This window comes from Rhizobium sp. BG4 (genome assembly GCF_016864575.1).
In the GTDB taxonomy this organism is placed as follows: domain Bacteria; phylum Pseudomonadota; class Alphaproteobacteria; order Rhizobiales; family Rhizobiaceae; genus Rhizobium.
Genome location: NZ_CP044125.1, coordinates 1877116 through 1934786 on the forward strand (window position 1 = coordinate 1877116; position 57671 = coordinate 1934786).

Annotated in this window: 49 protein-coding genes and 1 tRNA gene (2 of these 50 only partly in view); 27 read left to right on the plus strand and 23 right to left on the minus strand. The window is 61.0% G+C overall.

The genetic code is table 11. From position 1 onward, the window contains the following. The 4 genes from F2982_RS09660 to bfr all read left to right on the plus strand — a co-directional run. Window positions 1-369, plus strand: partial view of a DNA polymerase Y family protein gene (locus tag F2982_RS09660; RefSeq protein WP_246777550.1) — the 3' end only. Its footprint begins 1041 nt before the window's first position; the window shows 369 of its 1410 coding nt (coding positions 1042-1410); its start codon lies beyond the left edge, outside the window; the stop codon is at window positions 367-369. Further along, window positions 366-3821 (plus strand): error-prone DNA polymerase, encoded by a 3456-nt coding sequence (locus F2982_RS09665; RefSeq protein WP_203429929.1) that lies wholly within the window; start codon window positions 366-368, stop codon window positions 3819-3821. The genes F2982_RS09660 and F2982_RS09665 overlap by 4 nt, the downstream gene beginning before the upstream one ends. An 86-nt stretch (window positions 3822-3907) precedes the next feature. Beyond that, window positions 3908-4306 (plus strand): (2Fe-2S)-binding protein, encoded by a 399-nt coding sequence (locus tag F2982_RS09670; protein WP_112718135.1) that lies wholly within the window; start codon window positions 3908-3910, stop codon window positions 4304-4306. Next, window positions 4272-4763: a bacterioferritin gene (bfr, locus tag F2982_RS09675; protein WP_130283029.1), complete on the plus strand. Its 492-nt coding sequence runs from the start codon at window positions 4272-4274 to the stop codon at window positions 4761-4763. Before F2982_RS09670 ends, bfr begins: the two co-directional genes overlap by 35 nt. Before the next feature lie 206 nt (window positions 4764-4969). On the opposite strand, the gene F2982_RS09680 is transcribed toward bfr, so the two are convergent. The 6 genes from F2982_RS09680 to rsfS form a co-directional block, all read right to left on the minus strand. Beyond that, window positions 4970-5503, minus strand: coding sequence for an RNA pyrophosphohydrolase (locus F2982_RS09680; RefSeq protein WP_130283031.1), 534 nt, complete (start codon window positions 5501-5503; stop codon window positions 4970-4972). A gap of 9 nt (window positions 5504-5512) precedes the next feature. Continuing rightward, the gene (locus F2982_RS09685) at window positions 5513-6715 is read right to left on the minus strand and encodes a divergent polysaccharide deacetylase family protein (protein ID WP_130283033.1); all 1203 of its coding nucleotides are present in this window, start codon (window positions 6713-6715) and stop codon (window positions 5513-5515) included. Between the two features lie 78 nt (window positions 6716-6793). Beyond that, entirely contained in the window at window positions 6794-8116 is a 1323-nt protein-coding gene (locus F2982_RS09690) for a S41 family peptidase (RefSeq protein WP_112718143.1), read from the minus strand. Next, window positions 8106-9560: a murein hydrolase activator EnvC gene (locus tag F2982_RS09695; RefSeq protein WP_203429930.1), complete on the minus strand. Its 1455-nt coding sequence runs from the start codon at window positions 9558-9560 to the stop codon at window positions 8106-8108. Before F2982_RS09695 ends, F2982_RS09690 begins: the two co-directional genes overlap by 11 nt. A 99-nt stretch (window positions 9561-9659) precedes the next feature. Next, on the minus strand, window positions 9660-10142 hold the full coding sequence (rlmH, locus tag F2982_RS09700; protein WP_130283035.1) for a 23S rRNA (pseudouridine(1915)-N(3))-methyltransferase RlmH: 483 nt from the start codon (window positions 10140-10142) through the stop codon (window positions 9660-9662). Between the two features lie 121 nt (window positions 10143-10263). After that, a complete protein-coding gene (gene rsfS / locus F2982_RS09705) occupies window positions 10264-10710 on the minus strand; it encodes a ribosome silencing factor (RefSeq protein ID WP_112718147.1) in 447 nt (148 codons plus the stop codon). 199 nt (window positions 10711-10909) lie between these two features. On the opposite strand from rsfS, the gene F2982_RS09710 reads away from it, so the two are divergent. Next, window positions 10910-11287, plus strand: coding sequence for a winged helix-turn-helix domain-containing protein (locus tag F2982_RS09710; protein ID WP_130283037.1), 378 nt, complete (start codon window positions 10910-10912; stop codon window positions 11285-11287). Here F2982_RS09710 and modC read toward each other — a convergent pair whose 3' ends face one another. From modC to modA, 3 genes are all read right to left on the minus strand, one after another. Beyond that, window positions 11288-12355, minus strand: a complete 1068-nt coding sequence (modC, locus tag F2982_RS09715; protein ID WP_203429931.1) for a molybdenum ABC transporter ATP-binding protein — start codon at window positions 12353-12355, stop codon at window positions 11288-11290. Then, on the minus strand, window positions 12352-13053 hold the full coding sequence (gene modB / locus F2982_RS09720; RefSeq protein WP_203429932.1) for a molybdate ABC transporter permease subunit: 702 nt from the start codon (window positions 13051-13053) through the stop codon (window positions 12352-12354). The genes modC and modB overlap by 4 nt, the downstream gene beginning before the upstream one ends. 92 nt (window positions 13054-13145) lie before the next feature. Next, window positions 13146-13937, minus strand: a complete 792-nt coding sequence (modA, locus tag F2982_RS09725) for a molybdate ABC transporter substrate-binding protein (protein WP_203429933.1) — start codon at window positions 13935-13937, stop codon at window positions 13146-13148. Between the two features lie 315 nt (window positions 13938-14252). Here modA and F2982_RS09730 point away from each other — a divergent pair, with 315 nt between their 5' ends. Continuing rightward, on the plus strand, window positions 14253-15038 hold the full coding sequence (locus F2982_RS09730) for a class I SAM-dependent methyltransferase (protein WP_130283045.1): 786 nt from the start codon (window positions 14253-14255) through the stop codon (window positions 15036-15038). Window positions 15039-15303: 265 nt separating this feature from the next. On the opposite strand, the gene F2982_RS09735 is transcribed toward F2982_RS09730, so the two are convergent. The 4 genes from F2982_RS09735 to obgE are packed head-to-tail and all read right to left on the minus strand — an operon-like array spanning window position 15304 to window position 19440. Continuing rightward, entirely contained in the window at window positions 15304-15888 is a 585-nt protein-coding gene (locus F2982_RS09735) for a nicotinate-nucleotide adenylyltransferase (protein ID WP_210341129.1), read from the minus strand. Window positions 15889-15925: 37 nt separating this feature from the next. Continuing rightward, complete coding sequence (locus F2982_RS09740; RefSeq protein ID WP_203429935.1) at window positions 15926-17209, minus strand: glutamate-5-semialdehyde dehydrogenase; 1284 nt, start codon at window positions 17207-17209, stop codon at window positions 15926-15928. After that, on the minus strand, window positions 17202-18371 hold the full coding sequence (gene proB, locus F2982_RS09745) for a glutamate 5-kinase (RefSeq protein WP_203429936.1): 1170 nt from the start codon (window positions 18369-18371) through the stop codon (window positions 17202-17204). Before proB ends, F2982_RS09740 begins: the two co-directional genes overlap by 8 nt. After that, on the minus strand, window positions 18358-19440 hold the full coding sequence (gene obgE, locus F2982_RS09750; RefSeq protein ID WP_112718165.1) for a GTPase ObgE: 1083 nt from the start codon (window positions 19438-19440) through the stop codon (window positions 18358-18360). Before obgE ends, proB begins: the two co-directional genes overlap by 14 nt. A gap of 83 nt (window positions 19441-19523) precedes the next feature. Between obgE and F2982_RS09755 the strand changes: the two genes are divergently transcribed. Next, entirely contained in the window at window positions 19524-20387 is an 864-nt protein-coding gene (locus F2982_RS09755) for an endonuclease/exonuclease/phosphatase family protein (RefSeq protein ID WP_203429937.1), read from the plus strand. A 37-nt stretch (window positions 20388-20424) separates the two neighbouring features. Here F2982_RS09755 and F2982_RS09760 read toward each other — a convergent pair whose 3' ends face one another. The 4 genes from F2982_RS09760 to rplU all read right to left on the minus strand — a co-directional run bounded on the left by F2982_RS09760 (window position 20425) and on the right by rplU (window position 22413). Beyond that, window positions 20425-20973 (minus strand): GNAT family N-acetyltransferase, encoded by a 549-nt coding sequence (locus tag F2982_RS09760; RefSeq protein WP_203430045.1) that lies wholly within the window; start codon window positions 20971-20973, stop codon window positions 20425-20427. 35 nt (window positions 20974-21008) lie between these two features. Continuing rightward, on the minus strand, window positions 21009-21665 hold the full coding sequence (locus tag F2982_RS09765; RefSeq protein WP_112718169.1) for a GNAT family protein: 657 nt from the start codon (window positions 21663-21665) through the stop codon (window positions 21009-21011). Between the two features lie 124 nt (window positions 21666-21789). Continuing rightward, window positions 21790-22059 carry a 50S ribosomal protein L27 gene (gene rpmA / locus F2982_RS09770; protein ID WP_112718171.1) on the minus strand — a complete coding sequence of 90 codons (270 nt, stop codon included), beginning with the start codon at window positions 22057-22059 and terminating at the stop codon, window positions 21790-21792. A 36-nt stretch (window positions 22060-22095) separates the two neighbouring features. Beyond that, on the minus strand, window positions 22096-22413 hold the full coding sequence (rplU, locus tag F2982_RS09775; protein ID WP_112385937.1) for a 50S ribosomal protein L21: 318 nt from the start codon (window positions 22411-22413) through the stop codon (window positions 22096-22098). A gap of 303 nt (window positions 22414-22716) precedes the next feature. On the opposite strand from rplU, the gene F2982_RS09780 reads away from it, so the two are divergent. The 3 genes from F2982_RS09780 (at window position 22717) to F2982_RS09790 (ending at window position 25495) form a co-directional block, all read left to right on the plus strand. Further along, window positions 22717-22806 (plus strand) — tRNA-Ser (locus F2982_RS09780). Between the two features lie 177 nt (window positions 22807-22983). Next, window positions 22984-23967, plus strand: coding sequence for a UDP-glucose 4-epimerase GalE (gene galE, locus F2982_RS09785; protein ID WP_112718173.1), 984 nt, complete (start codon window positions 22984-22986; stop codon window positions 23965-23967). Continuing rightward, window positions 23945-25495, plus strand: a complete 1551-nt coding sequence (locus F2982_RS09790; RefSeq protein WP_203430046.1) for an alkaline phosphatase family protein — start codon at window positions 23945-23947, stop codon at window positions 25493-25495. Before galE ends, F2982_RS09790 begins: the two co-directional genes overlap by 23 nt. Before the next feature lie 5 nt (window positions 25496-25500). Here F2982_RS09790 and F2982_RS09795 read toward each other — a convergent pair whose 3' ends face one another. Further along, window positions 25501-26010, minus strand: a complete 510-nt coding sequence (locus tag F2982_RS09795) for a DUF1993 domain-containing protein (RefSeq protein ID WP_199627989.1) — start codon at window positions 26008-26010, stop codon at window positions 25501-25503. A 323-nt stretch (window positions 26011-26333) separates the two neighbouring features. Between F2982_RS09795 and F2982_RS09800 the strand changes: the two genes are divergently transcribed. The 15 genes from F2982_RS09800 (at window position 26334) to opgC (ending at window position 48287) form a co-directional block, all read left to right on the plus strand. Then, a complete protein-coding gene (locus F2982_RS09800) occupies window positions 26334-27263 on the plus strand; it encodes a sugar ABC transporter substrate-binding protein (RefSeq protein WP_112718179.1) in 930 nt (309 codons plus the stop codon). Between the two features lie 69 nt (window positions 27264-27332). Next, window positions 27333-28874: a sugar ABC transporter ATP-binding protein gene (locus F2982_RS09805; RefSeq protein WP_203429938.1), complete on the plus strand. Its 1542-nt coding sequence runs from the start codon at window positions 27333-27335 to the stop codon at window positions 28872-28874. Between the two features lie 36 nt (window positions 28875-28910). Further along, the gene (locus tag F2982_RS09810) at window positions 28911-29936 is read left to right on the plus strand and encodes an ABC transporter permease (protein WP_112718181.1); all 1026 of its coding nucleotides are present in this window, start codon (window positions 28911-28913) and stop codon (window positions 29934-29936) included. 156 nt (window positions 29937-30092) lie between these two features. Then, a complete protein-coding gene (locus F2982_RS09815) occupies window positions 30093-31151 on the plus strand; it encodes a dipeptidase (RefSeq protein ID WP_203429939.1) in 1059 nt (352 codons plus the stop codon). A 48-nt stretch (window positions 31152-31199) separates the two neighbouring features. Continuing rightward, entirely contained in the window at window positions 31200-32843 is a 1644-nt protein-coding gene (locus tag F2982_RS09820) for an ABC transporter substrate-binding protein (protein ID WP_203429940.1), read from the plus strand. A gap of 18 nt (window positions 32844-32861) precedes the next feature. Then, window positions 32862-33929, plus strand: a complete 1068-nt coding sequence (locus F2982_RS09825; RefSeq protein WP_199627985.1) for an ABC transporter permease — start codon at window positions 32862-32864, stop codon at window positions 33927-33929. Next, a complete protein-coding gene (locus tag F2982_RS09830; RefSeq protein ID WP_112718189.1) occupies window positions 33926-34861 on the plus strand; it encodes an ABC transporter permease in 936 nt (311 codons plus the stop codon). The genes F2982_RS09825 and F2982_RS09830 overlap by 4 nt, the downstream gene beginning before the upstream one ends. Beyond that, window positions 34858-35691 (plus strand): ABC transporter ATP-binding protein, encoded by an 834-nt coding sequence (locus tag F2982_RS09835; RefSeq protein WP_203429941.1) that lies wholly within the window; start codon window positions 34858-34860, stop codon window positions 35689-35691. The genes F2982_RS09830 and F2982_RS09835 overlap by 4 nt, the downstream gene beginning before the upstream one ends. Then, on the plus strand, window positions 35688-36437 hold the full coding sequence (locus F2982_RS09840; protein ID WP_112718193.1) for an ABC transporter ATP-binding protein: 750 nt from the start codon (window positions 35688-35690) through the stop codon (window positions 36435-36437). Before F2982_RS09835 ends, F2982_RS09840 begins: the two co-directional genes overlap by 4 nt. A 160-nt stretch (window positions 36438-36597) precedes the next feature. Then, entirely contained in the window at window positions 36598-36789 is a 192-nt protein-coding gene (locus F2982_RS09845) for a hypothetical protein (RefSeq protein ID WP_112718195.1), read from the plus strand. Window positions 36790-36927: 138 nt separating this feature from the next. Then, a complete protein-coding gene (locus F2982_RS09850) occupies window positions 36928-37092 on the plus strand; it encodes a hypothetical protein (protein WP_199627972.1) in 165 nt (54 codons plus the stop codon). Window positions 37093-37290: 198 nt separating this feature from the next. Then, window positions 37291-37800, plus strand: coding sequence for a DNA starvation/stationary phase protection protein (locus tag F2982_RS09855; RefSeq protein ID WP_203429942.1), 510 nt, complete (start codon window positions 37291-37293; stop codon window positions 37798-37800). A gap of 163 nt (window positions 37801-37963) precedes the next feature. Next, window positions 37964-38125 carry a DUF1328 domain-containing protein gene (locus F2982_RS09860; protein ID WP_112718199.1) on the plus strand — a complete coding sequence of 54 codons (162 nt, stop codon included), beginning with the start codon at window positions 37964-37966 and terminating at the stop codon, window positions 38123-38125. A gap of 331 nt (window positions 38126-38456) precedes the next feature. Then, window positions 38457-46979, plus strand: coding sequence for a glucoamylase family protein (locus F2982_RS09865; RefSeq protein ID WP_203429943.1), 8523 nt, complete (start codon window positions 38457-38459; stop codon window positions 46977-46979). Window positions 46980-47078: 99 nt separating this feature from the next. Next, window positions 47079-48287: an OpgC domain-containing protein gene (gene opgC, locus F2982_RS09870; protein WP_203429944.1), complete on the plus strand. Its 1209-nt coding sequence runs from the start codon at window positions 47079-47081 to the stop codon at window positions 48285-48287. A 50-nt stretch (window positions 48288-48337) separates the two neighbouring features. Here the strand turns inward: opgC and F2982_RS09875 are convergent, their stop codons facing one another. After that, window positions 48338-48691, minus strand: a complete 354-nt coding sequence (locus F2982_RS09875; protein ID WP_203429945.1) for a VOC family protein — start codon at window positions 48689-48691, stop codon at window positions 48338-48340. A gap of 298 nt (window positions 48692-48989) precedes the next feature. Then, a complete protein-coding gene (locus F2982_RS09880) occupies window positions 48990-50753 on the minus strand; it encodes a glucan ABC transporter ATP-binding protein/ permease (protein ID WP_130283081.1) in 1764 nt (587 codons plus the stop codon). 316 nt (window positions 50754-51069) lie between these two features. Between F2982_RS09880 and F2982_RS09885 the strand changes: the two genes are divergently transcribed. Together F2982_RS09885 and pyc are read left to right on the plus strand one after the other, a co-directional pair. Beyond that, window positions 51070-51810, plus strand: coding sequence for a LuxR family transcriptional regulator (locus F2982_RS09885; RefSeq protein WP_112718209.1), 741 nt, complete (start codon window positions 51070-51072; stop codon window positions 51808-51810). A gap of 117 nt (window positions 51811-51927) precedes the next feature. Beyond that, on the plus strand, window positions 51928-55392 hold the full coding sequence (gene pyc, locus F2982_RS09890; protein WP_203429946.1) for a pyruvate carboxylase: 3465 nt from the start codon (window positions 51928-51930) through the stop codon (window positions 55390-55392). A 54-nt stretch (window positions 55393-55446) separates the two neighbouring features. On the opposite strand, the gene F2982_RS09895 is transcribed toward pyc, so the two are convergent. The 3 genes from F2982_RS09895 to F2982_RS09905 form a co-directional block, all read right to left on the minus strand. Further along, window positions 55447-56208 (minus strand): amino acid ABC transporter ATP-binding protein, encoded by a 762-nt coding sequence (locus F2982_RS09895; RefSeq protein WP_203429947.1) that lies wholly within the window; start codon window positions 56206-56208, stop codon window positions 55447-55449. Next, complete coding sequence (locus F2982_RS09900) at window positions 56205-56885, minus strand: amino acid ABC transporter permease (RefSeq protein WP_199627960.1); 681 nt, start codon at window positions 56883-56885, stop codon at window positions 56205-56207. Before F2982_RS09900 ends, F2982_RS09895 begins: the two co-directional genes overlap by 4 nt. A 211-nt stretch (window positions 56886-57096) precedes the next feature. Then, window positions 57097-57671, minus strand: the 3' portion of a protein-coding gene (locus tag F2982_RS09905) for an amino acid ABC transporter substrate-binding protein (RefSeq protein ID WP_112718217.1). The gene runs 196 nt beyond the window's last position; 575 of the gene's 771 nt are visible here — the last part of the coding sequence; the start codon falls outside the window, past its right edge; the stop codon is at window positions 57097-57099.

A 57671-nucleotide genomic window follows, 5' to 3' on the forward strand; every position in this document is an offset into this window, starting at 1 on the left:
GAGCGGGCAACCTTTGCCGTTCCGGCCATTCAAGTCCTGGACAGAGCGCCGGTGGAGGTAACGCCACCCGCGGCAAAGAGCGAGCGGCCGGCTCGCCTGCTTCCGGCGCCTGAATTGATGGAAGCGTTTGCCGCAGAGGTTCCGGATGGCGCGCCGGCACATTTTCGCTGGAGGCGCATTCGTCACCGCGTCCTGAAGAGCGAAGGGCCGGAGCGGATCGCCATGGAATGGTGGATCGATGGCGTCGGCGCCAAGGAGCGCGACTATTTCAGCGTCGAGGACGAGCAAGGATATCGTTTCTGGATCTATCGCGAAGGTCACTATGGGCCGGATACCCCGCAATGGTTCATGCATGGAATTTTCGCATGAGCCCGGCCTTCTTCGAGATCGGCGCGAAAACCAACTTCTCCTTTCTGGAGGGTGCCTCCAAGCCTGAGGAGATCGTCACCCAGGCTGCCCTTCTCGGTCTCTCCGGCATCGGGATCGCCGACAGAAATTCCGTGGCCGGCGTCGTGCGCGCCTATGCCCAGACAAAGGTCCTCCGCGGCAAGTATGAGCGAAAGCTGGCAGGCCGGCTGGAAAAGGGAGAAGAGGAAGAAGACATCCTGGATCCCGTGCCGTTTCAGCCGGGAGCGCGGCTCGTCTTCTGCGATCAGACGCCTGAAATCCTGGCCTACCCGAAAGACCGGAAAGGCTGGGGGCATCTCTGCCGTCTGCTGAGTGCCGGGAACCTGAAAGAGGGGGCGGTAAAGGGAACCTGTCTTCTGGAGGAGGCGGATCTCATGGAATGGGGCGATGACATGATGCTTGCTGTCGTGCCCGATCCCAAGCTCATCAAGGACAGCGATGGGCGTGGCGTCTTCTTGGATTGCCTCCGCCGCCTCAAGGACCGCTTCTGTTCCAATCTCTTTTTGGCATTGACCCCGGCCTATAACGGTCACGATGCGCTGACATTTGCGGCCTTTGCCAATATGGCGGCAGACATCGGTGTCCCGCTGATTGCGACCAATCAGCCGCTCTATCACGCAAGAACGCGCAGGCCGCTATCCGATGTGGTGACCTCCATTCGCGAGCATGTACCAATCCCCCGGGCTGGTTTTCTTCTCGCGCCGAATGCGGAACGCTATCTCAAGGAAGGCCGGGAAATGGTGCGGCTCTTCAGGAATTACCCGGAGGCGATCGAGAACACCGGCCATTTTTTTGCTCAGCTGAAATTCTCCCTGGACGAGATCAGTCACAACTATCCGGAGGAGAACGCGCCCGGCGAAACCGCCTATGAAACGCTCGACCGGCTAACGCGGGCCGGTGCGGTGAAGCGGTATCACCCCGGTGAAGTTCCGAAGAAGATCCAGGATCAGATCGATTATGAACTCGATCTGGTCAGGCAGAAAAACTATGCATCCTATTTCCTGACGGTTCATCGGATCGTCCAGCATGCGCGCTACGACAAGAAGATACTCTGCCAAGGGCGTGGCTCGGCAGCCAATTCCGTCATCTGCTATTGCCTTGAGATAACCGAAGTCGATCCTGCAAAAAGTACCTTGCTCTTCGACCGGTTCATTTCCATGGACCGCGATGAGCCGCCGGATATCGATGTCGACTTTGAGCATGACCGGCGCGAGGAAGTCATCCAGTTCATCTACGAGACCTACGGCATCAATCATGCCGGCCTCACGGCAGGGGTGACCACCTACCGGACGCGCTCGGCGGGGCGCGAAGTGGCCAAGGCCTTCGGTCTTTCCGAAGATATTCAGTCGGCGATCGGCAGTCTGGTCTGGGGATGGTCGGACGATAGCCTGTCCGAGCGCGAGGCACGGGCGGCGGGTCTCGACATGTTCGATCCGATGACGAGAAACGTGCTGCAATATGCGTCCGAGCTCCTCTCCTTTCCGCGGCACCTGACGCAACATGTCGGTGGCTTCGTCATCACCCGCGACCGGCTCGACGAAATCGTGCCGATCATGAAGACGGCGATGCCTGGCCGCTACATGATCGAGTGGGACAAGGATGATCTGGATAATGTCCGGATCCTGAAAGTCGATGTTCTCGCACTCGGTATGCTGACCTGTCTGCGCAAGGCTTTTGCGCTGCTCGAGGATCACTATGGGGTCCGCAAGACGCTGGCCGATCTCGGCAACAGGGAGCATGGCGAAGAGGGGCGGCCTGTCTATGCGATGATGTGCCGGGCCGATACGCTTGGCGTCTTCCAGATCGAAAGCCGGGCGCAGATGAGCATGCTGCCGCGTCTCAGGCCCGACCGGTTCTATGATCTTGTTATCGAGGTGGCGATCGTGCGCCCAGGCCCGATCCAGGGCAACATGGTGCATCCCTATCTGAAGCGGCGAGAACAGTTCAAAAGCGGCGCCAAGATCGACTACCCGAGCCCGGAACTGGAATCCGTGCTGGAGAGAACACTTGGCGTTCCGCTCTTCCAGGAACAGGCAATGCAGATCGCCATCACGGCGGCAGGCTTCAAACCGGCCGAGGCCGACAAGCTGCGGCGCGCCATGGCGACGTTCAAGCGAACGGGCACGATCGGAAATTTCGAAAGCCGTTTTATCGAGGGGATGGTCGCCAAGGAATATGACCGCGAGTTCGCCCAGCAGTGTTTCAATCAAATCAAGGGTTTCGGCGAGTACGGCTTTCCGGAAAGCCATGCGGCTTCCTTCGCGCTGCTGGTCTATGCCTCATCCTGGATGAAGGCCTATTATCCCGACGTCTTCTGTGCGGCGATGCTGAACTCGCAGCCCATGGGTTTCTATGCGCCGGCGCAGTTGGTGCGCGACGCGCGTGAGCACGGCGTCGAGATCCGCGAGGTCGATATTAACAGCTCGGATTGGGACTGCCTGCTGGAGAAGGCGGCCTTCGATAAGAGCAAGGTCGATTTCCGGCATGCCGGGATGCGCGATGTCATCCAATCAAAGCGCGCTGTTCGGCTCGGTTTCCGGCAGGTGAAGGGTCTCTCTGAAGACAGCATGCGGCGGCTCGTTGACATGCGTGGAAACGGTTATCGCTCGATCCACGACGTCTGGCTGCGCTCCGGCCTCAAGAAATCCGATATCGAAAGACTGGCCGATGCCGATGTCTTCGGGTCCATCGGGCTTACCCGGCGCGAGGCTCTATGGGCCGTGCGAGCTCTGGATGTGCAGAGCGCCGCCGAGAAGCTGCCGCTATTCGAATGTGCGGGTAAGGATGATCTGCAGATCGAGCCGGAGACACAGCTGCCGGAAATGCTGCCCGGTGAGCAGGTGATCGAGGATTATCGCTATCTTTCGCTGTCGCTAAAAGCGCACCCTGTCTCGTTCCTGCGTGAGGACTTCCGCAGGGCCGGCATAACCCGCAATGTCGATCTGCTTGAGGTCGCCAATGGCAGGCGGGTGACGATTGCCGGGCTTGTCCTGGTCCGGCAGCGGCCGGGTTCGGCCAAGGGTGTCATCTTCATGACCCTGGAGGACGAAACCGGTGTCGCCAATGCGATCGTCTGGCCGACGGTGTTCGAAAAATATCGGTCTACCGTCATGGGTGCCCGGCTGGTGAAAATCCGCGGCAAGTTGCAGAGCCAGAGCGGCGTGATCCATACGGTTGTCGAGCACATCGAGGACATGACCCCGGCGCTTGGTATTCTCCAGCAGGAGGCCCGGCGGTTCGGGGCAAGCGACCGGTCGGATGAGGCCATGCGGCCGACGGTTGATCACCGGCAGAAGAAGATCATGACAGCGCTGGAACGTGCAGGTCTGGAAAAACGCATGGCCGGAGAGAAGAGCGATAAGGAAGTGGCAGAAACCGTGAAAGTGATGCCGAGAGGGCGCAATTTCCATTGATCCCGCGAAAATGCAGCAAGATCAGATCGATAGATTTTCGCCGTGCAGGGTGCTCACCTTGATGTGAGCGTCCCGGGCATCTGGTGATGTTTTTTCATCTGGATTTTTTCTTGACACTCACCATCTTCTTTAGCAGAAAACACGATAGTGAATGTCATGTTTGGAATGATGACGTGCTGGTCTGCAGCTGCAACTACATAACCGACAAGGAAATCCGTGAGGTTATCAACAGCCTTCTCGACGAAGACTGTTGGCAGCTGATCGTTCCTGCGAAGGTCTACCATGCCATGGAGAAGCGCGGCCGTTGCTGTGGTTGCTTCCCCAACGTCGTCGACATCATCATCCAGACTACCGAAGACTATCATGCCCGTCGCCACTCGACGGAAGCCGAAATATTTGATTTCATGTCCCGCCTAAAAGAATTCCATGAGGAAAACAGGAGAGCGGACATTGAAAGGCGACAAAAAAGTCATCGAGCGGCTTAACGAGGCGCTGTTCCTCGAACTCGGTGCAGTCAACCAATACTGGGTCCACTACCGCCTTCTCGAAGATTGGGGCTACACCAAGCTTGCGAAGAAGGAACGCGCCGAATCCATCGAAGAGATGCACCACGCCGACCGTCTCGTCGCCCGCATCATCTTCCTTGAAGGCCATCCGAACCTGCAGACGCTGGCGCCACTGCGCATCGGCCAGAACGTCAAGGAAGTGCTGGAAGCTGATCTTGCCGGCGAGTATGACGCCCGCACGGCCTACAAGAAATCCCGCGATATCTGTCACGATGCCGGCGACTACGTGTCCATGAAGCTGTTCGAAGAGCTGCTGATGGACGAGGAAGGCCATATCGACTTCCTGGAAACGCAGCTCGAGCTGCTGGAGAAGATCGGCGAAGCCAAGTATGGCCAGCTGAATGCCGATCCCGCCAACGAGGCGGAAGGTCACTAGGATCAAACAAAATGGCCGCGAAAGCGGCCGTTTTCATATCCTGCTTTGGGTGCTCATCCGCCGCCGTCTTAGACCGCGTCTCTTATGGAGACATACCGCTGAGGCAATACGGCAGCGGTTTCGCCGGTAGTTTGGTCTCTGGCTCTGTGACTACCCTGCCCACAAAGCTGATCGACGATCTTGAACGTGGCGATCCGCTTGCCGTCTCAGTCCGCCGCCTTCAGCCCGGCGAGATGCGAGAACTCGGCGACAACCTGGTCGTAGACGGCGCGCTTGAATGGCACGATGAGGCCGGGCAGCTCGGCCATCGGCTTCCATTCCCAAGCGTCGAATTCGGGCTCGTGGCCACCGGGTGGCGGGTTGATGGCGATCTCGTTTTCGTTGCCTTCGAAGCGGAAGGCGAACCAGCGTTGGGTCTGGCCGCGGAACTTACCTTTCAGGCCGATGCCGATCAGCTGCGGCGGCAGGTCGTAATTGATCCAGTCGCTCGCCTCCGCGAGCAGCGAGACGGTTTTCATGCCGGTCTCTTCGTAGAGCTCGCGATAGGCAGCCTCCAGCGGGTCCTCGCCCTTGTCGATGCCGCCCTGCGGCATCTGCCAAAGCTGCGGCGAGCCATCATATTCGGAATTGCCGACCGGGATGCGGCGGCCGGCCCAAACCAGTCCTTCGCGGTTCAAGATCATCACGCCCACGCAGGGGCGGTAGGGCAGGTCTTCAGCCTTTACAGGCGCCTTGGTCATTGCATCTCCTCAGGGCTTTTGCGGGTCGTTTGCGAGTGCGGCGACTCCGACGATCTCGATGCCGCGCATCGCCGCTTCTTCGCTCCACTTGGAGATGGCGTCAATGCTCTCGTCGAAAGCCGAGGCGACGCCGATCGCCTGGCCGTTGCGCTTGGCGATCCGTTCCAGCTCGTCGAGCTTCTGCATGATGGCGTTGACGTCGAGCTGGTTGTCCAGCTGCAGGTCGGCGAAGGCATAGGGCAGCTCGGTGCCCTTGGCGACAGCCTCGGTCTTCGACTGTGCCGAGGAGCCGTCGTCGAGGAAGAGCAGCCCGCGCTTGCCGATATCGCGCATCACCGGCTCCATAGCGTCGGGGTTCGACAGGAAGCGGCCGCCGAGATAGTTCATGACGCCGGTGTAGTTGGTGATCTCGCCCATCGCCTTGTGTAGGTTCTCGATATTCTTGGCCGGCGGTTTCGAGGTCAGCAGCGTTTCAGGGCCTGGATCGTTTGCCGGATAATCGAAGGGCTCCAGCGGCACCTGCATCAGGATTTCGTGGCCGCCGCGGCGGGCCTCCTGCATCCAGCGTTGCAGGCTGTTGCCGCTGGCGGCGAAGGCAAAGGTGATCTCTTCCGGCAGTTCCTTGATGGCGCGCTGCGTACCCGTCTGGCTGAGGCCAAGGCCGCTGACGACGATGGCGATGCGCGTGCCGCGGGCGCCGGACCACGGGCGTGCGTACTGGTCCATCGGGCGGCGTCCATCAGGACCGACGATCGGCAGACGTCCGAAGGGAGAGTCTTCCAGCAGCTTGTCGTTCGGCATCGCCGCCATGCGCGGATCCTGGCCGATCTGCGTCGCGTCGACCAACGCCGGACCATTGCCGTCGCGCGGGCGCGGACTGTATTTGGTGACGACAGAGCCGTCGCCCGTCACCATCGTTTCGACATTGGCGCCTGAATGGGGATCGGAGCGTGTCATGCCGCTGGCAGGCTGCTTGTCTGGTGCGGGGGGCGTCTGGGCGGTATCCGTCGGCACGCCGGAAGAGCCTGTACCGACGACCGGCGGTGCGGGCTGCTTCTGCAGGCCGTCGTCGCGCATTGCTGTGTAAAGCGAGAAGCCGCCGATGGCGATCAGGCAAAGGCTGGCGGCGACCCGGCCGATGCGCAGGATGCCTGGCCTCCTCGGGCCAGATTTACGCTTCTGGCCAAGCGGTGCATGCAAATCCGTTCCCAATTTCCTCGCCCGCCCCAAACCGGGAAACAGTCAGAATCATCAGGCCGGATGTTACTCCGGCCTGATGCAATCTCGAAATTACTTTGCGGAAACCGCCTTTTCCGGGTTCGGCGGGAAGGCCGGATCGGTCTTCTTGCCGCGGAGCAGGTCCAGCGCATAGTTGAGCTGGACGTCGTCCTTCGGATCCGGCGGGACGTAGGCAACAGAGCCGGAGCCTTCGTCCGTCTCGCTCTGGCCCTTGATGTGGCCGCGCAGGCTGGATTCGCCCTCGGTCACCATCTTGCCCTTCAGATCGTCCGGAAGCGGCTCGTCGACCTTGATGTCAGGCGTGATGCCGGTGCCCTGGATCGAGCGGCCCGAAGGCGTGTAATAGAGCGCTGTCGTCAGGCGCAGGGCGCCGTTTTCTCCGAGCGGGATGATCGTCTGGACCGAGCCCTTGCCGAACGAGCGGGTGCCGAGCACCGTTGCGCGGCGCAGATCCTGCAGAGCGCCTGCGACGATTTCCGAAGCGGAAGCCGAGCCGCCGTTGATCAGCACGATCACCGGCTTGCCGTCGGTCAGGTCACCCGGGCCGGCGTTCCAGCGGCGGGTTTCATCCGGGTTGCGGCCGCGGGTGGAGACCACTTCGCCGCGCTCCAGCAACGCGTCGGAAACCTTGATCGCCTGGTCGAGCAAACCGCCCGGATTGAGGCGCAGGTCGAGGACGTAGCCCTTCAGCTTGTCGGCCGGAACGGTTGCCTTGATCTTGGTGATTGCCTTTTCGAGATCCGGATAGGTCTTCTCGGTGAAGGAGATGACGCGCAGGTAGCCAACATCGTCCTCGACGCGAGACTTCACGGCCTGTACGGCCACGACGTCACGGACGATCGTCAGTTCGATCGGCTTGTCGGCTCCCTTGCGGATAAGCGTCAGCTTGATCGGCGTGTTGATGGCGCCGCGCATCTTCTCAACGGCGTCTTCCAGCTTCAGGCCGCGGACCGACTGGCCGTCGATTTCGGAGATGTAGTCGCCTGCGAGAACACCGGCCTTGGCTGCCGGAGTGTCGTCAATCGGGGTGATGACCTTGACGAGCTCGTCTTCCATGGTGACTTCGATGCCGAGACCGCCGAATTCACCCTTGGTCTGGGTGCTCATGTCCTCGGCGTCCTTGGCATTCATGTAGCTCGAATGCGGGTCGAGGGAGGAAAGCATGCCGTTGATGGCATTTTCGACGAGCTTGTTCTCGTCCGGTGGCGTCACGTACTGGGCGCGCACACGTTCGAAAACATCACCGAATACCGAGAGCTCCTTGTAGGTGGATGCTCCCGCCGCCTCGGCGGGCACGCCTGCCGAATAGATGACGCTCATCGCGGTCGCACCCATCAATGCGCCGACCAGAACAAGAGAAGCCCTACGAATCATTGCGTGCCTTTCCAGTGTCTTTGGCGGTCCACCACGGCCGGGAATCGACCGGTTTACCGTCTTTTCGAAATTCAATGTAAAGCGTTGGAAGGTTTGTTTCCAGCGCCAATGCTGTCGCGCTTGCCACTCTTTTTGCGCCCATCGCCGCAAGCGGTTCACCGGCAAAAACGAACTTGCCCTGGCGGGTGCTGATGGTGTCCATCCCCGATAGAACCAGGTGGTAACCGTCGCCCGTATCAAGAATGATCATCTGGCCATAGCTGCGGAAGGCGCCGGCATAAACCACCAGTCCGTCCGCCGGTGCGGTGACCACCGATGCCGGGTTGGTCGCCAGCGTCATGCCCATGGCCTCGTGCCCGGTGCCGTCTGCATCGCCGAACTGACGCAGAATATCGCCCGCCACGGGCAGCTCCAGCTTCGCCTTCAATTCTCCGAACGGATATGCGGGCGCAATGCGGTTTTTATCGGGCACACCGCTGTCTGCCAGGGCCTTCGCCTGGGCCCTTTGTTCATCGGTCAGAAGCTTGCGATTTTCCTCTTCACGACGGGCCGCCTCGGCGGCGTCGCGCACGGAAGAGATTTCCGATTCCATCGATGCGACGAGGCCTTCGAGCGTCGTCGCCTGGCCGGCCAGCTCTTCGGAATGCTTCTTTTCGGCCTCCAGCTCGGCGGCGTTGCTGCGGCTCAGCTTGTCGTTTTCGGCGAGCAGCAGGTCCATGCGCCGCTCTTCCTCGATGCCGTTGGTCATCGTCGCCGTCAGGTCGGCGCGTTCCTTGGTGCTGGCTGCCTGCAAGGCGGCGAGATTGGTCAGGTCAGCAGCTAACTTATCGGTTTCCTTGCGCATTCCCGGCACGACAGCGCCGAGCAGAATGGCGCTGCGGACGGATGCGAGTGCGTCATCGGGGGTTACCAGAAGCGCCGGCGGCGGGTTGCGGCCCATGCGCTGCAGTGCTGCCAGCACCTCGGCGAGCAGGCCGCGGCGATCATGCAGCGAGCGGCGAATGCCGTCTTCCTTGACGCCGAGATCGGCGAGCTTCTTCTCGCTGTCGAGGATCTGCTTTTCCAGCGTCTTGCGGCGGGTAGCGGAATCGATCAGCGCCTGACGAATGGTCGTGCTGCTCTTGTCGAGATCGGCGATGCTCTTCTCAAGCTCGTTCACTTTGTCTGACGAAAGATTGATCGTCTTCGAGAGAGCATCGAGCTCGGCGCGGGTCTCGTCACGCTTCTTGGCGAGCTCTGCGGCCGGATCCGGCGGCGGTGCTTCTGCGGCTTGAGGCGTTGTCGGTGGTGCGGCAGGCGCAGGTGTGGCCTCGTCACCGCTCTGAGCGGGTGCATCCTGCGCTTTCGATGGAAGCGGCAAGAGGGAAGGCACGGCTGCCGCGGTAAGACCCGCCGCAAGAAGAGGCAAAATCAGGCTCGTTCGCTTGCGGGCGCGTCGTGTCATGCGTGTTCGGGGCAACTCTCAAAATCGCGCGGAGACTAAGCTGATTTGGCAGCTTTGACCAGAAAGATCGCAGCGGCGGAATACACGGCTGCGTGAGGCTCAGACCCGGTGGTAGGGATGGCCGGAGAGGATGGTCACGGCGCGGTAGAGCTGTTCGGCGATCAGAGTGCGGACGATCTGGTGCGGCCATGTCATCTTGCCGAGGCAGAGCGTCATGTCGGCGCGGTCGTAGAGAGCGGGATCGAGCCCGTCGGCGCCGCCGATCGCGATCGTCAGGTCGCGCTTTCCGTTGTCGCGATAGGTGCCGAGCGTGCTTGCGAAAGCCTCGCTGTCGAGGGCCTTGCCGCGCTCGTCGAGCAGGATGAGGATGCCGCCATCCGGAAGCGTCTTCAGCAGCATTGCCGCTTCCTCGCGCTTGCGGGTCTCGGCATTGGAGGCGCGGCTTTCGGCGACTTCGGCAACACGGGAAAATTCGAGGCCTACCGCCGGGCCAGCCTTGGCGAAGCGGTCGAAATAGCGGGCCGCAAGATCCTTCTCCGGGCCGGATTTGAGCCGCCCCACGGCAAAAAGGCCTATGCGCATATCATCCGCTCCTGTTCAGCGCCCTTTAAGAACGCAAAACCGGCCTACTGAGGCCGGTGTCCATTGTTTCCGGCCTTGCTGCATGCCGCATGTCAGGCGCCGGATGAAGGCCGGGTGCCTGTTAGTGGCGCGTTTCTTCGTCCATATCCGGAGCGGCCCACATCTTTTCGATGTTGTAGAACTCGCGGATTTCGGGGCGGAAAACGTGCACGATGATATCGCCGGTATCGATCAGGATCCAATCGCCACCTTCCTGTCCTTCGACACGAGCGGCACCGAAGCCGTCGTCCTTCAGGTCGGAGAGAAGGTGGTCGGCAATCGCCATGACATGGCGGTTCGATCGCCCGGAGACCACGACCATGTAGTCGCCCAGCGCAGATTTCCCAGCAATGTCGATGGTGGCGATATCTTCAGCTTTCGAGTCCTCGAGGCTGGCGAGGACGGCTTGCAGGGCGCGGGCAGCGGCATCGGCGCCACGTTCCGGGCTCTTCGGGATAACGGCGAGCGTTCTTCCCTTGGCGTGTACTGTTGTCAGTGCTTTCCCTTTCCTGGAATAACAGACATGCACATCAACTGATTTGGATCTTCCAAATCATAGTTAAGATAGGCATCAAACCATTAATCTTTCAAGACACAGGCCCGGTTTCGTCGCGCGAAGACTTGCGCTGGCGATCAACAATTATGACAGGCCGCAGTCGATGGCGGCGGTGTACAGCGGCAAAGGCCCGGCGTAAAGTGCCGCCATTGTTTTAGAAAATGCGGATTACATGCCCGAGCTCGCCAAGAACAATCTCATTCCGGTGCTCCGTATCAGCTTCCCGCACGAGGATCGCCTCGGCCGCGGCAAGATGGAGCTTCTCGAGCATATTCGCGAAACAGGATCGATTTCGGCGGCGGGCAGGGCGATGGACATGTCCTATCGCCGCGCCTGGCTGCTGGTCAGCGACATGAACCGGATGTTCAAGCAGCCGGTCGTCGAATCGCAGCGGGGTGGCCAGAAGGGTGGCGGTGCGGCGCTGACGCCGTTCGGCGAGGAGCTGCTCGCCTGCTTCCGCCGGATGGAAGCGACAGTGCGCACGACCCTTGCCAGCGAGCTCGCCTGGCTCGAAGACAACCGCAGCCCTGCCGATGGCGGACAGCGCTGATTACGGCTGCAGCGCCACCGTCTTTATGATGGCGTAGACGGGCTTGCCCGGCGCCAATGCCAGTCTCTCGACAGAGAGCGCAGTGATGCGCGACAGCACGATATCGCCACCGCAATCCACCTGGATCTCGACCGTTCCGTCGTCGGCCGGCGCCAGATCGCGGATGCTGCCTTCGAGGATGTTGAGGGCGCTGAGGCCCTCCGGCTTTTGGGTCGCGAGCATCACGTCACGGGCCGGGATCAAGATGCGCACGCGCTTGCCGGATTGGACCGCTGTTCCGGGGAGCTGCAGCTGCGCGGTTTTCAGCGCCACGGTGGCGAGCCGGTGGATGGTATCGACGCTTTCGACCGTTCCTTCCAGCAATGCGCCGGCCTCGCGCCGCCCCTCTTCCGTCGATGGCTTGCTCAAGACATCGACGGCACTGCCGATCGCGTCCACCCTGCCGTCGCGCATGACGACGACCTGACTTGCGAGGCGTGCCACTTCGGCGATGGAATGGCTGACATAGACGATCGGGATCTGCGTCTCGTCACGCAGCCGTTCGAGATAGGGCAGGATTTCGGCCTTGCGCGCGTCGTCGAGCGCGGCCAGCGGCTCATCCATCAATAGCAGGCGCGGGGACGAAAGCAGGGCCCGGCCGATGGCAACGCGCTGTCTTTCGCCGCCGGAAAGTTTGGCCGGGCTGCGGCCAAGAAGTGGTTCGATGCCGAGCATGTCGATGACCCGGTCGAAATCGCTGGCCCCGCCCGTCTTCGGTGCGAACCATCGGCCGTAGGTCAGGTTGCTACGGACGCTCAGATGCGGAAAGAGCCGCGCTTCCTGGAAGACGTAGCCGAAGCGGCGGCGATGGCGGGGGACGAAGATGCCTTTCGCGGTATCCGTCAGCGGCTCGCCGTCGAGCAGAACCCTGCCCTCTTCGGGCCGGGTCAATCCGGCGATGATGCGGATCATCGAGGTCTTGCCCGAGCCGGAGCGGCCGAACAAGGCGGTGACGCCACTTTCGGACGTAAAGGCGCCGTCGAGGCGAAAGGACCCGAGGCGATGTCTGGCTTCGACGGTCAGCGTCATTCCGGATCGATCCTCCGGCCGGCAAGATAGGCCATGAATTCGGAGGCCAGCAGGGCTGCCATCGAAATGACGACTGCGACCATCGTCAGCCTGAAGGCGCCGGCATCGCCACCCGGTACCTGGGTGAATGTGTAGATCGCGGCAGACAGCGTCTGCGTCTCGCCCGGAATGTTGGAGACGAAGGTGATGGTCGCGCCGAATTCGCCCATCGCTTTTGCGAAGGAGAGGATCATGCCGGCGATGATGCCCGGAAGCGTCAGCGGCAGGGTGACGGTGAGGAAGACCCAGAGGGGGCTGGCGCCCAGCGTTCCCGCGGCTTCCTCGAGCTTGCGGTCGACGGCCTCGATCGACAGGCGGATGCTGCGGACCATCAGCGGAAAGCCCATGACGGCACAGGCAAGCGCCGCGCCCGTCCAGCGGAAGGAGAAGACGATGCCGAGATACTGGTCAAGCAGGCTGCCGATTGGCCCGCGGCGGCCAAACAGGATGAGCAGAAGGAAGCCGGTGACGACAGGGGGAAGAATAAGCGGCAAATGGATGATGCCGTTCAGCAGCGACTTGCCATAGAAGCGTCCGCGAGCGAGCAGCAGGGCGGCGCCAATGCCGAATGGCAGGCTTGCCACCATCGCCACGGCGGAGACGCGAAGGCTCAGCATGATGGCGGTCCACTCTTCGGCGCTGAGGCCAAGGGCATCCAAGATCGCTGTTCTCCAAAAAGATAGAAGGCTCGCTGATGTGCGAGCCTTCACGCTAAGCTGCAGAATGAAATTCCGCAATCATTTCAGTTCGATCACTTCAGGATCGTGAAGCCTTGCGCCGTGAAGAACGGAGCTGCTTTGTCGGACTTCAGGAAATCGAGATAGGCAGTCGCATCGGCATTCTTGCTCTCTGCGAGAAGCGCGACCGGGTAGATGATCGGCGGATGAGAATCGGCCGGGAAGGTGCCGACGATCGCGACGCCCTTATCGGCGGCTGCGTCGGTCTGGTAGACGATGCCGTAAGGCGCTTCGCCGCGGGAAACGAGGGCCAGCGCGGCGCGGACGCTTTCGGCAAAGGCTGCCTTCGGCTCCACGGCCTTCCAGATGCCGAGCTTGTCGAGCGCGGTCTGGCCATATTTGCCTGCCGGGACCGACTTCGGCTCGCCCATGGCAAGCTTGCCGTCGCCGATCAGGCCGGCGAGATCGAAGCCCTGCTTGATGTCGACAGGCTTGGCCTTGTCCTTGGCGGCAACCAGAACCAGGCGGTTGCCGAGCAGGTTGGAGCGCGTGTCGTCCTTGATCAGCTTCTTGCCGGCGACATAGTCCATCCAGTTGAGGTCGGCGGAGATGAAGACATCAGCCGGTGCGGCATTCTCGATCTGCTTTGCCAGCGCGCCACTTGCTGCGTAGGAAACGACGGCGTCCTTGCCGCTCTCCTTTGCCCAGGCCGCATTGGCGGCGTCGAGAGCATCCTTGAGGCTGGCTGCGGCGAAAACGGTGACCTTCTCGGCGGCTGCGGCCGGCTGCGGTAGGGTGCCGAGGCCGATAAAGCCTGCCGAAATCGCGGCAATAGCCAGTTTCATCCAATGGCGGCGGTTTTGCATGTCATTCACTCCCCAGTTCGAAATATCGAAGGGAATATATCGATCTGCTGCTGCTTTGCTAGCGATATATTTGGCAGGACATATTGCGGAAGAGCTATAGATTATGTGCCCAAGTATTGCCACAAATGACGAAGCAACCGCGACATTTTTCTCGCGATGATTGTATCTATTCTGCCGGAATCCCTTGGAGAACAAAGTAAAATAGAGTCATCTGCGGGTTGATCTTGCCGAAACTGTTTTATCTGCTGTTTAATGACGGTAGAAATATGCAGGAATCGCTATGGAATTAACAGGCATAGAGGATCAACAGTTTTGATGAACTCGACGACACGGAAATTCATCTTTCATGACTTGCAGACGATCGAGGGATACATTGATCCCCCGGATGCACTGGTGTTCCTCTCGTTGTTGCAAAGTCAAAATAGCAAGAGCCTTGCCGGCGGCATTGCCGAGATCGGCGTGTTCTACGGGCGCTCATATTACCTCTTCCGTAAAATCTGCGGTCCGGAGCAGAAGGTCGTGGCGATCGATCTCTTCGACCTCGGCCAGACCGATGACGGCGCCTCGCCGCAATATGGCCGTTTCCTAGATAGTGGTCGGCGTCTTGGACTTGCTGTCGATGAGGAGTTGGTCATCAAGGGCGATAGCACCCGGCTTTCGGCCGACGAGATCAGGGCCAAGGCGGGCGAAATCCGATTCTTTAGCATCGATGGCGGGCATATGCTGCCGCATGTCGTGGCCGACAGCCAGTTGGCGAAAGATTGCCTGGCGCCGCATGGCGTGATCGCGTTCGACGACACCTTCAATCCGGCGTGGCCGGAGGTCACAGTCGGGGTCGCCGACTTTCTGCGCGAGAATGGCTCGGAGTTCTCGGCCTTCTGCATGACGAAGTACAAGACCTATGTCTGCCGCCGCGACCACCATCAGCTCTATTACGATGTCATCGCCAAGGCGCCGGACCTGACTGCCTTCGACCATGTCGAAACGGAATTCCTGGGGTCCAAAGTTGCAAGGCTCCACAATCCAATCAGCAGGCGAATGGTCTATGAATTGATGATCCGGTCAGGAATGAGCGCCTTTTCGGAACGAGTCTACCGATAGCCCGTTCGGATTGCCGCAAAAAGCAGCATCATCATGCGAAGTATTTAGCCCAGCTTTGCGCATGATGCATTGCTGCAATGCGATATGTGATCTTCACGTTTCGATCGATTATGGTAAAACATGCTTATCGAAACGGCCACTCCTCCTCCCAGGCCGTTCGATATGGATCGGCAACACTCCTCCTCCCAGTTGTCGATCAAGTTTATGAAGCCCGACGGATCCTCCCCCGTCGGGCTTTTCATTTCTCCACACTTCCAGAATTCGTTTATTCGGCAGCCTTGCGGATTGCTGTCGAGCTCAAGGCAGAGCGCGGTCCGTGGATGAAGGTCCAAGCGGGCGCCGGCTTCTTCCAGAGCGCCCTTGCGTCATCCTCATCGATACGCGCAAAGGCGAAGGTCTTGGCCATTTTCGAAGAGAGATAGGAGAGCGTCGAGCCGGGCCGGTCGATCACGGCGATCGGGAAGGTTCGGGCGATATCCTGCCACTTCTGCCATTTGTGGAAGGTTTCCAAGCTGTCGGCGCCCATGATCCAGACGAAATGGACATGCGGATTGCGCGCCTTGACCCGTGCCAGCGTATTGGCCGTGTAGCTGATGCCGATCGACTGCTCGAAGGCCGTCACCTTGATATGCGGATCGGTGGCGATTGCCTCGCTGAGCGCGATGCGCTCGGCGAGCGGCGCCAGATGATTGCGGCTCTTCAGCGGATTGCCGGGTGTCACCATCCACCAGAGTTGATCGAGACCCAGGCGGCGGATAGCGATCTCGGCCACCAGTGCGTGGCCCTGGTGCGGCGGGTTGAACGACCCGCCGAAAAGACCGACGACCATGCCGCGCTCGGTGTGCGGCATGCGAAGATAGCGCCGGTCGATCTCTTCTGGGATCACGTCAGGGCCGCGTCTGTCCGGTACCGCGAACGCGGTATTTGAAGGAGGTGAGCTGTTCGACGCCGACTGGGCCGCGGGCATGCATCTTGCCGGTGGCGATGCCGATTTCCGCCCCCATGCCGAACTCACCGCCATCGGCGAATTGGGTCGAGGCGTTATGCAGCAGGATGGCCGAGTCGATCTCGGTGAAGAAGCGCTCGACGACGGCAGGATCCTCGGCGATCACGGCTTCGGTGTGGTTCGACGAATAGGTCTGGATGTGCTTGATCGCGCCCGAGATACCATCGACGAGTGCAACCGAAATGACGGCATCGAGATACTCCGTCGACCAGTCTTCCTCGGTCGCAGGCTTGATGCCCGGAGCGGCCTTGAGGACATCGGCAGAGCCACGGATTTCGCAGCCGGCGGCCGCAAGTCCATCGAGAAGCGGTTTCATATGCGTTTCAGCGACGGCGCGGTCGACCAGCAGCGTCTCGACAGCGCCGCAGACGCCGGTGCGGCGCATCTTGGCGTTGACAATGATGTCCTTGGCCATGCCGAGATCGGCAGACTTGTCGACATAGATATGGCAGAGGCCTTCGAGATGGGCGAAGACCGGGACGCGGGCTTCGTTCTGTACGCGGGCGACAAGGCTCTTGCCGCCACGCGGCACGATGACGTCGATTGCGCCTTCGAGGCCGCGCAGCATGGCACCGACCGCCGCACGGTCGGTCACCGGAACCAGCTGGATCGCATGCTCGGGCAGACCGGCTTCCTTCAAGCCCTCGACCAGGCAGGCATGGATCGCCTGCGAGGAACGGCGCGAATCCGAGCCGCAGCGCAGGATTACCGCATTGCCGGCCTTCAGGCACAGCGCGCCGGCATCTGCCGTCACGTTCGGGCGGCTTTCGAAGATAACGCCGATGACGCCGAGCGGCGTGCGGGTGCGCTGGATCTTCAGGCCATTCGGCCGGTCCCAGGCGGCGATGACTTCGCCGACCGGATCCTTGAGTTCGGCAATCGTGCGGATGCCCTCGGCCATTTCGGCGACGCGCTTGTCGTTCAGCGTCAGGCGGTCGACGAAGGAAGCCAGCAGGCTGCCACCTTCGACATCCTTCAGGTCCTTGGCGTTTTCGGCGAGGATATGGGCCTTGTTGCGCAGGATCGCATCGGCCATGGCGTTCAGCGCCTTGTTCTTGCTTTCGGTGGAGGCAAAGCCCAACGGTCGTGCTGCAGCCTTTGCCTTGCGGCCGATGTCGTTCATCAGCACATCAATGTCAGGGCCCTGCACAACGGTATCAAGCATAGCTTGCGTCCTTCCTCTGCCTTTCCGATTTCGAACTTATCTGCGCCGTCATCACCATGTCGTCACGGTGGATCATCGCGGCACGGCCGGGATAACCGAGAATCTTCTCGATCTCCGCAGATTTGCGGCCGGCGATCTGGCGGGCCTCGTCGGCGTCGTAGCTCGCAAGACCACGGGCAATCTCGCGGCCCGAGGGGCCGATGATCGCAACCGTGTCGCCGCGGCTGAAGACGCCGTTGATCTTGCGCACGCCTGCGGGAAGCAGGCTCTTGCCGGCGCCGAGCGCCGTCATCGCGCCCTCGTCGATATGGAGCTCGCCGGCTGGCTGCAGCTGACCGGCAATCCAGGTCTTGCGGGCGGTCACGGGCGTTCCAGACGGTGCAAACCAGGAAGAGCGGGCGCCATTGGCGATGGCCGATAGCGGGCTATCCGTCTTGCCGGAAGCAATGATCATGGCGCAGCCGGAGGTCGTCGCAATCTTGCCGGCGTCGATCTTGGTGCGCATGCCCCCGCGCGACAGCTCGGAGGCGGCGCCACCGGCCATGGCTTCGATCTCGGGTGTGATTTCGGCGATCGTCTCAAGGAATTTCGCATCCGGGTCGAGATGCGGCGGGGCGGTATAGAGGCCGTCGATATCCGAGAGCAGGATCAGCAGGTCGGCGCCGGTCATTGTCGCGACGCGTGCGGCCAGGCGATCATTGTCGCCATAGCGGATTTCGCTGGTGGCAACCGTGTCATTTTCGTTGATGATCGGCACGGCGCCGATCTTCAAGAGCTGGTTGATGGTGGCGCGGGCGTTGAGATAGCGGCGGCGCTCTTCGGTATCGCCGAGTGTCAGCAGGATCTGCCCGGCGACGATTTCGTCGCGCGACAGGCTTTCCGACCAGGCGCGCGCCAGCGAAATCTGGCCGACGGCGGCGGCAGCCTGGCTTTCTTCCAGCTTCAGGGCGCCGGAGGGAAGATCGAGAACCGAGCGGCCGAGGGCGATAGCACCGGAGGAAACCACGAGAACATCGGCGCCCTTGGCCTTCAGCGCTGCGATGTCGGCGCACATGGCATCGAGCCAAGCCTTCTTCAGGCCCGTCTTGCGATCGACGAGCAGTGCAGAGCCGATCTTGATGACGATGCGGCGATAGCGGTCGAGCGGCTTACGCGTTGTCATCCACTTCGCCTTCTTCATCGGATGCCATATCGCGGTGACGAAGCTTCGGCGTCTTGGCGATCTTTTCAGACGAGCCGGCATTGGCCTCGGTGATGATCTCGCGCAAAGCACGCAGCACCTCGGTCATGCCCTTGCCGGTCGCTGCCGAAATCTGGAACGGGGTGCGGCCGCAGGCCTTGGCAAGTTCCTTGGTCTTCTTCTTCAGCGTTTCGTCGTCAAGCACGTCGATCTGCGACAGCGCGACGATCTCGACCTTTTCGCCGAGTTCCTCACCATAGGCTTCGAGCTCGTGGCGGACGGTCTTGTAGGCTTTGCCGACCTTCTCTTCCTGCGCGGAAACAAGATGCAGAAGAACGCGAGTGCGCTCGACATGGCCGAGGAAGCGGTCACCGATGCCGACGCCTTCGTGGGCGCCCTCGATAAGGCCCGGGATATCGGCGAGAATGAATTCCTGGCCGTCCACGGTCGCAACGCCGAGGTTCGGATGCAGCGTGGTGAAGGGATAGTTGGCGATCTTCGGGCGGGCGCGGGTGACCGAGGCCAGGAAGGTGGACTTGCCGGCATTCGGCATACCGACGAGACCGGCGTCAGCAATCAGCTTCAGCCGCATCCAGATGGTCTTTTCCTCGCCCTCAAGGCCGGGATTGGCCCAATCGGGCGCCTGGTTGGTCGAAGACTTGAAATGCGCATTGCCGAAGCCGCCGTTGCCGCCGGCTGCGATGCGGAAGCGCTGACCTTCCTCGGTGAGATCGCAGATCAGTGTTTCGCGGTCTTCTTCGAAAATCTGCGTGCCGACCGGCACCTTGAGCGTGACGTCGCCGCCATTGGCGCCGGTCCGGTTGCGGCCCATGCCGTGCGTGCCGATCTGCGCCTTGAAGTGCTGCTGATAGCGGAAGTCGATCAGGGTATTGAGCCCGTTGACCGCTTCGGCCCAGACATCGCCACCGCGTCCGCCATCGCCGCCATCGGGGCCGCCGAACTCAATGAACTTCTCGCGCCGGAACGAGACGCTGCCCGCGCCACCGTCTCCAGACTTGATATAGACCTTTGCTTCGTCGAGAAATTTCATTTTACTTCCAGTACCGGTGGCTATTAACGCGCCCCATTCGCCGCTTTCGATATAGGCGGTTCATGCGGAGGTCAAAGAATATCGTGAAGTTTGCGAGCTATAACATACAGTACGGCTTCGGTCTTGATGGGATTTACGACCTGGGACGCATTGCGGAGAGCCTCGAGCGTGCTGACGTCATCGCCCTGCAGGAGGTGACCCGAGGCTACGAGAAGAACGATTTTGCCGACATGCCGGCCGATCTGGCGGCCTTCTTTCCCGACTATTTCTGGGTCTATGGCGCGCCGTGCGATCTGCATGTTGCGGACGGCGAGGGCGGCTTTCCGCCGCGTGGCACGCGCTTCCAGTTCGGCAACATGATCCTGTCGCGTTTTCCGATCCTGTCGACGCGAACGATCCTGTTGCCGCGCAGCCGCACGGTCTCCAAGCTCAACCTGCAGCGAGGCGCGACCGAGGCGTTGATCGATATTCCCGGCCGGCCGCTGCGCGTCTATTCCGTGCATCTCGACCATGTCTGGGTCGACGAGCGCATTGCCCAGATCCGCCATCTCAACGAGCGGATCAATGCGTTCCGCCTTGAAGGCGGGTCTGTCAGTGGAGCGGCGGAGATCGGTCTGGAGGAGCTGCCTCTGCCGGAGGATTACGTCGTCATGGGCGATTTCAACATGGTGCCGGAATCGCCGGAATATTGTGCTTTCGCCGGTGCCAGGGACGGATACTATGGCCGCACCCCGCGCGTCGGCACGCCGGTCGATGCGCTTGCGGCGCTCGATGGCTATCATCCGGGAAGCTATAGCTGGATGGATCCTGGAGATCACGGAAAGCGCATGCATCTCGATTATTGTTTCGTCAGCGGCGGATTGGCAGGAAGCCTGAGAGGCGCCCATATCGATACGGAGTCTGTCGGTTCCGATCATTTCCCCATCTGGGCCGAGATCGAAATCTAGAAACGCCGCGGCGCAACCGCGGCGTTTCCTTCATGTTTCAGGCGGCCCGGGCGACTTGCAGCGCGCCGGGCTGGAGAACGGTTTCGACATGCGCCACCATGGTGTTGCGGGCGAAACTGTAGATCTCCGAGCAGCCGGTCATGCGGAAGCCGAGCTTTTCCTGCAGCCGGAGCGATGCCGGATTGTCGGCAAACACGCCGGAATGAACAGGCATGTCGGGCATCCGCCGCGAGAACCGCTCCAGAACGGCTTCGACAGCCTCGCTCATGTAGCCGCGCCGCCAGTAGTAGCGGTTCAGCCAGTAGCCGAGGTGCCAGCGGCCATGACGAAGCTCGACGGAAACCATGCCGATATGGGCATCGTCACCGTTGGTGATCGCCAGGTTCCAGCCCGGCAGGGCGCCTGAAGTGACCGGAACCAGCCAGTCCAGAGCATCCTGCCGGTGATAGGGTGCCGGGACGCGCGAAAGCATGCGCGTCACGGCAAAGTCGGACAGCGTTTCCGCCATGGCATCGGCATCGCTCAGCCGGTGAGGGCGGAGCGACAGTCTTGCCGTGCCGATAACCGGGGCGGGCCCCGGCGTCATCGGTTGGACCTTCGGCCGGTCGAGCAGGGCAGCACTCATGACAGAGCCCCCCAGCTTCTCAGCGACATCCAGGTCTTCCGGTCCAGCCGGTACCATTCGACGGGCACGTTGGATCCGAGCGCCAGCGATGCGGCAAGGCCGGATCCCTGGAACTGGAAGCCGCACTTCTGGATGACCCGCCGCGAGGCGATGTTCATCACCCGGCAACGGGCATCGATCTGGTCGATGTTTTCCCGCGTGCGGAAAACCATGTCGACCAGCGCGTGGCACGCTTCCGTCGTGTAGCCTTGACCCCAAAAGGGTTCGCCGAGCCAGTAGCCGATCTCGACGGTGCGGCCATCGGCATGCGGCTCGACACCGCAGCAACCGATAAACGCGCCGTTTTCAGCTTTGGTAATCGCATAGACGCACTTGCCGATCTCGCCATTCTTCGTGCGACGCACGAAGTCAGCGGCATCATTGGCGGTATACGGGTGCGGCATGCGCGATACCATTGTGGCGACTTTGGCGTTGTTGGCGAGATGGGAAAGGGCGTCAATGTCTTCCTCGTGCGGCGCGCGCATGACGAGCCGTTCCGATAACAAGACAGGGCAATCAGTCCTTAACCGCTCCGGCCTCAGCCGTTCCTTGGGAGACCTCTGGTCTTCCCGGGTTGACCGTGATTGGTCGACCCTGATCAGTTCGCCTTGCATGTTCAGTCCTCCTTATGGACAAAGAAAAAGGGGAGATGGCGCCCCATCTCCCCTGTTTTCTGGACTGAACCTGATACGCTCAGCCGGGTCGATGAGACGCCGGCTGTTTTAAAGCGCTACCGGCTTATTCCGCTGCTTCGGCTTTCGGCATTACAGATACGTACACGCGACCATTGGCCTTCGTTCGGTAGTCCACATTGCCTGCCGTAAGCGCAAAAATGGTGTGATCCTTGCCGAGGCCGACATTGGCGCCCGGATGCCACTGCGTACCGCGCTGACGCACGATAATGTTGCCTGCGATGACGGCTTCGCCGCCGAACTTCTTCACGCCAAGGCGCTTAGACTGAGAGTCGCGACCGTTGCGCGACGAACCGCCAGCTTTTTTGTGTGCCATTGGATTTCTCCTTTAAACCTTGTTGCCCGAAACCGATTACTTGGCTGCCAGGATGTCCGTGATACGGACAACCGTGTGATGCTGGCGATGACCGCGCGAGCGCTTCGAGTTCTGACGGCGGCGCTTCTTGAAGGCGATGACCTTCTTGCCACGGTTCTGCTCGACCACTTCGGCCTTTACCGATGCGCCCTTGACGAAGGGTGCGCCGATCGCCGCATCGGCGCCTTCGCCGATGACGAGTACTTCGGTGAATTCAATGGAGTCGCCAGCGGATGCTTCAAGCTTCTCGATGGTCAGCACGTCGTTTGCTGCCACACGGTACTGCTTACCGCCGGTCTTGATGACTGCGAACATTGTTTAATCCTTTCATGTTCGATCCAGCTCTCCCCGCAAGATGCAGGTGGCCGTCTTTTTATCAGTCTGTGTTAAGCAGGGATTTCAGGGCGGATGCCCCAAACTCTGTCTGCCGGTGAAGCTCCACGCGAGCGAGGAGCGGGCAAGGCACGGACTTTTCCACGCCTATTGCGGACGCGGGATAGACGAGTGTCAAAAATCTGTCAAGGCAGAAGGATGAAAAAGCTTCTCAATTTCGTCTTGCCAGTCCGTGATTCTATCGCTATGAGACAGCCCGCGCCCAACAGCGCCAACCAGAACTGCGGAGAGGTGGCAGAGTGGTTGAATGTACCGCACTCGAAATGCGGCGTGCCTGCAAGGGTACCGTGGGTTCAAATCCCACCCTCTCCGCCATTCATCTTCCAAGCATAGTTCTTGCCGGGTCCGACATTTCGGCACAGCGCTCGCCACCCGAGCTAAGCCTTCCTATACCTCTTTTGCTGCTCTGCAGCATCTCTCGGTCAGTCCCCTTTTTCTTGCCGTTTATCTCCTCTAGGTTCCTGTCATCCGATACGGCAACAAAGGTGGTGCATGGCAGGTGAAACTGTTCTCGTGGTCGGCGGAGCCGGCTATATCGGCTCGCATACGTGCCTCGATCTGGCGAACAAGGGGTATAAGCCCGTCGTTTTCGACAATTTCTCGAATGGTCATCGGGAATTCGTCAAATGGGGGCCAGCCGAGGAAGGGGATATCCGGGACCGGGCGCGGCTCGACGAGGTGCTGGCGAAACACAAGCCTTCGGCGATCCTGCATTTCGCGGCGCTGATCGAGGTCGGCGAATCGGTCAAGGATCCCGTTGCCTTCTATGAGAACAATGTGGTGGGTACGCTGACGCTGCTGTCGGCGGCGCAGGCGGCCGGGATCAATGCCTTCGTGTTTTCCTCGACATGCGCGACCTACGGCCTGCCGCAGAGCGTACCGCTCGACGAACAGCACCGGCAGGTACCGATCAATCCTTACGGACGGACGAAGTATATCGTCGAGCAGGCGCTGGCCGATTATGACCAGTATAAGGGCCTGCGCTCGGTGATTCTGCGCTATTTCAATGCGGCCGGGGCCGATTTCGAGGGCCGGATCGGCGAGTGGCATGATCCCGAAACGCATGCGATCCCGCTGGCGATCGATGCCGCGCTCGGCCGCCGCCAAGGCTTCAAGGTGTTCGGCAGCGACTACGAGACGCGCGACGGCACCTGCGTGCGTGACTATATTCATGTGCTGGATCTGGCCGACGCCCATGTGCGCGCGGTCGAATATCTGCTGCGCGGCGGTGATTCGGTGGCGCTCAATCTCGGCACCGGTACCGGCACGACCGTGAAGGAGTTGCTCGGGGCGATCGAGGATGTGTCGAACCGGCCGTTCCCGGTCGACTATATTGGCCGCCGCGAGGGTGATTCGCATACGCTGGTTGCCAATAACGACAAGGCGCGCGATGTGCTCGGCTGGGTGCCGCAATATGATCTGTCGCAGATCATAAGCTCCGCCTGGAACTGGCATTCGCGTACCAACCAGCACTGAGGCAGCCTTGAGCAGACGTCCGAACGTTCTCCTGATCACCGCCGATCAATGGCGCGGCGATTGCCTTTCTGCAGTCGGCCATCCCACCGTGCGGACGCCTGGTGTCGATGCGCTCGCCGGCGAGGGCGTGCTGTTTCGCAACCATTATGCCGGGGCGGCGCCCTGCTCCCCGGCGCGGGCGACACTTTATACCGGCCTCTATCAGATGAACCACCGGGTCTGCCGGAACGGGTCGCCGCTCGACCGTCGTTTCGACAATCTGGCGCTGATGGCGCGGCGGGCGGGCTATGATCCGACGCTATTCGGCTATACCGATACGGCGCCGGATCCGCGGGCACTCGATGCCCGTGATCCGCATCTGACGAGCTATGAAGGCCTGCTGCCGGGTTTCACCGCACGGCAGTTGTTGCCGGAGCATGAAAAGCAGTGGCTGTCCTGGCTTCGGTCGCGCGGGCATGCCGACGCGGTGAACCGCGATATGCATATTCCGGCCGGGGCACAGGCGGGTGAAATATCGGCCGGCAGCCCGGCCTATTCAAAAGACGAGACGCAGACGGCCTTTCTGGCGGGTGAATTCATTCGCTGGCTCGGCGAGCAGGAGGATGCCTGGTTTGCGCATGTCTCTTTTCTCCGCCCGCATCCGCCGTTTTCGGTGCCGGAGCCCTATGGCGCGATGTTCAGGCCCGGTGACGGGCCGGCCTTCGCGCGTGCCTCTTCCGCTGAAGCGGAGATGGAGGCGCATCCCTATCTTGCCTATGCGATGCCGAGGAGCGGCAAGGGCAGCTTCATTTATGGCGCCAGAGGCCCGGTCAACGATTGGGATGCCGATGATTTCGCAGCAATCCGGGCGATCTACTATGGGATGATCGCCGAGGTGGATGCGCAGCTCGGGCGGATCTGGCAGGCGCTGAAAGATGCGGGGACCTGGGACGACACGATCGTCATCTTCACCTCCGACCATGCCGAGATGATGGGCGACCACTGGATGCTGGGGAAGGGCGGCTTCTTCGACGGCAGCTATCACATCCCGCTCGTTATCCGCGATCCGCGCGCCGGGCAAAAAGGCGCGACCGTCAGCCAGTTCACCAGCGCTGCCGATATCTTCCCGACGCTTTGCGAAACGCTTGGCATGAGCGCTCAGAACGGGCTCGATGGCGGTTCGCTGCGCGCGCTTGTCGATGGCACGGATGCCGGTCAGTGGCGGGATGCGGCCTTCTGGGAGTTTGACTTCCGGGAGATCGCCAGCGGTGATGCCGAGGCGCATTTCGGGCTAAGGCCCAATCAGTGCAATCTCGCGGTCATCCGCGACGAACAGTTCAAATATGTGCATTTCTCGGCGCTGCCGCCACTGCTCTTCGATCTAAAGGCTGATCCGACGGAGCTGCGGAACCTTGCCGCCGATCCCGCGCATGCGGGAATGCGGCTTGCCTATGCGGAAAAGCTGCTGTCGCTCAGGGCGCGGCACCTCGATCAGACGCTTGCCTATACCGAACTGACGGAAAAAGGGCCGGTGTCTTACCGGCCCTGAAGCGTTCAGCCGAAATTGCCGAGATAGTCCATCTTGCCGACCGGGGCGCCCTGGTTGCGCAGGATGGCGTGTGCCATGCCGATGTGGAAATAGAAGTTCGGCAGCACAAACGTGGCGAGATATTCGTCGCCGCTCAGCGTTACCGTCTTGCCGCCGATCTGGCGGGTGACTTCGGCCTTTGCAGCGCCATCGAGCATGTCGGGCGTAACCGTCGCCAGATAGGCTTCGGCCTTGGCGAGGCGTTCGCGCAGATCGGCGACCGTCGTTTCGTTATCTTCGAATTTCGGTGCGTCGGTCGAGGTGAGGCGGGTGATGCCGAACTTCGCGGTATCGGTAGCGCGCTGAAACTGGCCGGCGAGCGAAAGCATGTCAGGCGCCAGTCTTGCGTTCACCAAGATGCTGGAATCGATCCCTTTTTCCTTCGCGTAAGCCTCCGCCTTGTCGAGATAGGCGGCAAGCGTTTTCAATCCGCGCTGAAAGACCGGAACGGTCAGCCGGTACATGGAAACAGACATTGAAATCTCCTTTGGGCAATGAGTTCAGCAGGCCGCTGAAGGCGCTTATCTAGGCGCGCCTGATGACGATTGCATCGTCGCACGCTGCGGCTGCCAGACTTTTTTTGGCGAGGGTCCTTTCGCCATTGCTTTAAAAAGAGTTGACGTCCCGCCCGGAAAATGGAATGAATATTCCGTCAGGCAAATTTTACGGTTTGTTTGTTCCGTTTTGACGGAGCCGCCTCACGGGAGTGGCGGTACATTGGAATTACGGCTTTTGGGCTGGGCCCGAAGTTCCGGCGTGAGGAGGGTGCTGCCGGACACCGCTTTGTGGAGGAAATAAAATGAAAAAGTTTATCCTGGGCACCGCTATGGCGCTTGTCATGTCGACGGCGGCTCACGCTGCAAATGTTGGCGTGTCGATGGCAAAGTTCGACGACAACTTCCTGACCGTTCTTCGCAACGGTATGGTTGACTACTCGAAGACGCTGAGCGGCGTGACGCTGCAGGTCGAAGACGCGCAGAACGACGTCGCCAAGCAGCAGAGCCAGATCCAGAACTTCATCGCTTCCAAGGTCGATGCGATCATCGTCAACCCTGTCGATACCGATGCGACGGCTGCCATGTCGAAGCTCGCTGCCGATGCTGGCATCCCGCTTGTTTACGTCAACCGCCAGCCGGTGAACATTGATACGCTGCCTGACAACCAGGCCTTCGTCGCTTCCAACGAACAGGAATCCGGCACGCTGGAAACCAAGGAAGTCTGCCGTCTTCTCGGTGGCAAGGGCAAGGCCGTGGTCATCATGGGCGAGCTCTCGAACCAGGCTGCCCGCATGCGTACCCAGGACGTTCATGACGTCGTGAAGACCGATGAATGCAAGGGCATCGAAATCGTCGAAGAGCAGACTGCAAACTGGGATCGTACCCAGGGCTCCGACCTCGTCAGCAACTGGCTGTCCAGCGGTCTCGAGTTCAACGCCGTCATCTCCAACAACGACGAAATGGCGATCGGCGCGATCCAGGCTCTCAAGGCCGCCGGCAAGGACATGAAGGACTACGTGATCGGTGGCGTTGATGCCACGCAGGATGCACTGGCTGCGATGCAGGCAGGCGATCTCGACGTCACCGTGTTCCAGGACGCCGCCGGTCAGGGCAAGGGCTCGCTCGATGCGGCTCTGAAGCTCGCCAAGGGCGAAAAGATCGACAAGAAGGTCTACATCCCCTTCCAGCTCGTAACTCCTGAAAACGTCAAGGACTTCGTCACCAAGAACTAAGGTGACTGTCGTCGCGGATGCGGGCGCTCGCCCGCATCCAACTCCTCTGCCGTATCCGGAGAAATGAAGATGGCTGTGAGCCCGTCCACCATGGCTGCCGTGCGCGCCAGCGGGGCCGTTCCGAATGCGGAATACCTGCTGAGCGCCGAAGGTGTGCGCAAGGAATTTCCAGGCGTCGTGGCGCTTGATGATGTGCAGTTCCGTCTGAAGCGCGGCTCCGTCCATGCGCTGATGGGCGAGAACGGCGCCGGTAAATCCACCCTTATGAAGATTCTCGCCGGCATCTATACGCCCGACAAGGGTGAGGTGCGGCTGAAGGGTATCGAGATCCAGCTGAAGTCGCCGCTCGACGCGTTGGAAAACGGTATCGCCATGATCCATCAGGAACTGAACCTGATGCCGTTCATGACGGTTGCCGAAAACATCTGGATCCGCCGCGAGTCGAAGAACCGGCTCGGTTTCGTCGATCATCGCGAAATGTACCGGCTGACCGAAGATCTTTTCAAGCGGCTGAATATCGACCTCGATCCCGAGATCGAAGTTCGCCACCTCTCCGTCGCCAGCCGGCAGATGGTCGAGATCGCCAAGGCGGTTTCCTACAATTCAGATGTCCTGATCATGGATGAGCCGACCTCGGCGCTGACCGAGCGTGAGGTTGCACATCTCTTCCAGATCATTCGCGATCTGCGCGCCCAGGGCATCGGTATCGTCTACATCACCCACAAGATGAACGAGCTCTTCGAGATCGCCGACGAATTCTCGGTGTTCCGCGACGGCAAGTATATTGGCACGCATGCATCGACCGATGTGACGCGCGACGACATCATTCGTATGATGGTTGGCCGCGAGATCACCCAGATGTTCCCGAAGGAAGAAGTCCCGATCGGCGACGTCGTGCTTTCGGTCAAGAATCTCACTTTGAAGCGCGTCTTCCACGATGTCTCCTTCGACGTGCGCGCAGGCGAAATTCTCGGTGTTGCCGGTCTTGTCGGCTCGGGCCGTTCGAACGTCGCCGAAACGCTCTTCGGTGTTACGCCGGCGAGCTCAGGCACGATCGAGCTGTTCGGCAAGAAGGTGGATATCAGTTCCCCGGCCGTGGCGATCCAGAACGGCATGGCATTCCTGACGGAAGACCGCAAGGATACGGGCTGTCTGCTCATTCTCGACGTGCTCGAGAACATGCAGATCGCCGTGCTGCACGACCAGTTCGTCAAGGGCGGTTTCGTCCAGGAACGCGCGATCGAGGCGACCTGTGAGGAGATGGCGCGCAAGCTGCGCGTGAAGACGCCCAATCTCAACGAGCGGGTCGAAAACCTTTCGGGCGGCAATCAGCAGAAGGTGCTGATCGGCCGCTGGCTGCTGACCAACCCGAAGATCCTCATTCTGGACGAACCGACGCGTGGTATCGACGTCGGCGCCAAGGCGGAGATCCACCGGCTGGTCACGGAAATGGCGCGCACCGGCGTGGCGGTGATCATGATATCATCGGAAATGCCCGAGGTGCTCGGCATGAGCGATCGTGTCATGGTCATGCATGAAGGCCGAGTGACCGGATTCCTCAATCGCGACGAAGCAACACAGGTGAAGGTGATGGAGCTTGCCGCGCAGTGATCGCGCCGCCGCTCCAACCATCAAGGGAGGTTTGACATGAACACAGAGGCAGCCGAGGGCCAGGCCCCGCTCGTGACACGGGCACGCCGCCGCCGGATACCGCCGGAACTCAGCATCTTCCTGGTGCTGATCGGCATCGCGCTCGTCTATGAAATCCTCGGCTGGATCTTCATCGGACAGAGCTTCCTGATGAACCCGCAGCGCTTGACGATCATGATCCTGCAGGTGTCGGTCATCGGCATCATCTCGGTGGGCGTGACGCAGGTCATCATCACCGGCGGTATTGATCTCTCGTCGGGTTCGGTGGTCGGCATGACGGCGATGATCGCGGCGAGTTTTGCCCAGGCCTCCACCTGGCCGCGCGCGCTCTATCCTGGTCTGACCGACATGCCGTTCTTCGTGCCGATTGGCATCGGCCTGCTGATCGGCCTTCTGGCCGGCTATATCAACGGCCAGCTGATCGCCAAGACGAAGATTCCGCCCTTCATCGCCACGCTCGGCATGATGGTCTCGGCGCGCGGTATTTCGAAGTGGTACACCAAGGGGCAGCCGGTTTCCGGCCTGACCGACCAGTTCAATTTCATCGGCACCGGCATCTGGCCTGTCATCGTCTTCCTCGTCGTCGCGCTGATCTTCCACATCGCCCTGCGCTACACCCGCTATGGCAAGTTCACCTATGCGATCGGCGCCAACATGCAGGCGGCGCGTGTCTCGGGTATCAATATCGAGGCGCACCTCATCAAGGTCTATGCGATCGCCGGTCTGCTCGCCGGTCTCGCAGGTGTCGTCACCGCAGCCCGCGCACAGACGGCGCAGGCAGGCATGGGTGTGATGTATGAGCTCGATGCGATCGCCGCGGCTGTCATCGGCGGCACATCGTTGACGGGCGGCGTGGGACGCATCACCGGTACTGTCATCGGCACGATCATCCTTGGCGTCATGACCTCGGGGTTCACCTTCCTCAGGGTGGACGCCTACTATCAGGAGATCGTCAAGGGCGTGATCATCGTCGCTGCCGTCGTCGTCGACGTCTACAGGCAGAAGAAACGCGCCAAGCACTGAAACATGAAAAAATGACGGGGCCTCAGGGCCCCGTTTTCATGTTTGCGGCTTCTTTCGGCAGTGCCGCAAATTTCTAAAAAAGGGGCTGGTCTATTTTTCCAGCCTTTCTATTGTTGTCGCTTGATATTTGCCCGGAAGGGTAGAGCAGGAAGACAGATGCAGCTCGTATTCGATGGCCACAACGACGTTCTCCTCAGGCTTTGGACACATGAAAGGGATGGCGCCGATCCGGTTGCCGAATTTCTGAACGGAACGACGCAAGGCCATATCGATGCGCCGCGTGCCCGCAAGGGCGGTCTGGCCGGCGGTCTCTGCGCCATCTACATTCCCTCCGGCGATCTCGTCTTCGCCGACCCTGACGAGAACGGCCATTACGAGACGCCGCTTGCAGCACCTCTCGACCGTCTTCCCTCGCTTGGCATTGCCACTGAGATGGCGGCGATCGCGCTTCGGCTGGATAAGGCTGACGCATGGCGGCTGTGCCGCAGTGTCAAGGATATCCGCAAGGCGATGGCAGAGGGCATCTTTGCCGCCGTCATGCATATGGAAGGCTGCGAGGCGATCGGTGCCGATCTGGCGGCGCTCGAGGTTTTCCATGCTGCGGGTCTTCGCTCGCTCGGTCCCGTCTGGAGCCGCCACAATGTCTTCGGGCATGGCGTTCCGTTCGCATTTCCGAAAAACCCGGATACCGCGCCTGGTCTGACGGATGCCGGTTTCGAGCTGGTGCGCGAGTGCAATCGCCTCGGCATCATGATCGACCTGTCGCACATTACCGAGAAGGGCTTCTGGGATGTCGCCAAGACCAGCGATCAGCCTCTGGTCGCCACCCATTCCAACGCCCACGTGCTGACGCCGGTCGCCCGAAACCTCACCGACAAGCAGCTCGATGCGATCAAGGAATGTAACGGGCTGGTCGGCCTGAACTATGCGACGGCGATGCTGCGCGCCGACGGCCGCTCGGATGGCGAGACGCCGCTTTCCGACATGATCCGCCACGTCAACCACCTCGTCGATCGCGTCGGCATCGATTGCGTCGCGCTCGGATCCGACTTCGACGGGGCGACGATTCCCGACGAAATCGGCGATGCTGCAGGCAACCAGAAGCTGATTGCCGCTCTCCGGGACAGTGGATATGGTGAAAGCGATCTCAAAAAACTTGCCAGCGAGAACTGGCTGAGAATCCTGGCTTCGGCGTGGAGGGAGAAGGACGTCTAAGGCCTGAAAACTGCTTTGTAATCAATCAAAAACAGGGGAACAGAACCAATGATGATTACCAAAATCAACCGCAGCTTCCGCGCACTTTCCGCCGGTGCCGCACTCTCGCTTCTCATGATGGCCGCACCCGCAGCCTTCGCTGAAACGCCGAAGGACACGCTGGTCGAAGGCTTCGCCATCGACGACATCATCACCATGGATCCGGGCGAAGCATTCGAGCTCTCGACGGCCGAAGTCACCAGCAACACTTACAGCCTGCTGGTTCGCCTCGACATGTCCGACACCTCGAAGGTGAAGGGTGATCTCGCGGAAAGCTGGACCGTTTCCGACGACGGCCTGACCTATACGTTCAAACTGAAGCCGGGCCTGAAGTTCGCTTCCGGCAATCCCGTCACCGCCGAAGACGTTGCCTGGTCGTTCGAACGCGCCGTCAAGCTCGACAAGAGCCCCGCCTTCATTCTGACCCAGTTCGGCCTGACCGGCGACAACGTCACCGAAAAGGCAAAGGCTGCCGACCCGAACACCTTCGTCTTCACCGTCGACAAGCCCTACGCGCCGAGCTTCGTGCTGAACTGCCTGACGGCGACCGTCGCCTCGGTAGTCGACAAGAAGCTGGTCCTGGACCATGTGAAGCCTGTGACCGTCGACGCGGACCACAAGTATGACAACGACTTCGGCAATGAATGGCTGAAGACCGGCTATGCTGGCTCGGGTGCCTTCAAGCTGCGCGAATGGCGCGCCAACGAAGTCGTCGTCATGGAGCGCAACGACAACTATTACGGCGACAAGCCGAAGCTGAACCGTGTCATCTACCGCTACATGAAGGAAAGCTCGGCGCAGCGCCTGGCGCTTGAGGCCGGCGATATCGATATCGCCCGCAACCTTGAGCCGGGCGATCTCGATGCCGTCTCGAAGAATGCCGATCTGGCAACGACCGATGCGCCGAAGAGCACGATCTATTACGTCAGCCTCAACCTGAAGAACGAGAACCTGAAGAAGCCTGAAGTTCAGCAAGCCTTCAAATATCTCGTCGATTACGACGCGATCGGCGCGACGCTGATCAAGGGCATCGGCGAAGTCCACCAGACCTTCCTGCCGAAGGGCCAGCTGGGCGCTCTCGACGAGAACCCCTTCAAGCTCGACGTCGCCAAGGCGAAGGAACTGCTCGCCAAGGCAGGTCTCAAGGACGGCTTCTCTGTCACCATGGATGTGCGCAACACGCAGCCGGTCACCGGCATTGCCGAATCCATGCAGCAGACGCTGGCGCAGGCCGGCGTGAAGCTGGAGATCATCCCGGGCGACGGCAAGCAGACGCTGACCAAGTATCGCGCCCGCACGCACGACATGTATATCGGCCAGTGGGGCTCGGACTATTTCGACCCGAACTCCAATGCCGATACCTTCACGGCGAACCCGGATAATTCCGACGCCGGCACCAACAAGACGCTCGCCTGGCGCAACACATTCGAGGCGCCCGAACTCGACAAGGAAGCCAAGGCCGCTCTGCTCGAGCGTGACGGTGCCAAGCGCGCCGCCATGTATCAGGACATCCAGAAGAAGTACCTGGAAAACAGCCCCTTCGTCTTCATCTTCCAGCAGATCGAAGTGGCCGGCTATCGCAAGAGCCTGAAGGACTTCAAACTCGGCCCGAGCTTCGACACCAACTATGTCGGTCCGATTGCCAAGGAATAGTCCGGTAGGATTGGTTCGTTGAGCATTACCGAAACCAAGACGGAGGCGCGGCCCGCGAAGGGCCGTGCCATTCCGCTTGCCAAGGCGATCGGGCGTTTCCTGATCGCTGCGGTGACCACCTATCTCGGCCTGCTGGCCGTCACCTTCTTCATCGGCCGCGTGGTGCCGATCGATCCGGTACTCGCCATTCTCGGCGACCGGGCGCCGACCCATGTCGTCGAGCGCGTGCGCCGCGAAATGGGCTTCGACCTGCCGCTCTACGAGCAGTTCTACATCTATCTCAAGGGCATCCTGTCCGGCGATTTCGGCAATTCGGTCCTGACCACGAACCCCGTGATGACCGATATTCGCCGCGCCTTCCCGGCGACGATCGAGCTTGCGACCTGCGGCACGATCATCGGCGCCGTCATCGGTATTCCGCTCGGCGTTCTCGCCGCCGTCCGCCGCGGCAGCCTCGCCGACCAGGTGGTGCGTGTCATCGGCCTCGTCGGGTATTCGGTGCCGATCTTCTGGCTGGCGCTGATTTCGCTGGTCATCTTCTATGCGAAGCTGCGCTGGGTGGCCTTCCCGGGCCGTATCGATATCGTCTTCGAATATACGTTCACGCCGATCACTGGCTTCTATCTGCTCGACAGCGCCTGGCAGGGGCAGTGGGACGTCTTCTATGATGTCTTCCGCCACATCATCCTGCCGGCATCGCTGCTCGGATATTTCTCGCTCGCCTATATCAGCCGCATGACGCGCAGCTTCATGCTGAACGAGCTCAGCCAGGAATATATCGTCGCGGCGCGCGCCAAGGGCCTCTCGGAAACGCGAGTGATATGGGGCCATGCGCTGCGCAATGCCGCGGTGCCGCTGGTGACCGTGATCGCGCTTTCCTATGCCGGTCTGCTGGAAGGCTCGGTGCTGACGGAGACGGTATTCTCCTGGCCCGGCATCGGCCTCTACATCACCAATTCGCTGCAGAGCGCCGATATGAACGCCGTGCTTGGCGGCACGATCGTCATCGGCACGGTCTTCATCGGCATCAACCTTCTGTCCGACCTTCTCTACCGGACACTCGACCCAAGGACGCGAAGCCGATGACGGTTCCGGTCAACCAGACACGTCCCATGAGCCGCCGCGAATGGCTGCTTTCCGATCGTCCGCAATCGCGCATGCAGGCGCGTCTCGGGCGTGCCTATGTCACCTGGCGCCAGTTTACGGCGAACAGGCTTGCCGTCGTCGGCCTGGCGATCATCATCGCCCTGCTGTTCGTCGCCGCCTTCGCCGATCTGCTGGCAACGCATTCGCCCGTTATCGGCGATCTCAAGAATGCGCGGCTGCTGCCGCCCGGCAGTGAGGGCTATCTGCTCGGTACCGACGATCAGGGTCGTGATATCTATTCGCGCCTGATCTACGGCTCGCGGCTCACCCTCTTCGTCGTCGTTCTCGTCGCCATCATCTCCGCGCCGATCGGGCTGATCGTCGGTACGGTTTCCGGCTATGCCGGCGGCTGGGTTGATGCGACGCTGATGCGCATCACCGATATCTTTCTGGCTTTCCCGAAGCTGGTTCTGGCGCTTGCTTTCGTCGCCGCACTCGGTCCCGGCATTCAGAATGCCGTCATCGCAATCGCGATCACCTCCTGGCCGCCTTATGCCCGTATCGCCCGCGCGGAAACGCTGACGGTGCGGCGGTCGGACTATATCTCGGCGGTGAAGCTGATGGGCGCCTCGCCTATCCGCATCATCATCCGCCATGTCATGCCGCTCTGCATTTCGTCGCTGATCGTGCGCGTAACGCTTGATATGGCCGGCATCATCCTGACGGCTGCCGGTCTCGGCTTCCTCGGCCTCGGCGCCCAGCCGCCGCTGCCGGAATGGGGCGCGATGATCGCCTCCGGACGCCGCTTCATTCTCGACCAGTGGTGGGTCGCAGCCATGCCTGGGATCGCCATCCTGATCGTCAGCCTCGGCTTCAACCTGCTCGGCGACGGCCTGCGCGATGCGCTCGATCCGAAGGAGAGCGGCCAATGACCGAACTTCTCGACGTCAAGAACCTGCGCGTCAGCTATCCGACCCGCACCGGCGTGATCGAGGCCGTGCGCGGCGTATCCTTCACGCTCGGCAAGGAACGTCTCGGTATCGTTGGCGAATCCGGTTCCGGCAAGTCGCAGACGGGCCGGGCGATCATGGGCTTGACACCGAGACATGCCATCGTCAGTGCCGACACGCTCAACTTCAACGGCATCGATCTGCTGAGCGCGTCTGCCAAGCAGCGCCGCCTGCTGCGCGGCAAGCGTATCGCCATGGTTCTGCAGGATCCGAAATATTCGCTCGACCCGGTCATGTCGATCGGAAGGCAGATCTGCGAGACGCTGCAGACCCATGAGAAGGTCGGCCGCTCGGAAGCCAAGGAGCGGGCGCTCGCCATGCTGGAGGCTGTGCAGATCCGCGATCCCAAGCGCGTCTTCGATCTTTATCCGCACGAAGTCTCGGGCGGCATGGGGCAGCGCGCGATGATCGCCATGATGCTGATCGCCGGACCCGAACTGTTGATCGCAGACGAGCCGACCTCAGCCCTTGACGTGACCGTTCAGCTGGATGTGCTGAAGATCATGGACAAGCTCGTCTCCGAGCGTGGCATGGGACTGATCTTCGTCTCGCACGACCTGCGCCTCGTCTCCTCCTTCTGCGACCGGGTCATCGTCATGTATGCGGGGAAGATCGTGGAGGAATTGAAGGCATCGGAATTGAAGAATGCGCAGCATCCCTACACGCAGGGCCTGTTGAGCTGCATGCCGCAGATCGGCGAGGATCGCCATCCGCTGCCGGTTCTCGACCGCAAGCCGGAGTGGGCCGCATGAGTGCTGCACTTTCCGTCGAAAAGCTCGGCGTCGTCTATGACGATTTCCATGCGCTGAAGGATGTCAGCATCGAGGTGGCCACCGGCGAATCCTTCGGGCTGGTCGGTGAATCCGGATCCGGCAAGTCGACGCTGCTGCGCGCGGTTGCCGGGCTCGCGCCCGTCAGTTCCGGTACGATCCGCATTCATGGCGAGGCGCTGCAGGGCGCAAAGCGCAGCAAGGCTTTCTATCGCAGCGTCCAGATGGTGTTTCAGGACCCCTACGGCTCGCTTCACCCGCGCCAGACGATCGACCGCCTGCTGCTCGAGCCGCTCGCCATCCACGGCATCGGCGACAGCGAGAGGCGTATCGAGCGGGCGCTCGACGAGGTCGGCCTCGGAAACGGTTTCCGCTTCCGCTATCCGCATCAGCTTTCCGGCGGCCAGCGACAGCGCGTGGCGATCGCCCGGGCGCTTATCGTCGAACCTTCGGTGCTGCTGCTAGACGAGCCGACCTCGGCGCTCGATGCCTCGGTGCAGGCCGAAGTGCTCAATCTGCTGGAGCAGATCCGCCGCGACCGCAAGCTGACATTCGTGATGGTGAGCCACGATCTCGGCGTCGTCACTCACATGTGCGAGCGCCTCGCCGTGATGCGCGGCGGTGCCGTTGTCGAGCGGTTGAGCTCGGCTGAGCTCGCCCGGGCCGATGTCCAGGAAGAATACACCCGCAATCTGATGGTCGCGAGCAAGGGTTTCGTCAAAGCCTGAAGCGCAGCCTTTTCAAATATTTGAAAAGGCTGCCTCGACATCCCTATTAAGGTTAACGTAGCGTTAAAAGACGACCATTCGACTAGACTATTGACAGGCCCGTCCCATCTGTCATGATCCCGTTAACGATTGTTAGTTTTCGTGATCATGGAGGTAAGGGATGTTCTTTCTCGGTGGCATGACCATGGGATATCTCGAGCCGCCGGCCGCAAAGGCCGAGCGTGCCGAACCACCCGTCGTTAGCATTCCCGCCGAAAAAGACCGCCGCCTCATCGATATCTCCGCTGCTGCACAGCGCGAGGAAAACGCGATCGAACGGTCGTTGATCTGGGCCTGGCGCACTCTCTGCTGAGCTTTCTTCCGGCACCGGTGAGATTTTCTACCCGGCTGCCTCTGGAAGGAATTTTATCTCTACCTACCTGATAGAGAATATAAGAATAAAGATGCGAGGCATGACGCCCGCATCAAAGAGAACAGACGGAGGCAACACATGGCAGACCTGGGTATATCGCATACTCACGCGAACCATTATGGTTCCGTGCCGGCAAAGAAGCCGCTCTCCATGCGCGGCAAACTGCAGCTGGGCATCAACGCAGCATTGCTGACAGCAGCTTTCGCATTCGTTGCTGCACTCGTATTCGGCCTGATCGGCTGATCTCGTGCACCGGCGCTGGCCGGTGCCTTTCCTTCGGAACAATGTGCCATTCGCGGCATTCTCCAATCACGCATTCAGCGCAAGGAGAATGGGTGTGAGAGGCGTGTTGCTCTGGCTCATCGGCAATTCCGATCCCAGTCATCATTCTGCTCCACCTGTTCCACGCTGTCTAGCGTTTCCAGTCAGGAGTAGAGGACGATGGCAAATACCGCCGTACTAAAGCCGAAATCACGCGACGTCTCGGTCAAGACCGGACTGTCCGACAAATATTGTGCCGACATGGCCAAGAGCCTGTCGGCGATCCTGGCCAATACCTATCATCTGGTCATCAAGAGCCACATCTATCACTGGAATGTCGTCGGCCCGCTGTTCAAGCCTCTGCATGAGCTGACCGAGGAGCATTACAACACCCTCTTCGAAGCGACCGATATCGTTGCTGAGCGTATCCGCGCGCTCGGCCATCTGGCGCCCGCCCATATCAGCGACGCTGCCAAGTTTGCTCCGTCGAACCGCGATTTCAGCCAGCTGACGGCCGAAGACATGGTGCTCGATCTGATTGCAGATCACGAAGCGGCCTGCCGCGCCATGCGCGAGGCCGGAACCTCAGCCGACGAGAACGGCGACCTGGTGACGACGGACATGCTGACGGATCGCCTGACCTTCCACGAGAAAGCCCTCTGGATGCTCAAGGCGATCATCGCAAAGTAGGCGTGGGCGCGCGTTGCGCCGTACCGCCGCTGCAAGGGCGCATGGATCAAAACCATGCGCCTTTTCTTTTGCAACTCTTTGATCCGAAAAGATTTTCGACAGCGCTACGGAACCTTGGTGCTTGCTGGCCGTTCCATTTGCAGGCAAACCAAAGGAGATGGGCATGCTTTATTACGCTCTCGTATTTCTCGTCGTCGCCCTGATCGCCGGCCTGCTTGGTTTCGGCGGTATTGCAGGCGCTTCGGCCTCCATTGCGCAGGTCTTGTTCTTCCTGTTCCTGGTGCTTTTCGTCGTGTCGCTGGTCATGCGTCTGGTCAGGCGCTGACGGCCGGGATCTCCCCTCCCGATCGTGACAATCCGGTGCCTTCGCGGCGCCGGATTTTTCATGCGATGCGTGCCATTTCTTAGCTCTTGACTTGAATTATCGGGTTGGTGTCCAACTTTCCCGAGATGGCTTTGCGGGAGGGGCAGAGAAAGACGGCCAGATCGTGCGAAGCCATGCCTTGAGATAGGGCTTAAACCGTTTCGCATCGAAAAATCGGCCGCAATAACTTCTTTCGACAACACTGCATTGCCGTTCATGCGGCAGTCATATTTGCCGGTGCAAAAGGCTAGCCAAAATTACCATAACTTCGTTTGGATCCAGAACCGAACCCATGTCAATTTCCAATCCGTCTCCGAGCCCGTCGCGCGATTCCGAAGTGAAGCAGATCGATCATAACGACTCGATCCGTTCGACCTACCTCTCCATCGAAGACATCAAGGCGATGGGCGAAGCAGTCGCCCGCAGCGGGGCGGATTCGCTTCCTGCCTTCGCGCCTTTCGACTTCTTCGCGCGGCACAAGGAGAACGAGAAGGAGATCCTGCGGGTCTACCGGACGACGGCCGCGGATGTGGAATCGGGCGAGACCATCACGCCCGCTGCGGAATGGCTGCTGGATAATCACTACATCGTCGAAGAGGCGATCCAGGAAGTCCGCCGCGACTTTCCGCGCCGTTTCTACCGCGAACTGCCGACCGTCAATGTCGGCGGCACGCAGGTGCCGCGCACGCTCGTGCTCGCCTGGCTCTATGTCGCCCATACACACAGCACGGTCTCGCAGGAAAGCCTGACGGCGCTGGTTGACGGCTTCCAGCAGGTCGAGACGCTGAAGATCGGCGAGCTCTGGGCGGTGCCGTCGCTGGTGCGCTACGTGCTCGTCGAAAACCTCCGCCGCATCTCGAGCCGCGTCGAGCGCAGCCGGCGCATGCGCCGCCGCGCCAATGAGGCTGCCGACGAGCTCGTGCGTCTCGCCGATCCGGCCAAGGCTGCCGAATATCTGAAGTCGCTGGAGACGCTGGCCGAGGACAATACGTTCTCGACGCAGTTCCTCTACCGCATGCGTGATGGCTCGCAATCCTCAAGCCTGGCGATCGCCTGGCTGGACGACCGTCTTGCCTCGCTCGGCCGCGACACCGAAGAAGCGACGATGGCGGAGCATAGCCGCCTGTCTTCGGGCAACGTGACGATGGGCAACATCATTCGCAGCCTGCGCGAGATCGACGATACCGAATGGTCCGTCTGGGTCGAGCAGGTCAGCCATGTCGACAAGCTGCTCTGGGACAAGTCGGATTACGGCATTCTCGATTCCGGCTCGCGAAACAAATATCGCAAGCAGATCGAAAAGCTCGCCAAGCGCTCGCCGCTGACCGAAATGGAAGTGGCGCAGCTGGCTCTCGACATGACGGAGGAGGCCAAGGCTTCCGACGAGCCGCAGCCGCATGAGCCGAATGTCGGCGGATTCCTGGCCGGCATGCATCGGCCGAAATTCGAGGTGCGGGCCAATTACCGCCCGACGCTCGTCCAGCATTTCGTCCGCACCGTCCGCAAGTTCAACTGGCTGTCGATCGCCGTGCCCGTGGCGCTGCTGACGATCCTGGCGATGGTCATCGTCGGCAAGTTCATGGCGAATGCCGGCATGAGCCCGGCGGAGATCATCGTTCTCCTGATCATGTTTTCGCTACCGGCTTCGGAAGGCGCGACGGGTCTTTTCAATACCGTGCTATCCTTCTTCGTGACGCCGTCGCGTCTCGTCGGCTATGAGTTCAAGGAAGGCATTCCGGAAGACGCGCGCACGCTCGTCGTCGTTCCCTGCCTGATTTCCAATCGCGACAGTGTCGATGAACTCGTCCGCAATCTCGAGGTCCACTATCTCGCGAACCCGCGCGGTGAGATCTATTATTCGCTGCTCAGCGATTGGCCGGACAGCCAGGTCGAGGAAACCGCCAACGATCTCGAAGTGCTGGACTATGCCCGCCGCGAGATTGCGAACCTCTCGGCCCGCTACGCCTTCGATGGCAAGACCCGCTTCTACCTGCTGCACCGCCGTCGCCTCTACAATCCGGCCGAAGGCGCCTGGATGGGCTGGGAGCGCAAGCGCGGCAAGCTGCATGAGCTGAACATGCTGCTGCGCGGCGACAGCGATACGACCTATCTGCCGGGCGCCAACATCGTTCCTGAAAACGTCCAGTATGTCATGACGCTCGATGCCGACACGCGCCTGATGCGCGATGCGGTCACCAAGCTTGTCGGCAAGCTCTACCATCCGATCAACCGTCCGGTTCTGAACCCGAAAACCGGCCGTGTGGAAAGCGGTTACGGCGTTCTGCAGCCGCGCGTCACGCCGTCGCTGACGACGGGCAAGGATGCCTCGGTCTTCCAGCGCGTCTTCTCGATCAACCGCGGTCTCGACCCCTATGTCTTCACGGTTTCCGACGTCTATCAGGACCTCGCAGGCGAAGGCACGTTTACGGGCAAAGGCCTCTATCACGTCGACGCCTTCGAGGCGTCGCTGAAGGGTCGTATCGACGAGAACTCGGTTCTCAGCCACGACCTTCTCGAAGGCTCCATGGCGCGCTGCGCGCTCGTCACCGATCTGGAGCTCGTCGAAGACTTCCCGATCCGCTACGAAGTCGAAACCTCGCGCCAGCATCGCTGGGCGCGTGGCGACTGGCAGCTGCTGCCTTACATGTTCAATCCGAAATACGGCGTCACCGCGCTCGGCCGCTGGAAGATGTTCGACAACCTGCGCCGCTCGCTGACGCCGATCGCCTGGTTCTTTGCGTCGGTTCTCGGCTGGTATTTCATGGGCCCGCTCGGCGCGCTCGTCTGGCAGATCCTGCTGATCTTCTGCCTGTTTGTTGCGCCGACCTTGTCGCTCATCAACGGCATCATTCCGCGCACCAGCGATATCGTCGCGCGCGCTCATCTTTACACTGTCTGGTCGGATATCCGGGCTGCCAACGCGCAAGTGGCGCTGCGTATCGTCTTTATCGCCGATACCGCCTGCATGATGGCCGATGCCATTGGCCGTTCGCTCTACCGCCTGTTCGTCAGCCACAAGCTGATGCTGCAATGGCGCACCGCCGCCAGCGTTCAGGCTGGCAAGCAGGGCACGATCAGCTCCTATTACAAGGCGATGTGGCATGCTCCGGTTCTGGCCGTGCTCGCCCTCGCCTTCGCGGCACTTTCGGGCGATAGCGCCTTCCTCGTCGGCATTCCGTTTGCCGTTCTCTGGATCCTCTCGCCGCTCGTTGCCTACTACGTGAGCCAGTCGGCAGAGACCGAAGACCGGCTCGAAGTGGCCGAGAAGGACTCGATCGAGCTCCGTAAGATCGCCCGCCGCACCTGGCGCTATTTCGACACGTTCACGACGGCCGAGCAGAACCATCTGCCGCCTGACAACGTGCAGGAGACGCCACATGTGATCGTCGCGACCCGTACGTCGCCGACCAATATTGGCGTCTATCTTCTCTCGGTCGTCTCAGGCCGCCAGTTCGGCTGGTTCTCCTTCGAGGAGACGATTGACCGGCTGGAGAAGACGATCGCCACCATCGACAAGATGGAGAAGTACCGTGGTCACCTCTACAACTGGTATCACACTGATACACTGCAGACGCTTGGCCCGCGCTACGTCTCGGCCGTCGACAGCGGTAACCTTGCCGGTCACCTGATTGCCGTCTCATCCGCCTGCCGCAACTGGGCGGAAGCGCCGTCGGCACATATGCAGGGCAATCTCGATGGCGTCGGCGATACCGCCGGCATTCTCGGCGAAGTGCTGGCCGATTTGCCTGACGATCGCAAGACCGTGCGTCCGCTGCGCCGCCGTCTGGAAGAGCGCATCATCGGCTTCCAGAACGCCCTTGCCGCCGTCAAACGCGAGCATGAGTTCGCCTCGATCCGCGTCATCAACCTTGCGGTTCTCGCACGCGATATCCAGAAGCTCGCCGCCAACCTCGACCACGAAGTCAAGTCGTCGCTCAGCGGCGAACTGACCCGCTGGGCCGAGCAGCTGGTGAAGGTCTGCGAAGCGCATATTTCCGACAGCACCTACGATCTGTCGAATATCGATCCGCTGCGTCCGCGCCTGATCGCTCTCCGCGACAAGGCCCGTGACCTGGCCTTCTCGATGGACTTCTCGTTCCTGTTCCGTCCGGAGCGGCGTCTTCTGTCGATCGGCTACCGCGTCGAAAGCGGCGAGCTCGACCAGGCCTGCTACGACCTTCTGGCGTCGGAATGCCGCCTGACTTCGCTCTTCGGTATCGCCAAGGGCGACCTGCCGACGGAGCACTGGTACCGCCTGGGACGTCAGGTCGTTCCCGTGGGTTCGCGCGGCGCGCTGGTCTCCTGGTCCGGCTCGATGTTCGAATACCTGATGCCGCCGCTCGTCATGCAGGAGCGCGGTGGTGGTATTCTCAACCAGACCAACAATCTCGTGATCGTCGAGCAGATGAATTACGGCCGCAAGCTGGGCGTTCCGTGGGGTATCTCGGAAGCGGCCTTCAATGCCCGCGACCATAACATGAACTACCAGTACACCAACTTCGGTGTGCCGACGCTCGGCCTGAAGCGTGGTCTCGGCCACAACGCCGTCATCGCGCCCTACGCATCGATCCTTGCCAGCCAGTACGATCCGAAGGCAGCCCTCGAAAACCTTGAGCGCCTGCGCGGTCTCGGCGCGCTCGGCAAGTACGGCTTCCATGACGCTGTCGACTTCACGCCGACCCGCGTTCCGGAAGGCAAGAAATGCGCGGTGGTCTATAACTACTATGCCCACCACCATGGCATGTCGATTGCGGCTGTCGCCAACGTCGCCTTCAACGGCCACCTGCGCGAGCTCTTCCATTCCGATCCGGTGATCGAAGCCGCCGAACTGCTGCTGCAGGAAAAGGCGCCGCGCGACATCCCGGTGATGAGCGGCAAGCACGAGTCGGATACGCCTGCCAGCATCCAGGACGACCTGCTGCGTCCGGAACTGCGCAAAATCGCCGACCCGCTGTCGCGCGACCGCGAGCTCGTGTTCCTGTCGAACGGCCATTATTCGATGATGCTGACGGCGACCGGCGCCGGCTATGCCCGCTGGAACGGCCAGTCCGTGACCCGCTGGAAGCCCGATCCGACCGAAGACCGCTGGGGCAGCTTCATCTTCCTGCGCGACACCGCCACCAACGAATGGTGGTCGGCGACCGCGGAGCCGAAGAGCGTCGAAGGCGAAAAGGTCAATGTGCTCTTTGCCGATGAAAAGGCGGAGTTCACCAAGATCGTCGGCGATCTGACGAGCGAAGTCGAATGCATCGTCGCCACCGAGCATGATGCCGAAGGCCGCCGCCTGACGCTGCTCAACATGGGCACCGAAGACCGGTTCATCGAGGTCACCTCCTATATGGAGCCGGTGATCACCACCGATGATACGGACAATGCTCACCCGGCCTTTGCCCGCATGTTCGTCAAGACCGACTTCGGCAAGCGCGGTGACGTCATCCGCGCCGAGCGCAACAAGCGCGACCCGAATGAAGCGAACATGAGCATCGCGCATCTGATCGTCGACAGCGCCGGTCCGCAGCGCCAGACCGAGTTCGAAACCGATCGTCGCAAGTTCCTCGGCCGTGGCCGCAGCCTTGCCGATGCGGCTGCATTCGATCCGGGCGCGACGCTGTCCGGCAGCGAAGGCTTCACGCTCGATCCGATCCTGTCGCTGCGCCGCACGGTTCGCGTGCCGGCCGGCAAGAAGGTTATCGTGATCTTCTGGACCATCGCTGCGCCGAGCCGCGACGACGTGGACAAGGCCGTCGAGCGCTATCGTCACGCCGATGCCTTCCAGCACGAGCTGGTGCAGGCATGGACGCGCACGCAGGTGCAGATGCGCCATGTCGGCGTCACCTCGCAGCAGGCTGCCGCCTTCCAGCATCTCGGCCGTCATCTCGTCTATCCGGATATGGATATGCGCTCCGACGCCTCGGTTCAGGCCGGCATGGCATCGCAGTCGTCGCTCTGGCCGCTGGCGATTTCGGGCGACTTCCCGATCTTCATGCTGCGCATCAACGACGACATGGATCTCGATATCGTTCGCGAAGCGCTGCTGGCGCAGGAATATCTGCGCTCGCGTGGCGTCACCGCCGATCTCGTGATCATGAATGAGCGCGCCTCCTCCTATGCCCAGGATATGCAGCACGCTGTCGACCAGATGTGCGAAAACGTCCGCCGCATGGGCCAGGCCGATGGTCTGCGCCAGCATATCTTTGCCGTGCGCAAGGACCTGATGGAGGAAACGACCTATCACGCGCTGATGGCCGCTGCCCGCGTCACCTTCCATGCGAAGAACGGCAAGGTACTTGATCAGATCAACCGCGCCATCGCGCTCCGCTCGCCCTCCAAGGAAGAGCAGGAAGAGATGCAGAAGGCTGCCGAGCGCAGCAAGATGACGGCAACGAAGCGTATCGCGCCGGTCATCAAGCCGCGCCCCCTGCCTGCCGAAATCGAAGAGCAGGGCGATCTGGACTTCTGGAACGGCTTTGGCGGCTTTGCCCGCGACGGCCGCGAGTATGTCGTTCGCCTCGCCGGCGGCACGGCAACGCCGCAGCCGTGGATCAACGTGATCTCGAACGACAAGTTCGGCTTCCACGTTTCGGCCGAAGGCGCCGGCTTCACATGGTCGGTCAACTCGCGCGACTATCAGCTGACCAGCTGGTCGAACGATGCCGTCGTCAACCGTTCGGGCGAAGCGATCTATGTCGCCGATCTCGACAACAATGACATCCTGACGCCCTATGCCGGTCTGTCGCAGCGCGCCGATGCGCGTTTCGAAACCCGCCACGGTCTCGGCTACTCGGTCTTCTCCAGCGAGCAGAACGATATCGCCATGGAGGTCACCCAGACCGTCCATCGCGAAAAGCCGGTCAAGATGCAGCGCGTTCGCCTGCGCAACAACGGCGCCGGCGCCCGCAAGCTCAGGCTCTACGGCTATGTAGAGTGGGTACTCGGCAACAATCCGCAGCGCACCGTTCCCTTCATCCTGTCCTCGGCGGATGAGGAAACCGGAACGCTGTTTGCCGGCAACCAATACAGCATCGATTTCTCGAACAGGGTGGCCTTCTTCGGCGCCAGCGAGAAGCCTTCGAGCTTCGGCACCAGCCGCCGCGAGTTCATCGGCAAGGCCGGTACGATCCAGGCGCCGCAGGCGCTGAAGCCCTCCGTTCCACTCTCCGGCTCGAACGAGCTCGATGGTGATCCGGCCGCTGTGCTGGCAATCGACATCACGCTGGCACCGGGTGAAGCACGCGACGTCACCTTCTTCATGGGCGATACCGCGTCCAGGGATGAAGCGGCAGCGCTTGCGAAGGAAATCCGGTCGGCCAGCATCGAGGATGCCGTTCAGGCAAACCGCGACTTCTGGCAGGGCTTTACCGGCAAGGTGCAGATTACGACTCCCGATCAGGGTATGAACAATCTCATCAATGCCTGGCTGCCCTATCAGAGCCTCGGCTGCCGTATCATGGCGCGTTCGGCCTTCTATCAGGCAAGTGGTGCCTTCGGCTTCCGCGACCAGCTGCAGGATACCCTGGCATTCGTGCTGCAAGAGCCTTCGCTGGCCCGTAACCAGATCGTCAACGCCGCCTCGCGGCAGTTCCGTGAAGGTGACGTCCAGCATTGGTGGCTGCCGGGAACGGGGGCGGGCGTCCGCACGCTGATCTCGGATGATGTCGTCTGGCTTGCTTACGGTATCCACCACTATTGCAGCGTCACCGGCGACAAGACCGTGCTCGACGAGCAGCTGCCGTTCCTTGAAGGACCGGCGCTGCTCGAAGGACAGCATGACTCATTCTACAAGCCCGAGATTTCCGAGGACAAGGCGAGCATCTACGAGCATGCCGCTCTCGCCCTCGACCTAGCAATCAAGCGGACCGGCTCGAACGGCATGCCGCTGATCCTCGGCGGCGACTGGAACGACGGCATGAACCGCGTCGGCATCCATGGACAGGGCACGAGCGTCTGGCTCGGCTGGTTCCTCGCCGGTGCGCTTCGCTCCTTCACGCCTTATGCCGAAGAACGCGGCGACAAGGCGCGCGTTGAACGCTGGACCAAGCATCTCGGCGAACTCAAGACGGCTCTCGAAAGCGCTGGCTGGGATGGCGGCTACTATCGCCGCGGCACGTTCGACGACGGCAGCCTGCTGGGCTCGAAGGAAAGCCTGGAATGCCAGATCGATTCGATCGCGCAGTCCTGGAGTGTGCTCTCGGGCGAAGGCAATCCTGATCATGCTAAGACGGCGATGGATGCGGTTCTGAGCCGTCTCGTCGATCGCGACACGCGCATCATCCGGCTGTTCACTCCGCCTTTCGCGACCTCGGCCAAGGATCCGGGCTATATCAAGGCCTATCCTCCGGGCGTTCGCGAGAACGGAGGCCAGTACACGCATGCTGCGACCTGGGTGGTCATGGCGCTGGCGGAGATGAACCGCGGCGACGATGCGCTCGCCTGCTTCGATCTGCTCAACCCGATCACGCATTCGCGCGACAAGAGTTCTGCCGAGCACTATCGCGTCGAGCCCTATACGATCGCGGCTGACGTCTATGGCGAAGGCGCTCTCAAGGGACGCGGCGGCTGGACCTGGTATACGGGATCGGCTGGCTGGCTCTATCGCGCCGCCGTCGAAGGCATCCTCGGAATCCGGCTGAAGGACGGGCGCCTGTTCGTTCGTCCGGCGCTCCCGAGCAGCTGGGATGGCTTCTCTGCAGAGGTCGAACATTCCGGTGTGAAATACCGCATTTCGGTCTCAAAATCGTCCCAACCCGGCGGCTACAGTCTGGCCATCAACGGCAACGACATCGCCAATCCCTCTGAGGGATATCCGGTCGGATAGCAGCATTCTTCAAGCTCACACTCCGGCGATTCGTTGCGGCCAAAAGGGAAACCTTTTGGCCGCAACTGCGTTTGCAAATCGGAACCAGGAGAGACATTCATGGCGACTACGCCGGAAAAGACGATCGGCGCTGAGCGCGTGTCACCGTCCGCGGCCCGGCCGCAACGCGATACAAGACTGGATGTATTGCGCGGGCTGGCCCTGATCACGATCTTCATCAATCACGTCCCCGGGCAGATTTTCGAATATGTGACGACGAAGAACTTCGGCTTCTCCGATGCTGCCGAAGCCTTCGTGCTGATCTCGGGTATTGCCGTCGGCCTTGCCTATGGATCGGGCTTCAAGTTCGGCCGCAGGCTGGAGATGGCGAAGAAGGCCGTCAAGCGCGCCTTCACGCTCTATCTTGCCCATATGATCACCACCTTCATCACGCTGGCGCTGTTCATCTGCGGCGCCTGGCTGTTCCATCGGCCGGGGCTGCTGGTGGAGATCAATATCCTGGCGGTGCTGACCAACCTCAAGGAAGGTATTCCGGCGCTGCTGCTGCTCGGCCATCAGATCGGCTACAACAACATCCTGCCGATGTATGGCGCGCTGATGCTGATGGTGCCGATCATCCTGCTGCTGAACTCTTGGCACCCCTTGCTGGCGCTTACTGTCTCGGGCACCGTATGGTTCGTCTCGGGCATCTACCAGATCGCCCCGCACAACATGATCATCGCCGACTACTGGTTCCTGAACCCGCTGTCGTGGCAGTTCATCTTCACGATCGGCATTGTCGGCATGATGCATGTGAAGCGTGGCGGCAGGCTGCCGCGCCATCCCGTCCTGTTCATGCTTGCATCGGGCTATGTGGCGCTGTCCTTTGCCTGGGTCGTCGGTCATCTCTGGGATCTCGGTAATGCGCTGGCGGCGCTTGGCCTGCCCGCCGTTCTCACCGGCTTCGACAAGACCTTCCTGTCGCTGCCGCGTCTGCTGCATGTGCTGGCGCTGACCTATCTGGTCATCAATATCCCGGCTCTGTCGCGTCTGCTACGTCGTCCGGCTGATCATCCGCTGACGATCCTTGGCCGCCACTCGCTGAACATCTTCGTTGCCGGCACGATCCTGGCGATGGCTGGTCAGGTGCTGCTCTATGTCACCAATCGCGACCAGTTTATCGGCCCGATGTTCGTGATCGCCGGTCTTTCGGCCCAGTTCGCCTATGCCTACCATCTGGAGCGCAAGCGCCTGGATGCGAAGGTGAAGCCGGTGATGGCGCGCACGGCGGTGCCGGTCGCCATCCGGGTCGGCGATGGCCGGAAATAAGCTGCAGGGATCGATGTGGTGCCAATGGCCGGCGGGGCTCTCTCCGCCGGCTACTTTTTATGCGCGAGAATGTTGATGTGGCGGCCGAAGGGATCGCGGACATAGAAGCGGCGGACTCCCCACGGCTCGTCGGCGGGGCCATAGACGATCTCGAAGTCTGCCTTCCTGATGTCTTCAAGCACGGCATCGACATCATCCACCTCGATGGAGAGATCGGGCACATCCGTACCGGACCCGCCCTCGCTGGCGATGCTGACTTGCACCTGCATGGCAGTGGCATTGCCATAGGTGACGATCCAGCCGTGATCCATCAGCAGATCGAGCCCAAGGATGTCGCCGTAGAAGCGCTGCGCCAGCGACAGGTCACCGGCGGCGATGTTGGTGATGATGCGGCGAACGGCCAAAGCTGCTTCCTCCGCGCCAAATGCGCGGAGCCGATGCTAGCGGCTTTCACCATGCGATTAAAGCATTGGGAGTGCTTGGAATCACCTGCGTGATGCCTGTGATCACCGGCCGGTTATGTGAGGCATCGAGCTAGCTCTTGCGAACTGCTCAGAGTGCTAGATCGCGCGATCAATCCGGCGACCGCGAAGCAGCGGTATCGGAAGTGAGCCTTAGGCTAAGGAGCACGCAAACCAGAGCGCAAAAGAAAAGGCCGGAAGGTGATCCTTCCGGCCTTTGCATTTCGGTGCGGCTGTCGCCTTATGCAGCTTCGGTGGCGTGTGCTTTGCGGACTTCGTCGTCCGTGAGGATGCCGCTGGCGCGGAGCAGGGCGGCGAAGCGGCCGTTGCTCTGGCTGAGCTCGTCGAAGCTGCCCTGCTCGACGATCCGGCCATTGTCGAGGAACAGCACCTTGTCGGCCTCCCGGACCGTCGACAGACGGTGGGCGATGATGAAGGTGGTGCGGTTCTGGCGCAGGTTGTCGATGGCGGCCTTCACGCGATTTTCCGTTTCGACGTCGAGCGCGCTGGTCGCCTCGTCGAGCACGAGGATCGGCGCGTCCTTCAGGATGGCGCGGGCGATCGCGATACGCTGACGCTCACCACCCGAGAGACGGTTGCCGCGCTCGCCGACATGCGTGTCGTACTGGTCTTCGCGCGTCTCGATGAAGTCGGCAGCTGCAGCAGCTTCCGCTGCCTGGCGCATTTCTTCCTCGCTGGCGCCCTCGCGGCCGAGGCGGATGTTGTCACTGATCGAACGATTCAGCAGACCGGCATCCTGGAACACGGTTGCGATGAAGCGGCGCAGCGACTTGCGGGTCACCTTGGTGATGTCATGGCCATCGACGAGGATCTGGCCGCTGTCGGGGTCGTAGACGCGCTGCAGCAGGTTGACGAGCGTCGTCTTGCCGGCGCCGGTCGGGCCGACGATCGCGATCGTCTGGCCGGCCTTGGCCTTGAAGTTGACGTTGTGCAGGCCCTGCGACGAGTTACCGAAGCCGAAGGAGACGTCGCGGAATTCGACTTCGCCCTTGACGTCCTTGATGTCGGCATTGCCGGCAGGCTCTTCACGGTCACGAACGGAGTCTTCGAGGACATAGAAGTCTTCGAGCTTCGAGCGGGCTTCAAAAATCTGCGTGGCGAACTGGCGCATCTGGTCGAGACGCGAGATCAGCAGGTTGGCAAAGCCGATGAAGGCAATGACGTCACCGATCTTGATTTCGCCAGCCTGCACCAGCAGCGTGCCGATGACGAGGATGACCATCATGGCGATCGTGGAAGCCATGCGATTCAGCGCGCCGGCAATAGCCCACCAGTCGAGAACCGGATACTGGGCCTGCAGAAGGCGATCAGTAAAGCCCTTCAGAGCCTTGGTTTCAGCTTCGATACGGTTGTAGCTGTGCAGCACCGAAACGTTGCTGATCGAGTCGCTGACATGCGAAAAGACGGTGTGGTAGTGGTTTTCGACCGAAGCCTGACCATCCTTCGTGCGGCTCATGACCACACGGCCGATCGCCCAGTAGGCTGCGCCGAGCACCAGCAGCACGATCGACAGGCGATAGTCCATCGAGATGGCGGTCGGGATCAGCAGGCCGATAGCGACAGCAGTCGCAAGGTGGTTGCGCATGAATTCGAGCCAGAGGCCGAACAGCGTCTCGCAGGCGCGCAGCAGCGTATGCAGCGCGTTGGACGTGCCACGCTGATGATGCCAGGAGAGCGGCATGGAAATGATGCGGCCGAAGGCTTCGGTCAGAAGCGTGGCGCGCCGGCCATGCGCCAGCCTGTCAGCCTCGCGGGCGACGAGCACGAAGGCGATGGTGTTGAAGACGGCGAAACCGGCCCACATGAACAGGATCGGCTTCACTTCGCCCTTGCCGGAGATGGCATCGATAATGCGGCCGAAGAGGATCGGTTCCGCGATGGTGATGGCTGCCAGAACAATGTTGGCAACGACCACCAGGGATACGCGGAGCTTGTAGGCGCCAAGGTAGCGCAAAGCTCTTGCATAGACCTTGAATAGCGACACAGCAGTACCTCTTTTGTGCATCTGCAAAACGGGATGCTGCGACGCTACTAAAATCTACCTGAACCGGCGATTAACACCGCGTTCACGCACCGCTTTTTTCGACATTGTGACAGCAGGGTGCGACGAGATGACATCGGTTGAAAACTGTTCAATGGACAACAGTCGTGACAATTTTCGCTTGCATTTGGAAGGTCATACGTCACACCATAAAGCATACGGGTTAAAATGATTAAACCGAAGACCGTTGAGATGCCGGCTGCGTTTTTTGCCGGTCGACGGCCCTCAACCGCACGCCCTTTTCGGGCAGGGGGCATTTGTGAATATTCATTCGTTGATTCAATTGCTTGTCGTTATCGAGGAATGCAAGAAGATCGAACGTGTGGTCGAGGAGCTTGAGAATGTTCTGCATTCCTATGGCTTTGAATATTTCGTTCTTCTGCGTCACCCGAAGCGCAGCGTCGATCCCTGGGGCGCCGTGCTCGCCGGCGACTGGCCGGAGAAATGGACGCAGGTTTATGCAACCAAGAAATATTTCCTGATCGATCCGACCGTTCGCTATCTCGGACAGACGAGCCGCCCCTTCCGCTGGCAGGAAGCGCTCGCCGCCTATCGCCGAGACCCGCATCAGCGCCGGATGGAGCAGATGATGAACGACGCTGCCCAGCATGGGCTGAGCGATGGCTATGTGCTTCCCGTCCACGGCCGCAGCGGTCTGCTCGGCAGCCTCAGCATCGGCGGCGTGCCCGTCGATCTGTCTCCGGTGGAGCTTTCGCTGTTTTGCACCGTGACGCACAAGGCCTTCTGGCGGCTCTTGGAATTGCGGGGCGAGGCGGAGGCTTTGGACAGCCCGACGCTGATGGAAACGCCGCTGACACGGCGCGAACTGGAGATCCTGCATTATCTCGCCGACGGCATGACCTCGATCGAGATCAGCAAGTTGCTGAGCATCTCCAACCACACCGTCGACTGGTACATGAACGGAATTCAGGACAAACTGAAGGCCAAAAACCGCCAGCAGGCCGTCGCTTTGGCCTTTAGATACGGCTTAATTACCTGATGGCGGAGAAATTCTATTTCGTGGCGGCAAGGGAAATTGAACTTTCTGTAACAGCACGTTAAGAATTCTCTTCGCGGGTGCAGCATTGCCCGCGTCCCGTGCTTTGAGGAGAGTGCATTGCCCATATCCAAGATTCTTGTCGCCAACCGCTCCGAAATTGCCATCCGCGTGTTCCGCGCGGCCAACGAGCTCGGGATAAAAACGGTCGCGATATGGGCAGAGGAAGACAAACTCGCGCTGCACCGCTTCAAGGCGGACGAAAGCTATCAGGTCGGCCGCGGGCCGCATCTCGAGCGTGATCTCGGGCCGATCGAGAGCTATCTGTCGATCGATGAAGTGATCCGTGTTGCCAAGCTATCCGGCGCTGACGCCATTCATCCAGGCTACGGCCTGCTGTCGGAAAGCCCTGAATTCGTCGATGCCTGCAACAAGGCGGGCATCACCTTCATCGGTCCGCGGGCCGATACGATGCGCCAGCTCGGCAACAAGGTTGCAGCGCGCAATCTGGCGATCTCCGTCGGCGTTCCCGTTGTTCCGGCAACCGAGCCGCTTCCCGACGACATGAAGGAAGTTGCCCGCATGGCCGAGGAGATCGGCTATCCGGTGATGCTGAAGGCGTCCTGGGGCGGCGGTGGCCGCGGTATGCGCGCGATCCGCGATCCGAAGGATCTCGCCCGCGAAGTGACCGAAGCCAAGCGCGAAGCGATGGCCGCCTTCGGCAAGGACGAGGTCTATCTCGAAAAGCTCGTCGAGCGCGCCCGCCACGTCGAAAGCCAGATCCTTGGCGATACGCATGGCAATGTCGTGCATCTCTTCGAGCGCGATTGCTCCATCCAGCGCCGTAACCAGAAGGTCGTCGAGCGCGCGCCGGCACCTTATCTCAGCGAAGCGCAGCGCCAGGAGCTCGCCGCCTACTCGCTGAAGATCGCCGAGGCGACCAACTATGTCGGCGCCGGCACTGTCGAATATCTGATGGATGCCGATACCGGCAAATTCTACTTCATCGAAGTCAATCCGCGCATCCAGGTCGAGCACACGGTCACCGAAGTTGTCACCGGCATCGATATCGTCAAGGCGCAGATCCATATTCTCGATGGCTTTGCGATCGGCACCCCTGAGTCGGGCGTGCCCAAGCAGGCCGATATCCGCCTCAACGGTCATGCGCTGCAGTGCCGCATCACCACCGAGGATCCGGAGCATAACTTCATTCCGGATTATGGCCGTATCACCGCCTACCGCTCGGCATCGGGCTTCGGTATCCGGCTTGACGGCGGCACGTCTTATTCGGGCGCGATCATCACGCGGTATTACGATCCGCTGCTCGTCAAGGTAACGGCCTGGGCGCCGAACCCGTCGGAAGCGATCTCGCGTATGGACCGCGCGCTGCGCGAATTCCGTATCCGCGGCGTCGCCACCAACCTGACCTTCCTGGAAGCGATCATCACGCATCCGAAGTTCCGCGATAACAGCTACACGACGCGCTTCATCGACTCGACGCCGGAGCTCTTCCAGCAGGTCAAGCGCCAGGACCGCGCCACCAAGCTCCTGACCTATTTGGCCGATGTGACCGTCAACGGTCATCCGGAAGCCAAGGACCGGCCGAAGCCCTCGGCCGACATTGCCGAGCCGGTCGTTCCCTATATCGAAGGCGGCAAGGTGCCGGATGGCACCAAGCAGCTGCTGGACAAGCTAGGCCCAAAGAAGTTCGGCGAGTGGATGCGCAACGAGAAGCGCGTGCTGATGACCGACACGACGATGCGTGACGGCCACCAGTCGCTGCTGGCAACGCGCATGCGCACTTATGACATTGCCCGGATCGCCAGCACCTATGCCCAGGCGCTGCCGAACCTCTTGTCGCTGGAGTGCTGGGGTGGCGCGACCTTCGACGTCTCCATGCGCTTCCTGACGGAAGATCCCTGGGAGCGTCTGTCGCAGGTGCGCGAGGCCGCGCCGAACCTGCTTCTGCAGATGCTGCTGCGCGGCGCCAACGGCGTCGGCTACAAGAACTACCCCGACAATGTCGTCAAATACTTCGTCCGCCAGGCCGCTGCCGGCGGTATCGACCTCTTCCGCGTTTTCGACTGCCTGAACTGGGTCGAGAACATGCGCGTCTCGATGGATGCGGTTGCCGAAGAGAACAAGCTTTGCGAAGCGGCGATCTGCTATACCGGCGATATCCTGAACTCGGCGCGCCCGAAATACGATCTGAAGTATTACACGGATCTCGCCGTCCAGCTGGAAAAGGCCGGTGCGCATATCATCGCGCTGAAGGACATGGCGGGCCTCCTGAAGCCCGCCGCTGCCAAGGTTCTGTTCAAGGCGCTGCGCGAAGCGACCAGCCTGCCGATCCACTTCCACACGCATGATACCTCGGGTATCGCCGCCGCGACTGTTCTCGCCGCTGTCGATGCCGGTGTCGATGCTGTCGATGCGGCGATGGATGCGCTTTCGGGCAATACCTCGCAGCCCTGCCTCGGCTCGATCGTCGAAGCGCTGCGTGGTTCCGAGCGGGATCCGGGCCTCGATCCGGAATGGATCCGCCGCATTTCCTTCTATTGGGAAGCGGTGCGCCACCAGTACGCGGCCTTCGAGAGCGATCTCAAGGGTCCGGCATCCGAAGTCTACCTGCACGAAATGCCGGGTGGCCAGTTCACCAACCTCAAGGAACAGGCCCGCTCGCTCGGTCTCGAGACCCGCTGGCACAAGGTGGCGCAGGCCTATGCCGATGCCAACCAGATGTTCGGCGATATCGTCAAGGTGACGCCGTCCTCCAAGGTGGTCGGCGACATGGCGCTGATGATGGTGAGCCAGGACCTGACGGTCGCCGATGTCATCAATCCGGACAAGGAAGTGTCCTTCCCTGAATCTGTTGTCTCGATGCTGAAGGGCGACCTCGGTCAGCCGCCGTCGGGCTGGCCGGAAGCGCTGCAGAAGAAGGCGCTGAAGGGCGATGCACCCTATACGGTCCGTCCGGGCTCGCTGCTTGAAGACGCCGATCTCGATGCCGAGCGCAAGGCGATCGAAACCAAGCTGGAGCGTGAGGTCACCGACTTCGAATTTGCTTCCTACCTGATGTATCCGAAGGTCTTCACCGACTTCGCCTTTGCATCGGATACCTATGGCCCGGTCTCGGTTCTGCCGACGCCTGCCTATTTCTACGGTCTCGGTGACGGCGAAGAGCTGTTTGCCGATATCGAGAAGGGTAAGACGCTGGTCATCGTCAATCAGGCGATGAGCGGTACCGACAGCCAGGGCATGGTCACCGTGTTCTTCGAACTCAATGGCCAGCCGCGCCGCATCAAGGTGCCGGATCGCGCCCATGGCGCATCGGGTGCCGCTGCCCGCCGCAAGGCGGAGCCTGGCAACGCCGCCCATGTCGGCGCGCCGATGCCGGGCGTCATATCCCGCGTCTTCGTCTCGCCCGGCCAGGCGATCAATGCCGGCGACGTGCTCGTCTCGATTGAGGCGATGAAGATGGAAACGGCGATCCACGCCGAGAAGGACGGCACGATTGCCGAAGTGCTCGTCAAGGCCGGCGATCAGATCGATGCCAAGGACCTGTTGGTCACCTACTCGGCCTAAAGATTTGAGGGGCGGGCCTCAGGCCCGCCCTTTTCATTTGAAGAGTGCGGCCGCCTAGATATCGTAGGTATGGGCGGCGTTGATCGTCGAGATGAAGCGCTTGGTGCGCTCGCGTTCTGGTGCGGTGAAGATCGATCTGGCGCTGCCGGTCTCGACCACGCTTCCGGCTTCCAGGAAGACGACGTTGTTGGCGATCTTCGAGGCAAGGCGCAGGTCATGCGTCGCCATCACCATCGTCGTGCCTTCGCTGGCGAGCTTGCCGAGAACGTCGACGACTTCGGCAGACAGTTCCGGATCGAGCGCCGAGGTCGGCTCGTCGCAGAGCAGGACGCGAGGCGAAGGGGCGAGGGCGCGTGCGATTGCGACGCGCTGCTGCTGGCCGCCCGAGAGCGTTGCCGGCCAGGCGTCGGCCTTATGCGCCATGCCGACCTTGGTGAGCAGCTCCATGGCGCGTTCGCGGGACTTTTCCTTCGGCCAGCGCAGAACCGTGACGAGGCCTTCCATGACGTTTTCGATCGCGGTCTGATGCGGGAAGAGCTGGAAGTTCTGGAAGACCATGCCAGTCTGGCGGCGGATGCGCTGGATGGCCTGCCAGCCGGTCTTCTTGCCCGGCGCGAAGTCGAGCTTCTCGTCGCCGATACGGATTGCGCCCGCAGTCGGGATCTCAAGCAGGTTGATGCAGCGCAGCAGGGTGCTCTTGCCGCCGCCGGAAGGGCCGACGAGCGCGGTGACGCTACCTTCGGGAATGCTGATGCTGATATCCTTGAGGATGACGGCGTCGCCGAAGCGCTTTTCGATGTTGGAGAGCTCGATCACGAATTTGCCTCCAGCGTGCCGCCATAGCGGGCGAAGCGGCGTTCGAGCCTGACTTGCAGTGCCGAAAGCACCGAACTCAGGACGAGATAGATGAGAGCCGCCTCGATATAGAGGATCAGCGGTTCATAGGTCGTGGCGACGATGCGCTGGGCGGCCTGGAAGAGCTCGGGCACGGTAATCGCCGCTGCGAGCGAGGTATCCTTGACCAGCGAGATGAAGGTGTTCGACAGCGGCGGCACCGCGACGCGGGCAGCCTGCGGCAGGATGGTGCGGGTCATCGCCTGGCGCCAGTTCATGCCGATCGAATAGGCTGCTTCCCACTGGCCTTTCGGGACCGATGAGATGACGGCGCGGATGATTTCGGAGCTGTAGGCGCCGATATTCAGCGTGAAGCCGATCAGAGCTGCCGGGAAGGCATCGAGGAGAATGCCGATGCTCGGAAGGCCGTAGAAAATGACGAAGAGCTGGACGAGCAGCGGCGTGCCGCGAATGATCCAGACATAGAAGCGGGCGATCGCCCTGAATGGCGCCGGGCCGAACAGCCGGGCAACGGCGGTCAGCAACCCGAGGGCAAGCCCGAAGACAAAGGAAAGAAGCGTCAGCGGAATGGTGAACTTGATGCCGCCCCACAGGAGCGTCGGCAGCGATTCCACCATCAATTGGAGCCAGTGCGGCACGGGTATTCCCTCTCACGGGTTATGCGTTGACGTGGAATACCCCTCCCCAACCCCTCCCCACAAGGGGGAGGAGTTCGGAGGAAGCGCCGTTCAGGCATAAATCGACCCTATCCGCCTTGGCCTTGGTGCTCGTTTCGAGAAGTGGCCAATAAAAAGCCCCTCCTGCTCGTGGAGGAGGGGCTGGGGAAGGGTCTGCTTCTAGCAGCCAGACTTACTTGGAAACGTCCTGACCGAAATACTTGTCGGCGATCTTCTTGTAGGTGCCGTCGGCCTTGATATCGACCAGGGCCTTGTTGATCGCTTCAAGCAGTTCCGGCTCACCCTTGCGGATGATGATGCCGGAGTAGTCGGCATTTTCCTGCTGGGCAACGATCTTCACCGGAGCGTCGGGCTTGTGCTTCTTGAAGTCGAGGAAGGAGAGGCTGTCGTTGACGGTCGCGTCAGCGCGCTTGGTCAGAACGAGCTGGATCGACTGGTCGAAACCGTCGGTGCCGACGAGTTCTGCGCCGGCCTGTTCAGCAAGCTTGCCGAAGTTGCTGGTCAGCGACTGTGCGGACTTCTTGCCCTTGAGGTCGGCGAAGGACTTGATGCTGTCGTCGTCCGAACGGGCGATCAGTACGGCCTTGGAGGCGATGTAGGGCTCGGAGAAGTCGTACTTCTGCTTGCGGGCGTCGGTGATGCCGACCTGATTGATGACGGTGTCGTAACGGTTGGCATCGAGACCGGCGATCAGGCCATCCCACTTGCCTTCGACGAACTCGGCCTTGACGCCGAGCTTGGCGGCGA

Coding starts and splice junctions, on each gene's coding strand:
- F2982_RS09765 (WP_112718169.1), bottom strand. CDS start 21,665: ATGCAAGGCGAACTGATCAGGGTCGACCAATCACGGTCAACCCGGGAA.
- F2982_RS09845 (WP_112718195.1), top strand. CDS start 36,598: ATGTTCTTTCTCGGTGGCATGACCATGGGATATCTCGAGCCGCCGGCC.
- rplU (WP_112385937.1), bottom strand. CDS start 22,413: ATGTTCGCAGTCATCAAGACCGGCGGTAAGCAGTACCGTGTGGCAGCA.
- F2982_RS09860 (WP_112718199.1), top strand. CDS start 37,964: ATGCTTTATTACGCTCTCGTATTTCTCGTCGTCGCCCTGATCGCCGGC.
- F2982_RS09850 (WP_199627972.1), top strand. CDS start 36,928: ATGGCAGACCTGGGTATATCGCATACTCACGCGAACCATTATGGTTCC.
- galE (WP_112718173.1), top strand. CDS start 22,984: ATGGCAGGTGAAACTGTTCTCGTGGTCGGCGGAGCCGGCTATATCGGC.
- modC (WP_203429931.1), bottom strand. CDS start 12,355: ATGACGCTGACCGTCGAAGCCAGACATCGCCTCGGGTCCTTTCGCCTC.
- F2982_RS09735 (WP_210341129.1), bottom strand. CDS start 15,888: ATGCCGCACACCGAGCGCGGCATGGTCGTCGGTCTTTTCGGCGGGTCG.
- F2982_RS09855 (WP_203429942.1), top strand. CDS start 37,291: ATGGCAAATACCGCCGTACTAAAGCCGAAATCACGCGACGTCTCGGTC.
- rpmA (WP_112718171.1), bottom strand. CDS start 22,059: ATGGCACACAAAAAAGCTGGCGGTTCGTCGCGCAACGGTCGCGACTCT.
- rlmH (WP_130283035.1), bottom strand. CDS start 10,142: ATGCGCATAGGCCTTTTTGCCGTGGGGCGGCTCAAATCCGGCCCGGAG.
- F2982_RS09800 (WP_112718179.1), top strand. CDS start 26,334: ATGAAAAAGTTTATCCTGGGCACCGCTATGGCGCTTGTCATGTCGACG.
- F2982_RS09665 (WP_203429929.1), top strand. CDS start 366: ATGAGCCCGGCCTTCTTCGAGATCGGCGCGAAAACCAACTTCTCCTTT.
- F2982_RS09865 (WP_203429943.1), top strand. CDS start 38,457: ATGTCAATTTCCAATCCGTCTCCGAGCCCGTCGCGCGATTCCGAAGTG.
- F2982_RS09730 (WP_130283045.1), top strand. CDS start 14,253: ATGAACTCGACGACACGGAAATTCATCTTTCATGACTTGCAGACGATC.
- F2982_RS09810 (WP_112718181.1), top strand. CDS start 28,911: ATGAACACAGAGGCAGCCGAGGGCCAGGCCCCGCTCGTGACACGGGCA.
- proB (WP_203429936.1), bottom strand. CDS start 18,371: ATGACAACGCGTAAGCCGCTCGACCGCTATCGCCGCATCGTCATCAAG.
- F2982_RS09795 (WP_199627989.1), bottom strand. CDS start 26,010: ATGTCTGTTTCCATGTACCGGCTGACCGTTCCGGTCTTTCAGCGCGGA.
- F2982_RS09710 (WP_130283037.1), top strand. CDS start 10,910: ATGCCCGAGCTCGCCAAGAACAATCTCATTCCGGTGCTCCGTATCAGC.
- F2982_RS09690 (WP_112718143.1), bottom strand. CDS start 8,116: ATGATTCGTAGGGCTTCTCTTGTTCTGGTCGGCGCATTGATGGGTGCG.
- modA (WP_203429933.1), bottom strand. CDS start 13,937: ATGCAAAACCGCCGCCATTGGATGAAACTGGCTATTGCCGCGATTTCG.
- F2982_RS09820 (WP_203429940.1), top strand. CDS start 31,200: ATGATGATTACCAAAATCAACCGCAGCTTCCGCGCACTTTCCGCCGGT.
- F2982_RS09840 (WP_112718193.1), top strand. CDS start 35,688: ATGAGTGCTGCACTTTCCGTCGAAAAGCTCGGCGTCGTCTATGACGAT.
- F2982_RS09740 (WP_203429935.1), bottom strand. CDS start 17,209: ATGCTTGATACCGTTGTGCAGGGCCCTGACATTGATGTGCTGATGAAC.
- F2982_RS09835 (WP_203429941.1), top strand. CDS start 34,858: ATGACCGAACTTCTCGACGTCAAGAACCTGCGCGTCAGCTATCCGACC.
- F2982_RS09815 (WP_203429939.1), top strand. CDS start 30,093: ATGCAGCTCGTATTCGATGGCCACAACGACGTTCTCCTCAGGCTTTGG.
- F2982_RS09670 (WP_112718135.1), top strand. CDS start 3,908: ATGTTTTTTCATCTGGATTTTTTCTTGACACTCACCATCTTCTTTAGC.
- F2982_RS09680 (WP_130283031.1), bottom strand. CDS start 5,503: ATGACCAAGGCGCCTGTAAAGGCTGAAGACCTGCCCTACCGCCCCTGC.
- F2982_RS09695 (WP_203429930.1), bottom strand. CDS start 9,560: ATGACACGACGCGCCCGCAAGCGAACGAGCCTGATTTTGCCTCTTCTT.
- opgC (WP_203429944.1), top strand. CDS start 47,079: ATGGCGACTACGCCGGAAAAGACGATCGGCGCTGAGCGCGTGTCACCG.
- F2982_RS09805 (WP_203429938.1), top strand. CDS start 27,333: ATGGCTGTGAGCCCGTCCACCATGGCTGCCGTGCGCGCCAGCGGGGCC.
- obgE (WP_112718165.1), bottom strand. CDS start 19,440: ATGAAATTTCTCGACGAAGCAAAGGTCTATATCAAGTCTGGAGACGGT.
- F2982_RS09760 (WP_203430045.1), bottom strand. CDS start 20,973: ATGACGCCGGGGCCCGCCCCGGTTATCGGCACGGCAAGACTGTCGCTC.
- F2982_RS09830 (WP_112718189.1), top strand. CDS start 33,926: ATGACGGTTCCGGTCAACCAGACACGTCCCATGAGCCGCCGCGAATGG.